Source organism: Amaricoccus macauensis, from assembly GCF_049800915.1.
In the GTDB taxonomy this organism is placed as follows: Bacteria; Pseudomonadota; Alphaproteobacteria; order Rhodobacterales; family Rhodobacteraceae; genus Amaricoccus; species Amaricoccus macauensis_A.
Map to the genome: position 1 here is coordinate 115,343 of NZ_JBNAFY010000009.1, position 56,743 is coordinate 172,085.

The 56,743-nt window shown below is 61.5% G+C and carries 53 protein-coding genes and 1 pseudogene (1 of these 54 only partly in view); 27 read left to right on the top strand and 27 right to left on the bottom strand.

The features are described 5' to 3' along the window. The 4 genes from ACP15W_RS19295 to ACP15W_RS19310 form a co-directional block, all read right to left on the bottom strand. On the bottom strand, positions 1-97 hold the 5' portion of the coding sequence (locus ACP15W_RS19295; protein ID WP_424934576.1) for a YgaP family membrane protein. 5 nt of this gene lie to the left of the window's left edge; the window shows 97 of its 102 coding nt (coding positions 1-97); it begins with the start codon at positions 95-97; its stop codon lies beyond the left edge, outside the window. After that, positions 67-219, bottom strand: coding sequence for a YgaP family membrane protein (locus tag ACP15W_RS19300; RefSeq protein WP_424934577.1), 153 nt, complete (start codon positions 217-219; stop codon positions 67-69). The genes ACP15W_RS19295 and ACP15W_RS19300 overlap by 31 nt, the downstream gene beginning before the upstream one ends. 78 nt (positions 220-297) lie before the next feature. Next, the gene (locus ACP15W_RS19305; RefSeq protein WP_424934632.1) at positions 298-963 is read right to left on the bottom strand and encodes a Crp/Fnr family transcriptional regulator; all 666 of its coding nucleotides are present in this window, start codon (positions 961-963) and stop codon (positions 298-300) included. A 280-nt stretch (positions 964-1,243) separates the two neighbouring features. Further along, the gene (locus ACP15W_RS19310; protein ID WP_424934578.1) at positions 1,244-2,338 is read right to left on the bottom strand and encodes a LacI family DNA-binding transcriptional regulator; all 1,095 of its coding nucleotides are present in this window, start codon (positions 2,336-2,338) and stop codon (positions 1,244-1,246) included. Between the two features lie 87 nt (positions 2,339-2,425). Between ACP15W_RS19310 and ACP15W_RS19315 the strand changes: the two genes are divergently transcribed. From ACP15W_RS19315 to ACP15W_RS19360, 10 genes are all read left to right on the top strand, one after another. Beyond that, entirely contained in the window at positions 2,426-2,629 is a 204-nt protein-coding gene (locus tag ACP15W_RS19315) for a hypothetical protein (RefSeq protein ID WP_424934579.1), read from the top strand. Positions 2,630-2,654: 25 nt separating this feature from the next. Beyond that, positions 2,655-3,806, top strand: coding sequence for a TRAP transporter substrate-binding protein (locus tag ACP15W_RS19320; protein ID WP_424934580.1), 1,152 nt, complete (start codon positions 2,655-2,657; stop codon positions 3,804-3,806). A 109-nt stretch (positions 3,807-3,915) separates the two neighbouring features. Next, complete coding sequence (locus ACP15W_RS19325) at positions 3,916-4,422, top strand: TRAP transporter small permease (RefSeq protein WP_424934581.1); 507 nt, start codon at positions 3,916-3,918, stop codon at positions 4,420-4,422. Positions 4,423-4,433: 11 nt separating this feature from the next. Beyond that, entirely contained in the window at positions 4,434-5,765 is a 1,332-nt protein-coding gene (locus tag ACP15W_RS19330) for a TRAP transporter large permease (RefSeq protein ID WP_424934582.1), read from the top strand. An 11-nt stretch (positions 5,766-5,776) separates the two neighbouring features. Further along, positions 5,777-7,084, top strand: coding sequence for a histidinol dehydrogenase (gene hisD / locus ACP15W_RS19335; protein ID WP_424934583.1), 1,308 nt, complete (start codon positions 5,777-5,779; stop codon positions 7,082-7,084). 4 nt (positions 7,085-7,088) lie between these two features. Continuing rightward, positions 7,089-7,856, top strand: a complete 768-nt coding sequence (locus ACP15W_RS19340) for an SDR family NAD(P)-dependent oxidoreductase (RefSeq protein ID WP_424934584.1) — start codon at positions 7,089-7,091, stop codon at positions 7,854-7,856. After that, a complete protein-coding gene (locus tag ACP15W_RS19345; protein ID WP_424934585.1) occupies positions 7,853-8,839 on the top strand; it encodes a zinc-dependent alcohol dehydrogenase in 987 nt (328 codons plus the stop codon). Before ACP15W_RS19340 ends, ACP15W_RS19345 begins: the two co-directional genes overlap by 4 nt. Positions 8,840-8,851: 12 nt before the next feature. Then, positions 8,852-9,142: a UxaA family hydrolase gene (locus tag ACP15W_RS19350; RefSeq protein WP_424934586.1), complete on the top strand. Its 291-nt coding sequence runs from the start codon at positions 8,852-8,854 to the stop codon at positions 9,140-9,142. A gap of 5 nt (positions 9,143-9,147) precedes the next feature. Then, positions 9,148-10,329: a UxaA family hydrolase gene (locus ACP15W_RS19355; RefSeq protein WP_424934587.1), complete on the top strand. Its 1,182-nt coding sequence runs from the start codon at positions 9,148-9,150 to the stop codon at positions 10,327-10,329. A gap of 68 nt (positions 10,330-10,397) precedes the next feature. After that, positions 10,398-11,420: a YeiH family protein gene (locus ACP15W_RS19360; RefSeq protein ID WP_424934588.1), complete on the top strand. Its 1,023-nt coding sequence runs from the start codon at positions 10,398-10,400 to the stop codon at positions 11,418-11,420. Between the two features lie 209 nt (positions 11,421-11,629). On the opposite strand, the gene ACP15W_RS19365 is transcribed toward ACP15W_RS19360, so the two are convergent. Both ACP15W_RS19365 and ACP15W_RS19370 read right to left on the bottom strand, forming a co-directional pair. After that, positions 11,630-12,070, bottom strand: coding sequence for a DUF892 family protein (locus ACP15W_RS19365; RefSeq protein WP_424934589.1), 441 nt, complete (start codon positions 12,068-12,070; stop codon positions 11,630-11,632). A gap of 43 nt (positions 12,071-12,113) precedes the next feature. After that, a complete protein-coding gene (locus ACP15W_RS19370) occupies positions 12,114-12,938 on the bottom strand; it encodes a manganese catalase family protein (protein WP_424934590.1) in 825 nt (274 codons plus the stop codon). Positions 12,939-13,248: 310 nt separating this feature from the next. Here ACP15W_RS19370 and ACP15W_RS19375 point away from each other — a divergent pair, with 310 nt between their 5' ends. Both ACP15W_RS19375 and ACP15W_RS19380 read left to right on the top strand, forming a co-directional pair. After that, entirely contained in the window at positions 13,249-13,755 is a 507-nt protein-coding gene (locus ACP15W_RS19375) for a CinA family protein (protein WP_424934591.1), read from the top strand. Further along, positions 13,752-15,806: an NAD(+) synthase gene (locus ACP15W_RS19380; RefSeq protein ID WP_424934592.1), complete on the top strand. Its 2,055-nt coding sequence runs from the start codon at positions 13,752-13,754 to the stop codon at positions 15,804-15,806. Before ACP15W_RS19375 ends, ACP15W_RS19380 begins: the two co-directional genes overlap by 4 nt. A gap of 10 nt (positions 15,807-15,816) precedes the next feature. Here ACP15W_RS19380 and ACP15W_RS19385 read toward each other — a convergent pair whose 3' ends face one another. After that, on the bottom strand, positions 15,817-16,338 hold the full coding sequence (locus ACP15W_RS19385; protein ID WP_424934593.1) for a winged helix DNA-binding protein: 522 nt from the start codon (positions 16,336-16,338) through the stop codon (positions 15,817-15,819). A gap of 234 nt (positions 16,339-16,572) precedes the next feature. On the opposite strand from ACP15W_RS19385, the gene ACP15W_RS19390 reads away from it, so the two are divergent. From ACP15W_RS19390 to ACP15W_RS19425, 8 genes are all read left to right on the top strand, one after another. Then, positions 16,573-17,544 carry a TRAP transporter substrate-binding protein gene (locus ACP15W_RS19390; protein WP_424934594.1) on the top strand — a complete coding sequence of 324 codons (972 nt, stop codon included), beginning with the start codon at positions 16,573-16,575 and terminating at the stop codon, positions 17,542-17,544. Positions 17,545-17,603: 59 nt separating this feature from the next. Then, on the top strand, positions 17,604-18,152 hold the full coding sequence (locus ACP15W_RS19395; protein WP_424934595.1) for a TRAP transporter small permease: 549 nt from the start codon (positions 17,604-17,606) through the stop codon (positions 18,150-18,152). Between the two features lie 10 nt (positions 18,153-18,162). Further along, positions 18,163-19,458 carry a TRAP transporter large permease gene (locus ACP15W_RS19400; RefSeq protein ID WP_424934596.1) on the top strand — a complete coding sequence of 432 codons (1,296 nt, stop codon included), beginning with the start codon at positions 18,163-18,165 and terminating at the stop codon, positions 19,456-19,458. Next, entirely contained in the window at positions 19,455-20,201 is a 747-nt protein-coding gene (locus ACP15W_RS19405; protein ID WP_424934597.1) for a 5-oxoprolinase subunit B family protein, read from the top strand. Before ACP15W_RS19400 ends, ACP15W_RS19405 begins: the two co-directional genes overlap by 4 nt. Continuing rightward, the gene (locus ACP15W_RS19410) at positions 20,201-21,214 is read left to right on the top strand and encodes a biotin-dependent carboxyltransferase family protein (RefSeq protein ID WP_424934598.1); all 1,014 of its coding nucleotides are present in this window, start codon (positions 20,201-20,203) and stop codon (positions 21,212-21,214) included. The genes ACP15W_RS19405 and ACP15W_RS19410 overlap by 1 nt, the downstream gene beginning before the upstream one ends. Before the next feature lie 9 nt (positions 21,215-21,223). After that, positions 21,224-21,997, top strand: coding sequence for a LamB/YcsF family protein (locus ACP15W_RS19415; protein WP_424934599.1), 774 nt, complete (start codon positions 21,224-21,226; stop codon positions 21,995-21,997). Positions 21,998-22,115: 118 nt separating this feature from the next. After that, positions 22,116-23,282: an ABC transporter substrate-binding protein gene (locus ACP15W_RS19420; RefSeq protein WP_424934600.1), complete on the top strand. Its 1,167-nt coding sequence runs from the start codon at positions 22,116-22,118 to the stop codon at positions 23,280-23,282. A gap of 75 nt (positions 23,283-23,357) precedes the next feature. Beyond that, positions 23,358-26,147, top strand: coding sequence for a methyl-accepting chemotaxis protein (locus ACP15W_RS19425; protein ID WP_424934601.1), 2,790 nt, complete (start codon positions 23,358-23,360; stop codon positions 26,145-26,147). Between the two features lie 42 nt (positions 26,148-26,189). Here the strand turns inward: ACP15W_RS19425 and ACP15W_RS19430 are convergent, their stop codons facing one another. From ACP15W_RS19430 to ACP15W_RS19445, 4 genes are all read right to left on the bottom strand, one after another. After that, positions 26,190-26,678, bottom strand: a complete 489-nt coding sequence (locus ACP15W_RS19430; RefSeq protein WP_424934602.1) for a universal stress protein — start codon at positions 26,676-26,678, stop codon at positions 26,190-26,192. A gap of 24 nt (positions 26,679-26,702) precedes the next feature. Further along, the gene (locus tag ACP15W_RS19435) at positions 26,703-28,043 is read right to left on the bottom strand and encodes a TRAP transporter large permease (protein ID WP_424934603.1); all 1,341 of its coding nucleotides are present in this window, start codon (positions 28,041-28,043) and stop codon (positions 26,703-26,705) included. After that, positions 28,043-28,606 (bottom strand): TRAP transporter small permease, encoded by a 564-nt coding sequence (locus tag ACP15W_RS19440; protein ID WP_424934604.1) that lies wholly within the window; start codon positions 28,604-28,606, stop codon positions 28,043-28,045. Before ACP15W_RS19440 ends, ACP15W_RS19435 begins: the two co-directional genes overlap by 1 nt. A 66-nt stretch (positions 28,607-28,672) precedes the next feature. Continuing rightward, positions 28,673-29,692: a TRAP transporter substrate-binding protein gene (locus ACP15W_RS19445; protein WP_424934605.1), complete on the bottom strand. Its 1,020-nt coding sequence runs from the start codon at positions 29,690-29,692 to the stop codon at positions 28,673-28,675. Positions 29,693-30,207: 515 nt separating this feature from the next. Here ACP15W_RS19445 and serC point away from each other — a divergent pair. Beyond that, positions 30,208-31,407 (top strand): 3-phosphoserine/phosphohydroxythreonine transaminase, encoded by a 1,200-nt coding sequence (gene serC / locus ACP15W_RS19450; protein WP_424934606.1) that lies wholly within the window; start codon positions 30,208-30,210, stop codon positions 31,405-31,407. 11 nt (positions 31,408-31,418) lie between these two features. On the opposite strand, the gene ACP15W_RS19455 is transcribed toward serC, so the two are convergent. From ACP15W_RS19455 to ACP15W_RS19490, 8 genes are all read right to left on the bottom strand, one after another. After that, positions 31,419-32,237 carry a Pnap_2097 family protein gene (locus tag ACP15W_RS19455; protein WP_424934607.1) on the bottom strand — a complete coding sequence of 273 codons (819 nt, stop codon included), beginning with the start codon at positions 32,235-32,237 and terminating at the stop codon, positions 31,419-31,421. Then, positions 32,237-33,496, bottom strand: coding sequence for an MSMEG_0569 family flavin-dependent oxidoreductase (locus ACP15W_RS19460; protein ID WP_424934608.1), 1,260 nt, complete (start codon positions 33,494-33,496; stop codon positions 32,237-32,239). The genes ACP15W_RS19455 and ACP15W_RS19460 overlap by 1 nt, the downstream gene beginning before the upstream one ends. An 11-nt stretch (positions 33,497-33,507) precedes the next feature. Continuing rightward, positions 33,508-33,795: an MSMEG_0570 family nitrogen starvation response protein gene (locus tag ACP15W_RS19465; protein ID WP_424934609.1), complete on the bottom strand. Its 288-nt coding sequence runs from the start codon at positions 33,793-33,795 to the stop codon at positions 33,508-33,510. Then, a complete protein-coding gene (locus tag ACP15W_RS19470) occupies positions 33,788-34,768 on the bottom strand; it encodes a sll0787 family AIR synthase-like protein (protein WP_424934610.1) in 981 nt (326 codons plus the stop codon). Before ACP15W_RS19470 ends, ACP15W_RS19465 begins: the two co-directional genes overlap by 8 nt. Then, entirely contained in the window at positions 34,765-35,310 is a 546-nt protein-coding gene (locus ACP15W_RS19475) for an MSMEG_0567/Sll0786 family nitrogen starvation N-acetyltransferase (RefSeq protein WP_424934611.1), read from the bottom strand. Before ACP15W_RS19475 ends, ACP15W_RS19470 begins: the two co-directional genes overlap by 4 nt. Then, a complete protein-coding gene (locus ACP15W_RS19480) occupies positions 35,310-36,410 on the bottom strand; it encodes an MSMEG_0568 family radical SAM protein (RefSeq protein ID WP_424934612.1) in 1,101 nt (366 codons plus the stop codon). Before ACP15W_RS19480 ends, ACP15W_RS19475 begins: the two co-directional genes overlap by 1 nt. Then, positions 36,403-37,389 (bottom strand): Nit6803 family nitrilase, encoded by a 987-nt coding sequence (locus tag ACP15W_RS19485; protein ID WP_424934613.1) that lies wholly within the window; start codon positions 37,387-37,389, stop codon positions 36,403-36,405. The genes ACP15W_RS19480 and ACP15W_RS19485 overlap by 8 nt, the downstream gene beginning before the upstream one ends. Positions 37,390-37,455: 66 nt before the next feature. Beyond that, on the bottom strand, positions 37,456-37,938 hold the full coding sequence (locus ACP15W_RS19490; RefSeq protein ID WP_424934614.1) for an MSMEG_0572/Sll0783 family nitrogen starvation response protein: 483 nt from the start codon (positions 37,936-37,938) through the stop codon (positions 37,456-37,458). Positions 37,939-38,210: 272 nt separating this feature from the next. Between ACP15W_RS19490 and ACP15W_RS19495 the strand changes: the two genes are divergently transcribed. Next, complete coding sequence (locus tag ACP15W_RS19495) at positions 38,211-39,581, top strand: PLP-dependent aminotransferase family protein (protein ID WP_424934615.1); 1,371 nt, start codon at positions 38,211-38,213, stop codon at positions 39,579-39,581. A 21-nt stretch (positions 39,582-39,602) separates the two neighbouring features. Here ACP15W_RS19495 and ACP15W_RS19500 read toward each other — a convergent pair whose 3' ends face one another. From ACP15W_RS19500 to ACP15W_RS19525, 6 genes are all read right to left on the bottom strand, one after another. Next, positions 39,603-40,328 carry an amino acid ABC transporter ATP-binding protein gene (locus tag ACP15W_RS19500; protein WP_424934616.1) on the bottom strand — a complete coding sequence of 242 codons (726 nt, stop codon included), beginning with the start codon at positions 40,326-40,328 and terminating at the stop codon, positions 39,603-39,605. Continuing rightward, complete coding sequence (locus ACP15W_RS19505) at positions 40,315-40,968, bottom strand: amino acid ABC transporter permease (protein WP_424934617.1); 654 nt, start codon at positions 40,966-40,968, stop codon at positions 40,315-40,317. The genes ACP15W_RS19500 and ACP15W_RS19505 overlap by 14 nt, the downstream gene beginning before the upstream one ends. Further along, positions 40,965-41,642, bottom strand: a complete 678-nt coding sequence (locus ACP15W_RS19510) for an amino acid ABC transporter permease (protein WP_424934618.1) — start codon at positions 41,640-41,642, stop codon at positions 40,965-40,967. Before ACP15W_RS19510 ends, ACP15W_RS19505 begins: the two co-directional genes overlap by 4 nt. A 58-nt stretch (positions 41,643-41,700) precedes the next feature. Continuing rightward, positions 41,701-42,489: a transporter substrate-binding domain-containing protein gene (locus ACP15W_RS19515; protein WP_424934619.1), complete on the bottom strand. Its 789-nt coding sequence runs from the start codon at positions 42,487-42,489 to the stop codon at positions 41,701-41,703. Beyond that, positions 42,479-43,216, bottom strand: a complete 738-nt coding sequence (locus ACP15W_RS19520; RefSeq protein WP_424934620.1) for a GntR family transcriptional regulator — start codon at positions 43,214-43,216, stop codon at positions 42,479-42,481. The genes ACP15W_RS19515 and ACP15W_RS19520 overlap by 11 nt, the downstream gene beginning before the upstream one ends. A 234-nt stretch (positions 43,217-43,450) precedes the next feature. Further along, positions 43,451-43,729, bottom strand: coding sequence for a hypothetical protein (locus ACP15W_RS19525; protein WP_424934621.1), 279 nt, complete (start codon positions 43,727-43,729; stop codon positions 43,451-43,453). 314 nt (positions 43,730-44,043) lie between these two features. Here ACP15W_RS19525 and ACP15W_RS19530 point away from each other — a divergent pair, with 314 nt between their 5' ends. Further along, positions 44,044-45,129, top strand: a complete 1,086-nt coding sequence (locus ACP15W_RS19530) for a hypothetical protein (RefSeq protein WP_424934622.1) — start codon at positions 44,044-44,046, stop codon at positions 45,127-45,129. A gap of 52 nt (positions 45,130-45,181) precedes the next feature. On the opposite strand, the gene ACP15W_RS19535 is transcribed toward ACP15W_RS19530, so the two are convergent. Both ACP15W_RS19535 and ACP15W_RS19540 read right to left on the bottom strand, forming a co-directional pair. Further along, positions 45,182-48,046, bottom strand: a complete 2,865-nt coding sequence (locus tag ACP15W_RS19535; RefSeq protein WP_424934623.1) for a PQQ-dependent sugar dehydrogenase — start codon at positions 48,044-48,046, stop codon at positions 45,182-45,184. Between the two features lie 327 nt (positions 48,047-48,373). Beyond that, a complete protein-coding gene (locus ACP15W_RS19540; protein WP_424934624.1) occupies positions 48,374-49,129 on the bottom strand; it encodes a response regulator transcription factor in 756 nt (251 codons plus the stop codon). A gap of 796 nt (positions 49,130-49,925) precedes the next feature. Here ACP15W_RS19540 and ACP15W_RS19545 point away from each other — a divergent pair. The 4 genes and pseudogenes from ACP15W_RS19545 to ACP15W_RS19560 form a co-directional block, all read left to right on the top strand. Beyond that, on the top strand, positions 49,926-50,333 hold the full coding sequence (locus ACP15W_RS19545) for a phasin family protein (RefSeq protein WP_424934625.1): 408 nt from the start codon (positions 49,926-49,928) through the stop codon (positions 50,331-50,333). A 388-nt stretch (positions 50,334-50,721) separates the two neighbouring features. Continuing rightward, positions 50,722-52,803, top strand: coding sequence for an alpha-1,4-glucan--maltose-1-phosphate maltosyltransferase (locus tag ACP15W_RS19550; RefSeq protein ID WP_424934626.1), 2,082 nt, complete (start codon positions 50,722-50,724; stop codon positions 52,801-52,803). Positions 52,804-52,811: 8 nt separating this feature from the next. Further along, positions 52,812-56,129 (top strand): maltose alpha-D-glucosyltransferase, encoded by a 3,318-nt coding sequence (treS, locus tag ACP15W_RS19555; protein WP_424934627.1) that lies wholly within the window; start codon positions 52,812-52,814, stop codon positions 56,127-56,129. Between the two features lie 243 nt (positions 56,130-56,372). Then, a pseudogene (locus tag ACP15W_RS19560) lies at positions 56,373-56,729 on the top strand (transposase); the annotation flags it as partial. Positions 56,730-56,743 lie beyond the last annotated feature (14 nt).

A 56,743-nucleotide genomic window follows, 5' to 3' on the forward strand; every position in this document is an offset into this window, starting at 1 on the left:
AACGGCAGGTCCGTACGCCGAGCAGCGCGTAAATGGGGCAGAAGCGGACAGCCGCCACGACAAGCATCACGACACCGACGGCGGCCGTGACGACCATGACCAACGGTGAACTGAAGACAGAAAACCCACTGAAAAGGCGAGATAGAGCAGCACCAGTCCAAGCATGGCCCGGACAAGGCGATCAATCGTTCCGACATTCGTTTTCATGGAAGCCCCCATACTGAAAAGCTGGGAGATACGTACAAGTTTGGCTGTTCGGTTTCAGTGATATAGTCACCAAGGCCGCGCGAGCGAACCTCAGGAACTTGCGGCGAGAGCCTCCAGCGCAGACCTGTTCAGGAGCGCGATCCGGCCCCGTGACTGAGCGATCAGACCGCGTTTCTGAAAATCCTGCAACACGCGAGAAATCACTTCGCGCGCCGTGCCGAGTTCGCTCGCGAGGTGCTGGTGCGTTGCGGAAATCTCCGCCTGATCGCCTGCAAGAGCTAGGAGACGATGCGCCAGCCGCACGTCGATACGGCCGAATGCGACGTCATCGACCACCCGCAAGAGATCGATCAATCGGCGTGAATAGGCCGCGAAGACAAAGTTGCGGAACGCGGCCTTCTCTGTGACCAGCCGTTCGAAGGCAAGCTTAGGCAGGGTGATCGCAATGAGTTCCGTCTCAGCGACACCTTCCGCATTGTAGGCTTCTTCGGCCAGCATGCAGGCGGTGGTCAGGACACAGCTGTCACCCGCATCCACACGATAAAGCACGATTTCACGGCCATTTTCCGAAGTTTGCAATACCCTGAGCGTGCCATCGAAGAGAAAGAAAAGGCTGTCGGGAATGTTGGCAGGCCCGAAAACCTCGGATCCCTTCGGATAGCGCATGACCCGCGCGGATGCAATCAGCCGATCCCGGACCGATCGCGGCAAGCTGCGCGTTCCCTGGAATCTCTCCGTCCAGTCCCCAATGTCCACGAGAGCACCCACAGCTTAGCAAGGTTCCATTCTTGAAGCGCACGGTTCTGACCTGGAGCGCCCGTTCGGTCGACAGATTATGCGCAATGATGGTTCCGTGGTCGAATCTCTTGATAGGAACCCCTGGATGAAAACCTTGGTTGGATCCGCGCTCATCACAGTAAGTGCACGCTAGCCGCTGGCCGCACAGAGCAGGAGCAACCCTCGAACTTCACCCAATCAAGCGAGCGGAGACTGGGCCTTGCGTTGGCGCACGGATCTTGTCGCCTGGGTCTGACCGTCATTCATCTGAAACGCGCGCCAGCGATTCCCTTTCAACGATTTTTGTCTCGAAGACAATGCCTTCCCCTGGGAGGGCACCACCGATCATTCGATGAAGAAGATCCGCCGCCGCCACACCCATGCGCCGGTGCGGGACATGTACCGTCGTCAGTGCAGGGGTTACCGCATGGGCGAGTTCGATATCATCAAATCCCGTAACCGACACATCTTCAGGCACTCGGAGCCCACTTCTGCGGAGCCCTTTCAGTGCGCCTGCAGCCTGAACGTCATTGCCGCAGATAATCGCCGTGGGACGCGTCGGAAGATCAACAAGGTCTTCGGCAGCTTCGGCTGCGGATTCGAGCGTGTAGCCGGCCTGCACAAGGCGCTCGGGCGGAAGTGCGAGACCATGTTCTTCCAGGGCCTTGCGAACACCCTGGACACGCTGGCTCGCCCGATCATTCCAGACGGTAAGGCCGGAAATCATAGCAACCTCGCGATGTTCTAGAGAAAGTACATGTCGGGCCATGGCATATGCCGCGCGGCGATTGTCGAAACCCACGCAGGGATACGGACACCGCCCGCTGTAGGTCCACACAAGCACGAAGGGCACGCCATTTGCATTCAGCAGATCATAGACCTCAGGGGGGCGAGATTCTCCCACGAGGATCAATCCGTCGACGCCACGCCCGAGTAGGGCTCGAATTTTGGATTTTTCCCGGTCGACGTCATAGTCCGAGGTCGCGATAAGGAGCGTGATGTCGCGAACCGAGAGTTCTTCTTCCAACACTTGAACCCCCCGCGCGAAAATGGCGTTGTCCATTGTCGGGATCACGGCCCCAATCGTGTTGGTGCGGTTCGACGCAAGGGCTCGGCCGCCGAAGTGCGGCGTGTATCCAAGTTCGGCAACCGCTGCCTCCACTCGCGCCCGGGTCTCCTCGCGAACCTGATCCGGCATGTTAAGACAGCGTGATACGGTTGCCGTGGAGACGCGAGCATGCTTCGCGACATCGCTTAGCGTCGGTTTCAATCCACCGTGCATCCCGAACCTCCTGATGCTGTTGATAAAACATATCATTGAATATGGCCTCGCAGAACGGAAAAGCACATCCATAAATGTAAGCGCTTGCAAGCTCTAATGTACGCGCTTACACTCATTGAAAATAAGGCGATTCGAATCGCTGCGACTTGGGAGGAAAAAATGAAAAATGGCGCTGGACGCCTGCCGCTTTCGGGCGCGCTGATCTTGTTTGGTATCTTCCTGATAAACGTTCTTGCCGGGGCCTTCGGGACCTATCGCTTCTTCGGAGACGTCTCCGAGATGCTGACGCTCTTCGCTTCGGTCATCCTGTTCGTGGTCGGTGTTCTGGACCGCGAAGCCGCTTGCGGCAAACAAAGCCAATAACCAGAAAACATCACAGGGAAGTCCAATGACTGACAGGAAAGATACCGAGATCGCCTCGGAAGAGAGACGCAACTTCCTCAAACTCGCCGGAACAGGCAGCTTCACGGCTGCTGTCATTGCAGGAGCCGCCGGAACCCTCTGGTCGTCGGAAGCAGCGGCTCAGACCGCCCGCGAGGAAAGCGAGCGGGAGAGGGCCGCAGACTACGTGATGAATGTCGCAACGGCCTATCCGCCAATAGCCGATCGCAGCTATCCGATCATGCAACTCGACATGAAGGAAAATATTCAGAACGCGACGCGGGGCAAGGTCTATGTCAAGCTGGCCATGGGCGGTCAGTTGGGTACGGGCAGCGCGTTGGCGCAGAAAGTTCAGTCCGGCACCATTCAAGCCGCACAGCATTCGCTGTCGAACTTCGCACCCTTTGCGCCAGTCGTGGATCTTACAAACCTGCCCTACCTCTGCGGATCCAACCAGCGTTACATCAACCTGGTCTACTCGGATCACTGGAGAAATACCGTTCATTCCAAGATCGAGGAACGCGGTTTCAAGGTTCTCTACTACGCTCTCATCGATCCGCGGACTGTGGCCGTCCGGAAAGGAACACCCGGCCCAATCAAGACGCCCGAGGACATCAAAGGGCTCAAGTTCCGCGTTCCGGGTTCGGAAATGCTGCAGCAATACTACCGCATGATCGGCGCCAATCCGACACCGATTGCCTGGGGCGAAACGCCTTCGGCCATCAAGCAGGGCGTTGCGGACGCGCTCGACCCTTCGCTGGGGGGATTGCACATCTTCGGTTTCCAGGACGTTCTGGGCTCCGTTAGCTTTACGCAGGCGGTACCCGACGGGCAGGTCTACTCCTGCAACCTCGAGTGGTTCAACGCTTTACCTCCGGACCTTCAGGAAGCCATCGAATTCGCATCGGAGATTACCGCGGGGCAAAATCGCGCGAAGATCCCGGCTGCGCGCAACTATGCCATTGCGGAAATGATGAAGGCGGGCGTGGAATTCTACTTCCCGACCGAGGACGAGCTTGCCCAGTGGAAGGAAGCCGGCGGTTATCAGCGGAGCGAATGGGACGGCTTCAAGGTCGAACTTGCTGGTTCCATGGACGCATTCCAGAAGCTGGTCGAAGCCGCAGGTACCCAGGGTCGGGCATACGTGCACGACGCTTGATGCGCATCGCGACAGCTTAACTATCTGACACCACATCGAAAACCCCCTCCGGATTCCTGTCCGGAGTGGCCGCGACGGGACAACTTGTCCTGTCGGGAAGGAGAAACGTGTGCTCAAGACCCTTGACGAAAATGCTGAACGCTGGGCGCTCTTGGTGTTCTACACCATGCTGGTTGCCACGATGGCGATTGAAGTGCTCCGGCGGGAGCTCTTCGCCTATTCCTCGATCTGGGGTGAGGAAGTCGTCCGCTATGCCTTCATATATCTGGTCTGGATCGGGGCTGCTGCGGCCGTTCATGAACGTGCCCATATTCGGATCGATATCCTGCTGCACCACGTCCCAGCCCGGGTGAAGGCCATGCTCTTCATCTTCGGTGATCTGCTCATGATGGCCATCGCCATCCTGGCAGTATTCTGGTCAGCGGAAACCGTGGCCGTTTCAGCCAAATTCGGCTCCGTGAGCCACGGATTGCGCGTCTCGATGGTGTGGTTCCTGCTCGCCGTGCCGATCGGCTTCGGCCTCATGATCATTCGACTTGTCCAGTCTCTCGTAAGGGATGTCGCCGATTTCCGCGCCGGCCGTGACCCTTACGAAGGCGAACGCCTGTTCGATTAAGGAGACCCGACATGCTCTGGAACCAAATGTCGCAGGAAGCCGTGTCGATCGGCTGGGATTTCTACGGACCCGTCCTGCTTTTCCTTGCACTTCTCGTCCTTGCCGTGCCGATCTGGGCCGCGATTGCCGCCAGCGCGGTGACCATGCTGCTCGTCTCCCAGGTCCTGCCACTATCCCTTTTCGGGGAATCGCTCTTCGACGGTATCGACGCATTCGCGCTGACAGCCGTGCCGCTCTTCATCCTTACCGGCGATGTCCTGGTGCGCAGCGGCCTCAGTCGGAAGTTCCTCGACGTGGCGGAGGCGTTGACCTGCTGGACGCGCGGCGGATTCGGATCGGCCACGGTGCTTGTCTGCGGGATGTTCTCGGCAATCTCGGGGTCGGACGCTGCAGGGGCGGCGGCAGTCGGGCGCATGACGATCGATCGCTTGGTGGAATCCGGCTATCCTCGACCCTACGCCTGTGCCCTCGTTGCCTCCGGCGCCTGCACCGGCATCCTGATCCCGCCATCGATTGCCTATATCGTGATCGGGCTCGTACTTGGCATATCCGCATCGACGCTCTTCCAGGCTGCACTGATCCCCGGTGTTCTGATCCTGTTGTCGATCCTGATCACGAATATCATCGTCAACCGTCGTTACGCATACGAGAGCGGCAACGCATTGAGCCTGAGCGAATGGCTGAGCAATATCGGCCGGGCTCTGGCGCGTGGCTGGTATGCCTTCATCGTGCCCGGCGTAATCTTCTGGGGCATCTTCTCGGGACGGCTCACACCCACCGAGGCCGGAGCCACAGCCGTGATCGTCACCGTCATCCTCGGCTTCATCCTGGGGACGCTGAAACTCTCCGATTTCCCGGCCATGATGGTCTCCTCCGCGAAAGTGAATGGCGTGATCCTTCCCATCGTCGCCATGTCGCTCCCCCTTTCTCAGGCCATGGCCGCGCTCGGGGTGCCGCAGGGGTTCGTGCAGGCGATCACCTCGATTACTGACAGTCCCGAGCTTCTGATCCTGCTGATGATCGGCATTCTGATTGCCGCGGGCTGTGTGATGGAAACGACGCCGAACATCGTCATCCTCGCCCCGCTTCTGAAGCCGCTTGCCGACAATATCGGCATGAACGAGATCCAGTTCTGCATCATGATGATCACCGCACTTGGCGTCGGCTTCATCACTCCGCCGCTGGGGCTCAACCTCTTCGTCGTGTCCGGCCTGACAGGTGAGTCGATCCTGAGAATCGCCAGCCGCGCCGTACCCTTCGTGATCCTGATGCTACTGGTGGTTCTCATGATTGCCTACATGCCAGCGATCTCCACCACCTTCCTCCCCGATGTCTACAAGTGAGGGCTTTTCCCATGACCATTGAGTATCTCAAGAGAGCCGACCGCAAATCCACCGACGACGCGAGCGATGTGCGCGCAACCGTGCAAGCCATTCTCGACGAGATTGAGGCAGGCGGCGACGAAGCAGCTCGGAAATACGCCGCCAAGTTCGACAAGTATGACGGCAACGTCGTTCTGACCCGCGACGAGATCGACGCTGCGGCCGCCAAGGTCCCGATGAAGCTCAAGGATGACATCCGCTTTGCCTGGGATAACGTCCGTCGCTTCGCCGAAGCCCAGAAGGAAACGATCCGCGACACCGAAATCGAAGTCGTGCCGGGTCTGATCGCGGGCCAAAAAGCCATCCCCTGCCAGGCGGCCGGATGCTATGCCCCCGGTGGCCGCTACAGCCACATCGCCTCGGCATTGATGACCGTGACGACGGCAAAGGTCGCGGGCTGTGGCCACATCACGGCCTGCTCGCCGCCCCGCCCAGGCGTCGGTATCTCACCGGCCATCATCTATACTGCCGATATCTGCGGCGCGGATTCCATCTTGGCACTCGGCGGTGTGCAGGGTGTTGCAGCCATGGCTTTCGGGCTTTTCGGATTGCCGAAGGCCGATATCCTGGTCGGTCCCGGCAACCAGTTCGTGGCCGAGGCAAAGCGCATTCTGTTCGGCCGTGTCGGTATCGACATGTTTGCAGGTCCCACCGATAGCCTCATTCTTGCCGATGAGACCGCCGATCCGGAAATCGTCGCCTGGGATCTCGTGGGTCAGGCCGAGCATGGCTACAACTCGCCGGTATGGCTCGCCACCACGCACCGGCCGCTTGCCGAGAAGGTCATGGAACTCGTTCCGGGGTTCATAAACCAGCTGCCCGAACTCAACGCCCAGAATGCGGCTGCCGCCTGGAAGGACATGGCGGAAGTCATGGTTGTTAGCAATCGCGAGGAGCTCGCGCAGGTAGCCGACAGCTATGCGCCGGAGCATCTTCACGTTCAGGCCGCGGACCTCGACTGGTTTCTCGGGCGACTTCAGTGCTATGGCTCGCTCTTCCTCGGCGAAGAGACGACTGTTGCCTTTGGCGACAAGTCTTCGGGCCCGAACCATGTGCTTCCCACCTCGGGCGCTGCGCGCTACACTGGCGGGCTGTCTGTCCATAAATACATGAAGCTCGTAACCTGGCAGCGCGCCACACGGGACGGAGCAAAGCCGGTAGCAGAAGCCACGGCTCGCATTTCGAGGCTCGAGGGCATGGAAGGCCACGCGCGAACGGCCGACGTCCGGTTGAAGAAGTATTTTCCCGATCAGTCGTTCGAACTCACGGCGACGGAATAGTCCGATGCAGGACCGTTTCAGCGTAGCGGGCAGGACCGCCTGCGTCACGGGCGCAAGCTCGGGGCTTGGCCGGGCCATCGCCACCGCCCTTGCGCAAGCAGGTGTGAATGTCGTCGGGCTGGCCCGACGGGAGGATGCACTCAACGCATGGCGGAACGAGGTCGCGGAGGGTGAAGCAACCGGGAATACGGCAGCACTCGCTGCCGATCTTTCCGATCCGGACACCATGGCGGATGTGGCAAAGCGCGTCTCGGCCGTGTTCGGCGCACCCGACATTCTCTTCAATGGGGCCGGCGTCAATTTGCGCCAGCCCGCCGATGAGGTGACCGCCGACGGGTGGAAGCGGACCATCGATCTCAACCTTTCGACGCCGTTCTTCCTGGCGCAGGCCCTGGTTCCGGGAATGCGGGAAAAAGGCTGGGGGCGGATAGTCAATTTTGCCTCCCTTCAGACCGAGCGCGCCTTCCCGGCGGGTATTGCCTACGGTGCTTCCAAGGGCGGCATTGGCCAACTCACCCGCGCCATGGCTGAGGCTTGGTCGCGTCACGGTATCCTGTCGAACGCCCTCGCGCCCGGCTTCTTCCCGACTGAACTGACCGGGCCGGTCTTCGGCAATCCGGAGACGGCGGCGGCGAATGCCGCACAAACCTGCATCGGGCGCAACGGAGCGCTCGATGACCTCATCGGCCCTGCCCTCTTCCTCTGCTCGCGGGCCTCCGACTACGTGACGGGCCAGATCCTCTATGTCGATGGGGGGTTCACCGCGAAATGAAAGCACTTGTCTATACGGCGCCGGAGACTGTCGATTTCCGTGACGCTCCCGATCCCTCTCCCGGTGCGGAAGAGATCCTGATCGAAGTCGAGCACGTGGGCATTTGCGGCTCCGACATGCATGCTTGGGCCGGTCATGACGAACGGCGCCCGGCACCCCTGATCCTTGGTCACGAAGCGTCTGGACGTATCATCGCCGGTCCGGACTCGGGGAGCCGGGTGACTGTAAATCCACTCGTTACCTGCGGCACCTGCGAGGACTGCCTTGCCGGGCGCGAGAATCTCTGCGCGCACCGCCAGATCATATCGATGCCGCCCCGCGAAGGTGCATTCGCTCAGCGCCTAGCAATGCCGACTGGCAATCTCGTTCGCCTGCCCGAAGGCTTCTCGACCGCAAAGGCCGCGCTTGCTGAGCCCATTGCATGTGGCTGGCACGCGGTAAGGAAGGGAAGTGCGATCCTCGATCGTCCGCTCGAAGATGCGCGCTGTCTCGTGCTCGGCGGAGGTGCCATCGGACTTGGAGCAGCTCTTGTGCTGGCGGCAAAAGGAGCGCGCGAGATCTGGCTTGCCGAGCCCAACCCGGTGCGGCGTGCCATCGTTGCCCGCACCGGAAATTTCCGTGTCTTCGATCCGGCAGAGACCGGGCCGGAAAGCGCCGATCTCATTGTCGATGGTGTCGGCTTCGAGGTCACCCGCGCGGCTGCAAGCCGAACGGTGCGCCCCGGGGGCGTGATCGTGCATATCGGTCTGGGCTCCTCCGAGGGCGGGCTCGATGTCCGCCGGTTTACCCTGCAGGAAATCACCTTCGTCGGCACCTACACTTATACGCGTTCGGATTTCATCGAGACGGCCCAGGCCATCTTCGAAGGAAAGCTCGGTGCACTCGACTGGGCAGAAATCCGGCCCCTGTCAGAAGGCGCGCGCGCCTTTGCAGACATTCGGGCCGGGCGCGCGGCCGCACCGAAAATCATGCTTCAACCCTGAAAGGACCAGTTCATGGCTCAACACCCGCAACTACTTGTCCATGACCATGAGGACAATGTCGGCGTCGTCGTCGTCGAAGACCTGAAGGCTGGGACGGACATGCTTTGTGTCGTGACCCACGACAACAGCGATTTCCGCCTAACTGCAAAGGCCGACATTCCGATCGGCCACAAGGTCGCCCTTAAGCCGCTCAGGTCCGGCGACACGGTCATGAAATACGGCGAAGACATCGGAAAGATGGTCGGCGACGCGGAAGTCGGCGGACACGTACACACCCACAATTGCAAAACGAAGCGGTGGTAAGCAGCATGGCACTCGATTTCACCAACAGAACCGTCAACGCCTGGCGCCGGGAGAACGGCCGCGTGGGTGTCCGCAACCACGTGCTCATCCTGCCGGTCGACGACATTTCCAATGCCGCCTGCGAAGCGGTGGCCAACAACGTCAAGGGTACGCTCGCAATCCCGCATGCTTATGGCCGGCTGCAGTTCGGTGAGGATCTCGACCTGCATTTCCGCACGATCATTGGCACAGGCGCCAACCCCAATGTGGCTGCCGTGGTCGTGATCGGCATCGAGCCAGAATGGACCAAGGTGATCGTCGACGGTATCGCGGAAACCGGCAAGCCGGTGACCGGTTTCTCGATTGAACAGAAGGGCGATTTCGAGACTATCCGGCAGGCCAGCTGGAAGGCCAAGGAATACGTGCATTGGGCAACGGAACTGCAGAAGGAACCCTGCCTGCTCACAGACCTCTGGGTTTCGACCAAATGCGGGGAGAGCGACACGACCACCGGGCTCTCCTCCTGCCCGACCGTCGGCAACATGTATGACAAGCTGATCCCACACGGGCTCTACGGCTGCTTTGGCGAAACGTCGGAAATCACCGGTGCGGAGCACATCTGCGAGAAACGTGCAGCGACCCCGGAAGCGGCCGAGAAATTTAAGAAGATCTGGCAGGCCTACTCGGATGACGTGATCTTCGCGCATCAGACCGACGATCTTTCCGACAGCCAGCCCACCAAGGGCAACATCCTCGGCGGCCTCACGACTATTGAGGAAAAGGCACTCGGCAATCTCGAGAAAATCGGCCGCGAATGCACCTACATCGATGCGATGGGTCCTGCCGAAGCACCGACCAAGGGGCCTGGCCTCTACTTCATGGACACTTCCTCTGCGGCAGCGGAATGCGTGACTCTCATGGCGGCAGCCGGATACGTGATCCACACATTCCCGACGGGTCAGGGCAACGTGGTCGGCAACCCGATCGTACCGGTCATCAAGATCTCGGGCAATCCCCGTACCCTCCGCACGATGTCGGAGCATATCGACGTGGACGTCACGGGCGTGCTTACACGCGAGATGACCATCGACCAGGCCGGCGACGCCCTGATCGATACCATCGAACGCACGGCGAACGGCCGGGTCACCGCAGCGGAAGCCCTTGGGCATCGTGAATTCTCGATGACCAAGCTCTACCGGAGCGCGTGATCCAGATTCCGGGGCGGTTTCCTCCCCCCCTCCGCCCCGGAACCAACCCGATCCAGATGGAATGCCGCATGAAGACACTTCCAATCGAGCGTAGCGCCATAATGCAGACCGGACGCGAATTGGCGCCCGGCGTGTTCCTAGCCTTGACCATCGCCGCTGCGGCCACATTCCTCTCCGAGCACTACGGCGCACCGACAATGCTTTTTGCGCTCCTGATCGGCATGGCATTTCAATTCATGTCAGTAGAAGGGCCATGCGTTCAGGGAATAGCCTTCTCCAGCCGCACGATGCTGCGTATCGGAGTCGCGCTTTTGGGCGTCCGGGTCACCTTTACCGACATAACCGCATTGGGCCTCGGCACGGTGCTTATAGTGATCAGCCTTATCGCCCTGACCATCGGGACCGGCTTTCTTGCGGCACGGCTGTTCGGGCGCGGCTGGCGCTTCGCACTGCTCACAGGCGGTTCGGTCGCAATCTGCGGCGCATCTGCGGCGCTCGCGCTCGCCGCCGTCATACCAACGAACGACAAGCTCGAACGCAATACCCTCTTCACTGTCGTGGGGGTCACCACCCTCTCGACCATCGCGATGATCAGTTATCCAATCCTATTTTTGGGACTCGGCCTCAACGATTTCCAGTCAGGTTTCCTGATCGGAGCAACCATTCACGATGTAGCGCAGGTCGTGGGTGCCGGATATTCGATCTCCGACGAGGCCGGCGAGGTCGCCACCATCGTCAAGCTGCTGCGGGTCAGCCTTCTTCCAGTGGTGCTACTGATCGCAATCCTCTGCCTGCGTTCCACGCCGGGAACCGGGGCGCGACCGACAATTCCAGCGTTTGTCGTCGCATTCGCAATTCTGGTTGTCATCAACTCCCTTGGCCTGATCCCGGATACTGTCGAGAGCGCAATCACGGATCTCTCACGCTGGATACTGGTCACCGCAATCGCAGCACTTGGAATGAAAACCACATTGAAGGCCATGGCCGAAGTCGGGGGTGGTCATGTGGGAATCATCGTAATCGAGACACTTGTCCTGCTCTTTGCCGCGACGGCCATCGTGATTTGGGGTGGATGGGTTGGCGGTTCCTGACTGCCTCGCTCATACAATGATTGGAAGCAGTGCTCCGACTTCCTCGGTCGGGTGATTGGCCGCCGTCTCAGTTGCCTTTGCCAAGATGGTTTTCGTGCCGGATCGGTTCTGTTCGAGTGATCGATACACCATTCGGTATGCCGACAGCGTCCAAAAAAAAGCCGGCGCGAAGACCGCGCCGACTCCCAGAAGACTCGAAAGTTGCCGGATCAGCTCACGGTCTCCATCCAGGTCCGGTGGTGCCGCTCATCCGAAAGACCCTTTTCAAGGACGGGTCGCAAAGCGGCATCCGTCACCGAATTGGACAACGCCTGTTCATAGGCCTTCACGGTATCATCCTCGTTGGTTTTCATTGCCTTGAGCATGGCTTCATCCCCAGCAAGGTCTGCCAGAGCCACCTTGCCCGTAGTCAGCAACTGCTTCATGTCACCCTCCCGCGGGGCCGGAGCCCCGAGCGTGTTGGGGATCCGGCCAAGTTCCTGCACATGAGCCTCGTGATCTCGCCGAAACTCGGCGACTTTTTCACGATATGCCGCATTGTCGAGCCGTTCGATCGTGCTGTCATAGGCTGCAATCGCATCGTGCTCGAGTTGAAGAAGGTTCCGAACCAGATCTTGAGGATTGCTCTCGGTACCGACTGTCGTAGGCATGTTTTCTCTCCCAAGTTTATTCGTGATGCGCAGGGGCGCGCAGCTATTGCTGCGCCGCCTGTGTTGCGGAATGCGGGCGCGCCTTGCCCAGGCTCGGCTTCTGCCCGAGCGGGGCCGGGTTCTCGCGCTTGCTGAATTCGCCCCGACCGTCCAGCGACGGACCGGACGTCCAGCGGCCCTCCGGGGTCGGCTCGTCAAGCGAGGTGTTCAGGAAGTAGTAGGAATGCTCTGTCGCCTCATGCGCTTCGGGCGTTGCATTCGGAACCGGCAGGGCCGACTCCCAGCCGCCCAATTCTTCGATCACCGCCAGCCACTGCTGTTGGTGCATGGTGTCGCGCGCAATCAGGAAGGACAACATGTCCTTCATGCCCGCATCATCGGTCATGTTGTAGAGCCGTGAGGCCAGAACGCGTCCGCCACTCTCCGCGGTGACATTGGCCATCATGTCCGCGGCGATATTGCCCGTGGCATAGACGTGGCTCATGTCGAACGGAACGCCGTTGGAATTGACCGGCATGGCCGACAGGCCCGAAGAAAGGATATGGCGCGGATTTGCCCCGCCCATAATCGCGTTCACAACCGGATCCTTGGCGGCCTCCTCCTGAACAATCAGCGGAGCGCCTTCGAGGTTAAGCGCCACGGCATGCCCGAGAAACTCGATATGCGAGAGCTCCTCAGTAGCCGTCATCATGAGCATGTCGCGATATTTGTCATCGCCGCGTGCGCCCATTGCCTGGAAGAAATACTGCATTGCAACGCGGATCTCGCCCTCGACACCGCCGATTGCCTGCTGAAGAAATTTGGCAAACTGCGGATCCGGACGATCGACACGGACTTCGTATTGTAGCTTGCTTGAATGATGAAACATTGTACCTCCAATCGCTTGGCAATTGGGTAAACACCTCTTCACCTCACTTGTTCCGACCGCATGGAAAGGAAGATTGCTCACAATGCCGTGCGCTCTGTTCCCGCCGATCGATAATTTTCCAAAGCCTGGCCGGCCGCTTGCCTTGGGCCGGCTCGGCATTCGGATGTGAGGCTGAAACCGCCGGGCAAGTAGAGGGCGATCAACCGAAAAGAGAACCGGATTTCCCCACCGGCATTGGAACGAATGCGTGCGATGCAAGTTTCTCGAAGTATGAAATGCGAAAGCCCCACGATGATGAAAAGACCCGACGATGACAGAGACCTTGTCTACACAGCTCCCCGATGATCTGGACAGAGCCGTGCACCGCGTGCTCGAAGGTGCCTGCAGACACGAGCTTAAACTTGCCACCGCGGAAAGCTGTACGGGCGGCCTGATCGCCTCGCTCCTAACCGACGTCGAGGGATCCTCGCACGCCTTCGAACGCGGTTTCGTGGTTTACACCAACGCGGCGAAGACGGATATTCTCGGGGTCCCGCCGGGCCTGATCGAAGCAGAAGGCGCGGTCTCTTCAGCCGTAGCGAGGGCCATGGCGGAGGGAGCCCTGACAGCCTCCCGGGCCGACATTGCCGTGGGGATCACCGGATTTGCCGGACCGGCTGGCGACTGCGGCGAAGAGGGGCTAGTCCACATTGCCTGCGTGCGACACGGACGAAAGACGCAGCACCGAGAAGAGCACTACGGTGCAAGGGGCCGCGGTCCGATACGTATTGCCTGCGTTCGGACGGCCATCGAAATGATCGAGGAGATGTTCGAATGACCACGAGCGCCAGCGACGCCTTCTACGCCATGCATCAGCACGGCTTCGTGCGCGTCGCCACGAGTACGCCCCATGTGCGACCCGCGGACGTCCCGTTCAATCTCGCTGCCGTCCTGACCGAGGCGCGCAAGGCGGACGCGCAGAAGGTCGACCTCCTGGTCTTCCCCGAGCTGTGCCTGTCTTCTTACGCGATCGACGATCTGCACATGCAAGGTGCACTCCTTGATGCGGTCGAACGCGCCATCTTGGAGCTTGTCGATTCCAGCCGGGATCTTTCGCCGGTTCTGCTGGCAGGCGCGCCATTGCGGTCACGAGGACGGCTCTACAATTGCGCCGTAGTCATTACGCGAGGCAAGATTCTGGGCATTGTGCCGAAGTCCTATCTCCCAAATTACCGCGAATACTACGAGAAGCGCTGGTTCGCCCATGGTCGCAACGTCACGGGGCAAACCCTTTCAGTGGGAGGGCACGCAGCCCCCTTCGGATCGGACCTCATTTTTTCCGCCCGCGATCTGCCAGGCTTCACCTTCCATGTCGAGATCTGCGAGGATTTCTGGGCCCCAGTACCACCCTCGTCGGCCGCGGCAATGTCGGGGGCGGTGATCCTCGCCAACCTTTCGGCCTCGAATATCACCATAGGCAAGGCGGACGAACGCCACATGCTCTGCCGGGCACAGTCCTCCCGAGCCTTGGCCGCCTACCTCTACTCCGCAGCGGGCCCCGGCGAGAGCACCACCGATCTTGCTTGGGACGGACAGGGCGCGATTTACGAGATCGGGGACCTGCTGGCCGAAGCGGATCGCTTCTCGCTCGATCCGCGCCTGAACATCGCAGATGTGGACACCGCCCGCATCCTCAATGAACGCATGGCGACCGGAACCTTTAACGATGCCGCGGAAAGCGTCGACAAGGTGTTCCGGCAGATCGCCTTCGATTACCAGCCAAGCTTTGCCGACATCGGCCTCATCAGGTCGATCCGGCGCTTCCCCTATGTCCCGAACCGCCGATCCCATCTTGACCAGGATTGCTACGAGGCCTTCAACATCCAGGTCGAGGGTCTTCGGCGGCGCTTCGAGGCCACGGGAGGCGGCCACATGGTGATCGGCGTGTCAGGCGGGCTCGACTCCACCCACGCTCTCATCGTCGCCGCAAAGGTCTGCGACCGGCTGGGCCTGCCACGTGACACCATCCTCGGCTTCACAATGCCCGGCTTCGCCACCGGCGAAACCACCAAGAGCAATGCCTGGAATCTGATGAAAGCGCTCGGCATCCGGGCTGAGGAAATCGACATCCGCCCGGCCGCCCGCCAGATGCTGTCTGACATGAACCACCCCTTCGCGGAGGGCGAGCCGGTCTACGACATCGCCTTCGAGAATGTGCAGGCCGGACTTCGGACAGACTATCTCTTTCGATTGGCCAACCAGCGGCGGGGTTTCGTCGTCGGCACAGGCGACCTCTCGGAACTTGCGCTCGGATGGTGCACCTACGGGGTCGGCGACCAGATGAGCCACTACGCCGTCAACGCCGGCGTGCCGAAAACCCTCATACAGTATCTGATTCGCTGGACGACGCGAACGGACCAGTTCGATCCCGAAACCGATGCCGTGCTGGAAGCAATCCTCTCGACTGAGATATCGCCCGAACTTGTGCCCGCTGGCGAAGGCGAGGAAATGCAGAGCACCGAGGCCAAGATCGGCCCTTACGAGCTGCACGACTTCTTCCTCTACCATATTCTGCGCACCGGGGCGGCCCCTGGAAAGGTCGCCTTCCTGGCCTGGCATGCCTGGCACGACATTGAGCGAGGGTCATGGCCTATCGATTTCCCCGCCACCGCGCGGCATGACTACGATCTCGCGACCATTCGCAAGTGGCTCGAAGTCTTTCTGCGGCGGTTTTTTGCCTTCAGCCAGTTCAAACGCTCAGCCATGCCGAACGGGCCGAAGGTTTCCGCGGGCGGTGCGCTTTCCCCACGCGGAGACTGGCGTGCTCCTTCGGATTCAAGCGCCGCCGTATGGCTCGAGGATCTCGAGCGATCGGTGCCGAAAGAATAACGGTGCGAGTTCAGAGGGAAGCGGCCGCCCGGCTGGCCTGATCGTAGTGGCCCGAGAGCGCGCGCAACGTCCGCGCAATCTCACGCAGTTCGGGACCGGCAAGATCGGTCCCTGACAACCCCTCCAGCAGGCACTGGCGCCGCACATCGCGGTAGGCCTGACAAAGAGCCAGCCCGTCCGGGGAGGTGCGATAGAACACTTCCTTCCCCCGTTTCTCGGCTTCCAGTAGCCCCGCCTTCAGCAGCTTGCGCAACGCGTAGTTGACCGTATGAGTGTCTTCGATGTTGAGCAGGAAGCAGATATCGGAAAGGCGCTTGTCACGGGCACGATGATTGACGTTGTGCACGATGAGGATTTCCAGCGGGCTGAGATCCGGCTGCCCAGCAGCGGTCATGCAGCGGGTCATCCAGCGCGAGAAGGCATTGTACGCGATGATCATGCCGAACTCGAGCTCGGACAACTCCCATCCTTCACCATCCGCGAGATGTCGGGACGAAACGATACGGCGACTGGTCGCGTCAGCTTTCGTCATTGGCGCTCCTCCTGAGGGCCGAATTTACCGATGTTTTGTCTGCGTTATGCCGATGATTTATCTACGTCGCAAGTGCCTCTGTTCGGGCAGAAATATCTGTTGAGCGAACTGCAGTTACTCTTTCAACCTCGGCACGGATCGAGCAAACGTTGATTCCAAAGTGGTAAAACGTTGACATTTTATCGACGTAGTGTCAATGTTGCGACATTAACCTTTGCTGGGGAGTGCGCAGGAATGACAATACCACAGGTTCTGGTCGGCGCTGTCGTCGCTTTCGCCGGGTTGGCCATGCAGGTCCATGCCGAGACATGGGACATGCCGACACCCTACCCAGATGCGACCTTTCACACCGTCAACATCAATGAGTTCGCTGCGGATGTCGCGGAGGCCACCGACGGCGAACTGGAGATCAAGGTGCATTCTGCCGGGTCGCTCTTCAAACACCCCGAGATCAGCAAGGCGGTGCGCAGCGGGCAGGTCCCGGCAGGGGAGTTCTTCCTGTCTCTCCTGGCCAATGACAATCCAGCCTTCGGCGCGGACAGCCTGCCGTTTCTCGCCACGAACTACGACGAGGCCGACCGCCTCTGGGCCGCGCAGAAGGATGTCATCTCCGGCCTACTGGACGAACAGGGCATGATGGTGCTTTACGCCGTGCCTTGGCCGCCACAAGGGCTCTACACCACGAAGGAGATCAACTCGGTCGACGATCTCGCGGGTCTAAAATTCCGGACCTACAACGCCACGCTCGAGGAATTTGCCAACCTTGCAGGCGCCGCACCAACGCAGGTCGAGGTGCCGGACATTCCCCAGGCCTTCAGCACTGGACGGGTCGAGGCGATGATCACCTCCCCCTCGACCGGAGTGAACTCCAAGGCGTGGGATTTCCTGAGCCATTACACCGACATCCAGGCCTGGATTCCGAAGAACATCGTTGTCGTGAACAAACGGTCCTTCCGCCGGCTTGACGAGGAAACGCAGACCGCCGTGCTGGAAGCCGCTGCCGCAGCCGAGACCCGGGGCTGGGAGATGAGCCGGGCCGAAACCGAAGCGCAGACGGCCGTGCTGGCGGAGAACGGCATTACCGTTGTTGAACCATCCGAAGAACTGATGATCGGTCTGCAGGAGATCGGCGCCGAGATGCTCGAGAACTGGAGCGGCGAGGCCGGCGATGCGGGCGAAGCCTTGCTGAGCGCCTACCAGCAATAGATCTGAGCCGCCGGGCGTGCATCTCGCGCCCGGCTGATCATTCCTGACGGGAAACAGACATGCGGCGCATACTTGATTTCATCTACCAGGCGGCAGGCGCACTCGCGGCGTTTTTCATCCTCGCCATCGTCGCGCTGGTCTTTGCGCAGGTTTGCCTGAACCTTGCCGATAAGATCGCAGTCGCCCTAACAGGAGGCGGCATCGGCCTGACCATCCCGTCCTATGCCGATTTCACAGGCTTCTTCCTCGCGGCATCGACTTTTCTTGCACTTGCCTACACCCTGCGGGCAGGTGGGCATATCCGCGTCACGCTCGTGATTGGGCGCCTGCCCTCCCGTGCACAGCGCATGGTGGAACTCATCGTCGTGGGCATTGCGCTCGCGATGAGCGCCTTCGCAACGTGGTACGTGATCCTGCTGGTCTACGAGTCCGTCGAGTTCGGCGATCGCAGTTCCGGGATGGTTTCGGTTCCGCTGTGGCTACCCCAACTTCCCGTGGCCCTGGGCCTCGTCATTCTGTCCCTTGCCCTTGCCGACGAACTGATCGGCCTCCTGCGTGGCCGACCGGCCTCCTGGGAAGGCAAGGGCGAGAGCCTGTTGAGCGAGTAGGAACCCGTCAATGTCTGTAGCCGCGCTTTCGATCATCCTGCTGGTCCTGCTCTTTGCCTTCCTCGGGGCCGGGCTCTGGGTTGCCTTTTCCCTGCTGGGCGTCGGCATTGCCGCCATGGCGCTCTTCTCCGACGCCCCGCTCGGCCTCGTCATGGCAACGACCATGTGGGGACACTCCAATTCCTGGGCGCTCGCCGCCCTGCCCCTCTTCATCTGGATGGGCGAAATCCTGTTCCGATCGCGGCTGTCCGAGGACATGTTCACCGGCCTGTCGCCGTGGATGAACCGACTGCCGGGACAACTGCTGCACGTCAACGTCTTCGCCTGCGGGATCTTCGCCGCCGTGTCCGGCTCCTCTGCGGCCACCGCGGCAACCATCGGCAAGCTGTCGATCCCCGAGCTGTCACGGCGCGGCTACCCGGAGCGGCTGGTAATCGGCACACTTGCCGGGTCGGCAACGCTCGGGCTTCTGATCCCGCCGTCGATCATCCTCATCGTCTATGGTGTCGCGACCGAGCAATCCATCGCGCGGCTGTTCATCGCGGGCGTATTGCCCGGCGTGCTGCTGGTCACACTCTTCGTGGGTTATGTCGTCATCTGGGCCCTCATGCACCGTGACACACTCCCGATGGAGGATATCTCAGCCAGCTTCCGCGATAAGCTCCGCCGCTCGCGCAGGCTCCTGCCTGTCGTCCTGCTGATCGGAGGCGTCATCGGCTCGATCTATGCCGGGATTGCCTCGCCCACGGACGCCGCCGCGGTCGGTGCCGTTCTGGCCCTGATACTTTCCTGGAGTTCCGGCACGCTCACCCGCGAAACCTTTGTCGCGGGCCTGATGGGGGCCACGGTCACCTCCTGCATGATCGCCTTCATCCTCGCGGGTGCATCCTTCCTCACCGTCGCCATGGGCTTCACCGGTATTCCGCGCATCCTGGCGGAATGGATCGGATTACTGGAGCTCTCGACCTTCACCCTGCTCGCCGCACTGACCGTGTTCTTCGTCATCATGGGCTGCTTTCTCGACGGCATTTCAGTGGTCGTGCTCACGGCTTCCGTCATCATGCCGATGGTCCTGCAGGCGGGCATCGACCCCCTCTGGTTTGGCATCTTCCTCGTGATCGTCGTCGAGATGAGCCAGATCACACCTCCGGTGGGCTTCAACCTCTTCGTCCTGCAGTCGCTTACGGGCCGTGACATCCTGACCGTCGCCCGTGCCGCCCTGCCCTTTTTCTTCCTTATGATCGTGGCACTTGTCACCATCGTGATCTTCCCCGCCATCGTGACTTATCTGCCGGAGCGGATGTGACCGTGCCTTCCCCCAATCCCGATCAATTCCCGACGATCCGCACCGCCGGTATCGACGGCCTGCTGATCACCTTCGCCGACCGCCTGAGCGAACCGGCCAACCGTGCGGCACTGGCCTTTCGCGCCGCTCTCGAAGGCGCAGGCTGGGACGGGGTCGAAGAGACCTCTTCCTCCCTTATCTCGGCCTACCTCCGCTTCGATCCTCTGTATCTTACGCATGACGCGATCGAGGCACAGGTGCGGGATCTGCTCGGGAGCCGCGACTGGTATGCAGCCGATCTGCCTCAGGGGCGCCGCTACTGGCGCATCCCCACGGTCTTCGGCACCGAACTCGCACCTCAACTGGGTGAGGCCGCCAAGGCCGCCGGCATTACCGAGGAGGAAGCCATTCAGTTGCTTGCCGATGCCCGCGTGCGGGTCCAGACCATCGGCTTCGCACCCGGCCAGCCCTATCTGGGTGAATTGCCCGAAGTGTGGGACATTCCCCGCCAGAGCGCGCTGACCGCTTCGATCCCCGTGGGCGCGCTTTGCGTCGCGATCCGGCAGTTCGTACTCTTTTCCGTCTCCACCCCAACCGGTTGGCAACACGTTGGTCAGACCGCTATTCGGCTCTTCCGACCTGAAACGGAGGAACCCTTCCTCCTGCGTCCTGGTGATGAGGTGCAATTCGTGCCGACCAAGCCCGAAACCCTTACCGCGATGCAGGCCGATCCGCACGGCGGTGCAGAATGCGAGCCGATTTGATGAGTGCGACCCTTAGGATCCACCGCGCAGGTCCAAGCGTCACACTTCAGGACGAGGGCCGTCGTGGCTATCTTGATGTCGGACTGTCGCGTGGCGGGGCGGCAGACACTCTCGCTCTCGCAGAAGGCGCGGCACTTCTCGGGCAATCTCCCGCACTGCCAGTCATTGAAATGGCGGGCATGGGCGGCGAGTTCGAGGCAAGCGAGGATATCCGCATTGCCCTGACCGGCGCCCCCATGCGTACCACGCTCGACGGCAGCAGCCTGGCCTGGCACGCGGCGCACCTGCTTCCCGCCGGCTCGCGGCTCTCCATTGGTCCTGTCGAAAAGGGCTGCTATGGCTATCTCCATGTTGGCGGCGGCCTTGCGACCCAGCCCTGCCTTGGTGCGCAATCAGCCCATCTTGCCGCCGGGATCGGCCGGGCTCTCCAGGCCGGGGACACGCTGAAAGTCGGCAAGGATGGAGGCCGGGAAACCAACCTCTTGCTGGAGCCCGAGAATCGGTTCGAAGGCGGTACGATCCGCATTGTCGCCAGTTTCCAGACCCACCTCTTTTCCCCCGCCGAACTTGACCGCCTGCAATCCGTACCCCTGCGCCGCGGGCGCCGGGCCAACCGCATGGGAGTGGCTTTGGAACCGGAAGGTGGCGGGTTTCACATCGAAGGCGGGCGCAACGTTGTTTCCGAAATTATTGTGCCAGGCGATATCCAGATCACGGGCGACGGCACACCCTTTGTCTTGATGGCGGAATGCCAGACGACAGGCGGCTATCCCCGTATCGGTACGATCCTGCCCTGCGACCTGACGCGCATGGCCCAGGCGCCCGCCGAAGCGGAGTTGCGCCTTTGCTGGGTAGACCTTGCGAATGCAATAGCACTTGAACGGGAAGAGGCCCACCGGCGTGCCGATCTTCACCGCCAGTGCGGCCCGCTGATCCGCGATCCGCGCCGGATGCACGATCTTCTGTCCTACCAGTTGATCAGCGGCGTCGTTGCCGGAGACGAAGAAGACTGAGGAGGAAACATGACACGATCCGTAGATCTGAATGCCGACATGGGCGAAAGCTACGGCGCCTGGACAATGGGCGATGATGCAGCCCTCCTGGACATCGTTACCTCCGCCAACGTGGCCTGCGGGTTCCACGCCGGCGACTGGGACGTCATGGCTAAAACGATGGAGGCAGCGGTGGAGAGAGGTGTGGGAATTGGCGCACATCCCGGCTTCCCCGACCTGCACGGCTTCGGTCGTCAGCGCATGAAGCTACCCCTGCCCTCGCTACAGAACCTCATCCGCTATCAGGTCGGAGCCGCGCAAGGCATGGCTCGCGCCGCGGGCGGCGAGGTTCGGCACCTGAAGCTCCATGGGGCGCTTGCCAACATGGCATCCGAGGACGAAGCGATGGCGAGAGCCTGCTACGAAGCCGCACTTTCGGTAGCACCCGACATCATCATCATGGTGCTAGGAGGCACGGCGCAGCAACGCGCTGCCGAAGCCATCGGTTGCCAGATTGCCTGCGAGATCTTTGCGGACCGGGCCTATAATGACGATGCGACATTGGTCGACCGCACCCTGCCTGGAGCCGTGATCCATGACCCGGACCGTGCAGGCAGGCGCATGGCAGAGATGGTTCGCGAAGGGGTGATCCTAACCGAGAGCGGCAAACGCATCGAGACCCGGATCGACACCATTTGTCTGCACGGGGACACGCCCACCGCCGTCCGTATCGCCGCAGGCGTTCGCGATGCCCTTCGCGAGAGCGGTGTCATTCTGGCACGGTTTGCCGGCGCACACGGTTGACATTCACACCCCATTCTTCTCGCGGTGGGGTATTCATACTCAATCCCAATAAGCTGCGTACACCTTTCATTCAGTGTTCGTGAGCAACTATCCGGCAGTCTGTAGCCGGAGTAACCCTATGCATAAGTTTGTTCGCTCGGTCTTCGCGGCCAGCATGGTCACTGCAGCCTCTCCCCTTTTCGCTGAGCAAGGCATTACAGCAGATGAAGTCAGCTTCGCCCAAGTCGCCGCTCTCGACGGCCCCGCCGCGGCACTGGGGACCGGCATGGAACTTGGCGTACTTGCCGCGTTCAACGAGGCCAACAAGGCCGGCGGCGTGTCCGGACGCCGGCTGTCGCTCCAGTCATTCGATGACGGCTACGAACCCGAAAAATCCGTGAACCTTGTGCGTGAGGTTATCGAAGGAGATGATCATATTGGCTTCATCGGTTCAGTCGGAACCCCCACCGCCCTAGCCACCCAGCCGATTGCCACCGAAGCCGGATTTGCCTATATTGGCCCCTTCACGGGCGCGGGTTTTCTGCGCGACGCCGCTCTCACGAATGTCGTGAACATCCGCGCTACCTATGCCGACGAAACTGAAGCCTGGATCGCGCATCTCGTCGACGACCTCGGCATGAAGAAGGTCGCGCTACTCTATCAGGATGACGGGTTCGGCCGCGTTGGCCTCGATGGCGTGACAGCCGCGCTGGATCGCCGGGGCATGAGCCTCGTTGCCCAAGGTAGCTACACGCGCAACACCACGGCCGTGAAATCCGCCCTGATCGACATTCGCAAAGCAGAGCCAGAGGCGGTCGTCATGGTCGGCGCCTACAAGCCCGTCGCCGAATTCATCCGCCTTTCGAGAAAACTCAAGTTCGAGCCCACCTTCGTGAACATTTCCTTCGTAGGCTCCGATGCGCTCGCCTCCGAACTCGGACCTGATGGCGAAGGCGTCATCATCAGCCAGGTCGTACCCTTCCCATGGGACACCAGCTTGCCGATCATTGCGGAGTACCAGGCCGCACTCGTCGAGCAGGCGTCGGACGCCAGACCGGGCTTCGTTTCGCTCGAAGGCTATATCGTGGGCCGCGTCGCGATCGAGGCTCTGAAATCCGCTGGAAACGACCTGACCCGCGAAAGCTATCTCGAGGCTCTCGGCAGCCTCGGTACGCTGGATCTTGGAGGTCTGACGCTCACCTATGGCCCGGGCGACAATCAGGGATCCGACAGTGTCTTCCTCACCCGGATCAACGCCGACGGAACCTTCGAGGTCGTCGAGCCTGGCTCCAGCCTTGGCGGCTAATCCGATACCGAATGCCCCGCGCGGAGCCGTAATGCAATCGTGCGGGTGATGCCCATCCCCGCGAGGCAGCCCGACATGCAAGTCGCAAAGCGTACTCTCTTCGGCGGTCTGACGGCCCGTCTTTCCCTGGCCATCGGCACCTTGGCAGCGACGACCGCAGCAGCCGTCGCCGTCGCCTACATCGTCTTCCAGTCGATCGGCGGAAACCTCCAAAATTTCGTCGAGAATCGCGTGCCCGAAAGCCGCCAGAGCACGGCGCTTCTCGTGTCCGCCGACGAGTTGCGCGACGCGCTCGCGGAAATCCTGATTGCAAACGATCCTGGTGCCCTTGATACAACCGAGGAAAAGATCGCCACTTCCGTTCAGAAGACGGCTGACATCATAGAGAATCGGCCGTCGGTCTCTCGCGAAACGCTCGCACCGCTCCTCGGGGATGCGAGTGAGCGGCTTGGGGGTCTGATCGCTGCAAGACGCAGCGAGTTCGAGAGTCTCGAGCGTATCGAAGCTTACATAGCAAATCTTGAAGCGTTAAGTGCCGAAGCTGCGTCTACCTTCATCGAAGGCACGGACTCAGCCTATTTCGAGATGGTTCTTGGCGGCGAAGATACCGTAAATTCCGTCAACTCCGCCTTCGCCCAACTTGTCGAAGGTGACTTTTCCGCATTGCAGGCAGTGCTGCAGACCCGGGCGGAGATCAACTTGCTGACAAGCATCAGCCTCGCGATGGCGGAAAGCCGCGATCCGGACATGCGGCCCATCCTGCGGGACCTCATCACCTCGGCTACTACAAAACTGGAGGCTCTAGTCCCCGACCTCGCGGGACGGGATGGCACTGCCGAGTTGGCGACCACCGTCGAGGAGATCCTCTCCGCCACCAGAGACGGGGCAATCGTTCGACGCAACCCGGGCGAGTTGCTCTCCCTTCGGCAGGAAGCTGACAATGCGGCCGTGAGCGCGATCGACGACCAAGTCTTCGACCTCATCATGCGTAGCGAGGAGGTTTCGGACGGAACCGAGGCCGCGATAACCGATTTGATAGAGGGCGAGGTCACCCGGATGCGCGAACTGGATTCGCTGGGCACCGCGGCGAACGCCGTTGTCATTGCCGCGCTCCAAGCAGCCCTAGCGCCAACAATCGACAACGTCACTTTCCTGCAGGGCGCACTGATAACGGCGGCATCAGACCTGTCTCGACGCGCCGAGGGCGAAGCGCCGGAGATCATGGAGCTTCTGAGCCAGATCATCGCCGTGGCCGATCCCCAGACCGGAATGGCCGCCACGCGACTCTCGATGCTCACCGCTCGCAACGACGCGGCTGATGCCGCGAGACAGGCCGCCGACAGTGTCCGGACCATTGCCAAAGAGGCAGAGCGCTCGGGTAAGTCTGCGGTCGAGCAGATCAGCGCGACCGCAACCGACCTCAGCGGACGAGTTGAAGGTGCCGGCCTGATCATCGCCGGTATTGGCGTTGTCGCGCTGGCTCCGCTGATCATCGTGCCTGTCTTCGTCTGGAAATCGGTTGTCTCGCCGCTCCGGCGGATCACCGAAACCACTGAACGCCTCGCGGGCGGAAACCTCGATCCTGTCGTGGGCTTCGAGAAGACCTCGGGCGAAATCGCGCGGATGGCAAACGCACTCCGGGTTTTCCGGGATGGGATGATCGAGCGCATCAAACTGCAGGAGGAAGAAAAGGCACGCGAGATCGCCATGCAGGAAAAAACGCGCCGCGACGAGAAACTTGCGCGGGAGCGGGAGGAAGAAGAGCGCCGCCGCATGGTGGAACTGGAACAGCGACAGGCCCGTGAGAAGCGCGAGCTGGAGAAGGCTGAAGCGGCACGCCGCGAAGAACTGCGCGCAGCGGCCGATGCCGAGCGTCAGGCAGCATCAGCCGAACAGGCGAAGGTCGTCGAGACACTTGCCCAAGGGCTGAGGCAGCTTGCCTCAGGGAATCTGAGCGCCAGGATAGAGACGTCTTTTGAAGAGAGCTATGACCAGCTCCGCCTCGACTTCAACGAGGCGATCGGCACACTTGCTGAACTGATCCGCACCATCCGGAAGAGCTCCATGACGATTGACGACAACGCGCGAGAAATTGCCGCCGCGGCAAACGATCTCGCCCACCGAACCGAGACTTCGGCTGCAACGCTGGAGGAAACCGCAGCGGCGCTCGACGGGCTCACCTCCACGGTCCGCTCCGCGGCCGACAATGTGGGGCAGGCCAATACCTCCGTGAAGACGACTCGCACGCGCGCAAGCGAAGGCCGAGAGATCATGAGTGATGCCGTGGGCGCCATGGGGGAAATCGACAGTTCCTCGAAACGGATCGCCTCCATCATCGACGTGATCGAGGACATTGCCTTCCAGACGAACCTTCTCGCCCTGAACGCTGGGGTTGAGGCCGCGAACGCCGGTGAGGCCGGGCGGGGTTTCGCGGTAGTGGCCTCGGAGGTCCGAGCATTGGCGCAGCGTTCCTCAGACGCGGCGCGGGAAATCAACGAGCTCATCACGGAGACGAACGGCCAGATCGAACGGGGGGTCGGCCTTGTTGACCGCGCCGGCGCTGCCCTTGATCAGATAGCCGGTTCAGTTGAAGACATGTCGACTTTCATGAGTGATATTGCACAGGGATCGCAGGAACAGTCTGCAGGCATCATGGAAATCAACACAGCCGTCATGCAGCTTGACCAGACAACACAACAGAATGCCGCGATGTTCGAAGAATCAAGCGCCGCTAGCAGTGTCCTGACTCAGGAAGCATCCACGCTTTCTGAAGTTGTCGGACGCTTCAAGATCGATGTGAGCGAAACAAAAGTCACGTCCCTAAACGATTACGGCGTCCCAGTCGCGAGGTTCGGTAGCAGTTAATATTGACCATACGCCCTTTCCGTCAGGTTTCCGCACTCGGTTTCAGGCCTTGTGAGGCACGATCAGAGTGGGGATCGGCGAACGTCGCTGAACCTGCCTGACAACCGTGCCGATATAGGTGTTGGACGTGTCCTGCTCGTGCGTTCCCATCACGATCAGGTTGCATTTAAGTTCTCGAGCGCGCCGCAGGATCGTCTCGGCGGCGTGGCCCTCGTCAAGCTCAACCGAGGCGACAGTCGCGTAGGCCTCCTTCTCCTCGGGTGGCAGAGATTTCAGGAAGGCCTGCTGATTTTTCTTCAGGTTCTGCCGCAGGGTTGCGTGACGATCCTTCAGCGCACGGTTCCGGGATGTCTCGTCCTGGACGAAAAGCTCCAGCGTGACGATCGCTTCACGACTCATCGGTTCGGCGACGTGCAGGACATGAACCCGCGCCCCATGCGCCATCGCCATGGAAAGGGCATGACACAAGGCATTATCGGCATTAGGAGACAGGTCCGTGGCGAAGAGGATGTCGTGTATCTCGGGCAGCATGGCGGTTTTCCTTTCCACCCAGGCTCAGTAGCCCAACAGGCGTGGCAACCAGAGCGATATGCCTGGCACGAAGGCGATTATGAAGATCGCGATAGTGTTGATGAAGGCAAACGGCAGCGCCGCAATCGAGATCCGCTCGATGGATATGTTCGAGATACCCGAGGCGATGAACAGGTTCTCGCCCAGAGGCGGGGTCTGGAACCCGATGCCCAGCGTGCAGACCATGACGACGCCGAAATGGATCGGGTCAATTCCCATGCTGTAGGCCACTGGTAGCATCACGGGAACAAGGATCAGGATGGTGGCCAGCGTTTCCATGAACATGCCGACGAACAGCAGAAATAAGATCACCAGCGTCCAGATAACGTAGATGTTGTCGGTGATGGACAGCATACCTTCCGCGATCACCGCGGGGATCTGGTTTTCGACCAAGAGGCGGCCGAACACCGTCGCGGTGAACATGATGAGCAGCACGCGCCCGGTGAGCCAGGTCGTTGTCTCGAGTGCGGTGAAGAGCTTTGCCCAGGTCAGTTCGCGGTAGATCAGCGCGCCGACTGCAAGCGTATAGAAAATCGCAACAATCGCGGCCTCTGTCGGTGTGAAGAACCCCGAATAGATGCCGCCGAGGATCACCACGGGGGCCATCAGGGCCCAGAAGCCGCGATACATCTCGCACCAGATCTGTCGCGCCGACCACCCTTCGGCCGAGCCCTTGTAGTCATGCTTCTTGGACAGAAGGTAGTTCATGATCAAGAGGCTTCCGGCGATCAAGAAGGCCGGCATGAATCCCGCAATGAAGAGCTTTGGGATCGAAACGGTCTGGAAGTTTCCGTGTTCGGCCACGGCTTCCGGTGGGGGCGGCATGCCGATCGCGGCAATGCCGTAGATGATGAGCGGAATCGAGGGCGGGATCACGATGCCCAGCCCGCCCGAGGAGGCGGTGATAGCCGAAGCGTAGTTGCGGCTGTAGCCACGGTCGATCATCGCCGGAATCATCAGCATCCCCACCGCCGCGGTGGTCGCGGGACCCGAGCCCGAGATTGCGCCGAAGAAAAGACAGGCCATCACTGTGGCGGCCGACATGCCGCCCGTAAAGGGTCCGGCAAAACTCTCCGCAACCTGGATCAGCCGCCGCGAAAGCCCGGAGGCCTCCATGAGCGCGCCGGCTAGGATGAAGGCGGGCAGCGCCATCAGCGGAAAAGACCCGACCGATGTGTAGGCGATTTGCACGAACTTGATCGGGTTTTCGCCGAGATAGAAGAAGGTCAGCAGCGTCGAGACCCCGAGGGCCACAGTGATCGGCGCGCCGATGAACAGCAGAACCAGAAAGCCGCCGAACAAGAGCAGGATGATTTCACTACCCATCAGGAGTCGCTCCTCTTTTCGGCAATACTTTCGGTCTGGCCGCTTTCAGCGCGGACCTCGTCAAGGTCGATGGCGTCGGGATCGACCAGTTCCTCGCCGAGGACGAGCTTGCGGTAATTGACCTGGACGATCCTGACGGTCATCAGCGTGAATGCGATCGGCAGCACGATGTAGACCCAACTGAGGTGGAACCCCATGGTCTGGGAGGACTGGAAACGGTTCATGCGGTTGAAGATGAAATCGAGCGACAGGTAAACGAAATAGAGGTTGAAGAAGATCCAGAAGAGATCTGCGAAGGCTTCGACATACTTGATTGCGCGGGACGGCAGGAATTTCAGCTGGAAGGTGACCCGGTTATGCGCGCCCATCTTCGCGGCGTAGCTCGCGCCGAAGAAGACGAACCACACGAACATGTAGACGGAGAGCTCTTCCACCCAGGAAAAGGAGAAGTTGAAGAACGTTCGAACCACGACCTGAAGGAAGAGAAGGCAGACAAAAACGGCAAGCAATGTGCGGCAAATGTAGCTTTCAATCTTGTTCAGGACACTCAGAAACCCATGCATACTCGCCCCCTTTGAGGTGGGGAAGCGCCCGGAGGCCCTTCCCCTGATCTCCCGAATCCGGAAGGCTTACTCGGAAACGGGATCCCGGCCGATAGCTTCGAGCGCGGCATTCACCTTTTCGATGCCGCCGACGCTGTCGTAGAAGCTAGGCCAGACGGCGGAAGTCGCTAGGTCGATGAACTCCTGCTCGTCGTTGGCTGGATCCACGATTTCCATTCCGTAGTCCTCGACGAGGGTCGCCTGGATCTCGGCCTCTTTGTCGCGGAGGAATTGTGCCGATTCCTCTGTAGCAGCCTTGGCGGCCTCAAGGATGATGCCCTGATCCTCCTCAGAAAGGCCCTGGAAGACCTGTTCCGAGATGATCAGCGGCTCGATTAGAAAGAGGTAACGCAAATTGGTGGCGTATTTCTGGATCTCGTAGAACTTCATCGCGTTGATCGTGATGTAGGGCGTATCCTGCCCGTCCACGACCTTGGTCTGAAGGGCCGCGAAAGTTTCGGACCAGGCCATCGGGGTCGGGCTGACGCCCCAGGCCTTGTAGGTGTCGATCATGATTTCGTTCTTGGGCACTCGGATCACGAGGCCCTGGAGGTCTTCGACCGTCTCGACCGGTTTCTGCGAATTGGTCAGGCGGCGGAACCCGGCATAGGTCCACCCGATGATCCGCACCCCGGCATCTTCAATCGTGTTCTGGACTAGTTCCTCGCCAATGGGACCCTGGGTCAAGGTCTCTGCGTCCTCGAGGCTTAGCATCATGTAAGGCAGCGAAAGGATGCCGGTCGTGGGAGAGAAGGGCGTGATGTTGTTGATCGCGAGGATCGACATGTCAAGCGTGCCGATAGCCGCATCGTTCACGGTATCCTGCTCAGAGCCGAGCTGGCCGTTCAGAAAGAGGGTTGCCGTGTGCTTGCCACCAGAAAGTTCTTCGAGTTTCGCCTTGAAGGCCAAACCGCCGACCTCCTGAGTGCTGCCGCCGCTGTCCCCGACTGCGACCTTAAAATTAGTTGCTTCGCCGGGTGTGCCCACTGCGAGCGCAGCAACGGTGGCCACGACCGCAAGGGCCGAGTTTTTTCCTGGGAATTTCATGATCGTTCTCCGTCTTTGGCGCCCGTGTTGGGTCTGCCGACCCACCCTGCAACCGAGGCTCCACCGCCCGGCTACATTCACGTGGGGTTGTGAACACGCAAACTGTCAACGTGCAGGGTTGAAGGAGACATCAAATTTGAGCTTTCTGCCCAATATTTTAGCGAACGCGCTCAGGAATGGTTAATTTCAATTCCATCAAGCTGAAAACCAACAGAGCCAGCATGCGTTGGGTGGAACTTACGCCCGCCATAGCCTGTAAGGTGATTGAACGCAGAGTTCTGCCTACCTGCGTCGGTGCCTAAGCCGAATTGGGTTGGCTAGTCTGAACCGAAGGCTGCTTCATCGATCGACTGCAAGAATGCGGACTGGAAAGGGACTCGTGTCGAGCGGTGGGGCATGAGAAGTAGGGGCAACCTCTGGTCCACGCGGCTACATGACGATTGACGCCCGGCTTTTGACGAGCGCCCCCAATGCACACCGCCGGAAAGCACCCCGGAATGTTTGCGGAGCAAGGAATGAATACCGTGACTGAACAATCGCACCCGGCCCTCTTGGGTTCCCTCAGCCCCACGGTTCCGTTCGAAGAGGTGATCAACTTCAGCCCCGGGCCAACCTCCTTGCCCAAGGCCGTCGAGGATGTGATCGCGGCGAGCTTCCAGCAGCCCAAACTCACCTCTCTGGCGCTCTCGCACAGATCGCCCGAATTTCTCGATATACTCAACCATGCGGTGCAATCCATCCGCGAGGTGATGGAGATTCCCGACGACTACGAAGTGCTCTTCACTCTCGGCGGCGGGCACGGGCAGTTCGCCGCCGTGCCGCTGAACCTCTGCCACGATGCCACCGATGTCGGGACATATGTCGTCAACGGAACATGGTCGAGGAGAGGCCGAGACGAGGCGCAGAAATACTGCAACGCTCAGACCATCGACGGCAGCGACCCGGAAACCGGCGCCTTCATCGGCTTTCCCGAGCTGACCGCGGAGAATATCGATCCCGAGAGCAAGTTCGTCTACATCTGCTCGAACGAGACGGTGAACGGTATCGAGCTTCACCGGCTGCCGAAACTGCCAGAGGCGCGCAAGCACATCCCTCTGGTGATCGATGCCAGTTCCGATTTCTCGACCAAACCCATCGACTGGCACGGCAGCAACGTCGGGGTACTTTTTGTCTGCGCCTCCAAGAATATCGGCCACCCGGGCGTGACCGCAACGATCGTGCGCAAGGATCTCTTAGGCGAAGCCAAGGCCTCCCCGCTCTGTCCGGGCGTCCTCAACTACACGATCACCCGTGATGCCGGAAACCTCTGGAACACGCCGGCAACCTTCAACATTGAGGTCGTCGGGTTCGTCATGGACTGGATCGCGGAGCAGGGCGGCGTCGAGGAAATCGAGCGTCGCTCCATCGCCAAGGCTAGCGTTCTCTATAATGTAATTGACGGCTCGGGCGGCTTCTACGGCACCCCCGTCAGCGACACCTCCCTGAGAAGCCGCATGAATGTCCCCTTCAATGTGGCAGGCGGAGATGAAGACCTGACCAACCGGTTCCTGATCGAAAGCTGGGACAAGGGGATGATCGGCCTGCGCACGCTCACCCCCTTCGGCGTCGGAGACTATCTCCGGGCCAGTCTCTACAATGGCATCACCGTGGAACAGGCAGGCAAGCTCGCCGCGTTCATGCAAGATTTCGCCGGCAGGAACGCTCAGGCCGCATAGTCGCGCCCGCGTCAGCCTTGTGTCGTGCGCGGGTCCCTGTTGGTCCGACAGTAGCCGAGAACCCGTCCATCCCCACGCACCAAGTATTGCTCCGCCCCGTCGACGAAGACGGCGATCTCCTCGCCTTGGTCGATATTGCCGAGGTAGACCACCTCGCGCGCGGCAAGCGGTCCGATCTGCGGATCGGCCTGCCAGCTCGCGGTCTCCGCCAGCCGCGAAAAAGTCGGAAAGTAGAGCAGGCCCACCGCGTTGAAATCCAGTCCTGGAACCGGCGTCACCCGCAAGGCCACCGGCCCCGCGATCTGTCGTCCCCGCTGGGTGCGCAAGACCGAACGCGCACGCTGATGCAGGGCCATCACGTCCGGGCCGGAAACCGGCAGGGCGGGCAGCCTTTCGTCCATCAAACCGTTTCGACACACGCGGCGGTTCGATCCGCTGTCGTCGTGGCTGACAAAGGTCGAGATCATCGTCAGGCGCGCGCGCACCTCCCCTCTGACCGAGACAACGTGCACAGAGGCGAGGCAACTCCCGCCAGGCGACGAAAGGGTGGACAGGATCTCGGCATCCTCCCCCAGAAGGGTAAGGCCTGGTCGGCTCAGTTCCAGCCATGTCGCGCAGAACGCCGCGTAGACCGGGCGGCCCGTCCCATCGCGAAAAACCGAGCGCTCCTGCCCGAGCGCGCCCGCGATCAGCGCCCAATGCCTGTCGCCAGCATCCTTCAGCAACCATTGTTCGGAGAAGCCTATGGGCGCGAGCTGGCCCATGGAAAGCCGGACCCGATCCCGAAGGACATGCGCGCGCTGCTCCGTGGGATACGCATGCAGCACCATCAGGCCGAAACCCGCCGGAGCGAAACGGCAAGCTGGTCCTCAATCCGGTCCGCTAGGTAGCGGCTATCCGCGTCGATGCCGAGAAATCGCCCCGACCCCCAGGTGTTGAGCCACCCGAGCCCGATGAAATGCAGGCCATGAACATCGGTCACGCCGCGATGGAACCGCGGCTTTCCCCTTTCGTCGAAAGCATCGACCTCGATCCAAGAGTAGTCCGGGCGGAATCCGATCGACCATATGACGGTTGTGATGCCCAGCTCCGCCGCGTCGATCTCTGTGGTTTCCCGCTCCGGCTCCCAGACCTTCTCGAAGGGCGGCTCGACCGGCGCATCGATGCCTTCCCGCGCGATATGGGCGTCGATCTGGTCGCGAATGCCGCAATAGCTTCGATCCGCATCGTCGAGGTTCTTCACCAGATCCGGCAGGAATTCGATCTGTGTGCCTGCCATGCCGGTGACCGATCCGTAAAGCTGAACGCCATCTTCCGCATGGAACTGGCGCAGGTCGATCTCCTTGCCGCCGTCGCGCCCCGACATGTAATGGTTGGTCTGGGTGAGCGCCTTCACTGGATCCGGGTGATTGTCGATGGTGATATCGTAATGCCCGATGTCGTAAAGCCAGTCGGTCGCGTCCCGCCCGCGATACTTCCGCGGTGAGCGCGGTGCAGGCCCGACGGCGAGATGCACCTGCCGACCGTCCCGCACAAGGTCCTCCATGATCTGCACGCCAGACTGCCCGGTGCCCACAATGAGCGTTGCACCCTCGGGGATCTGCGACGGACGGCGATAGTCGCGTGAATGAAGTTGGGCTATCGCGGGGTCCAGGTTCTCCGCATAGGGCGGAACGATGGGAGCGTCATAGCCCCCCGTTGCGATCACCACCTGCTCGCAGGTCCAGTCGCCCGCGCTCGTCTCCACCACATAGCCCGCGCCCAAATGCGCCACCCGCGTCACGGTCACATGCTCTCGCAGCGGCGGATCGAAACTCTTCGCGAAGGCATCGAGATAGTCGGTGATCTCGTCCTTCAGCATGAAGCCGTTGGGGTCGTCACCGGCATAGTTGAAATCTGGCAGGCGGCACTGCCAGTTCGGCGTCACAAGGCAAAAGCTGTCCCAGCGGTTCTCCCGCCAGGAATGGAACTTCTCTTCCCGTTCAAGCACGACATGATCGATGTCCTTCCGACTCAGGTAGTAGCTGACGGAGAGCCCCGCCTGCCCGCCGCCGACAATCACGACAGTGGTATGGTAGACGCCATTCATGTCCCTCGTCCTCATTGTTCGAATGCGATGCAGGTCACGCTTGCTTGAGGCACCTGGCTGTAGCGCTGCGCCTGGTTCTCAATTTTTTCGAGCTGATCGAGCGCCGAATTGCAGGCGAAGCCGTATTTCTCCGCCACCCGGTCCGAGGCCTTCCTCAATGCGGTCCGGGTCCGCGCGAGAAATTCCTCGAGCGGATAGCTCGTGCCGGCCTCGAGGAAGGTCGTTACGACCGTGGAGGGCGAGTAGCAGCGCTCCTCGCTTTTGTCCGGCCAACGAATGATGAAATGAACTTCAGGCATGAATGGGTTCCTTCAGCGCTAGCGAAAGGTATGGGGTCTCGGCGTGGTTCCAGAAGGTCGCGACAGCCCCACCCGCAGCGAGACTGACAGACGCGCCGTCAATGATGCGGCCGATCGGGGCGACCACGAGATTTCGCGCACGAAACCGCGCGCAGATGCCATCGACATGCTCTGGACGCACTGCGAGCAGGAAGCCAAAACTTGGAAAACTCGCGAGCCAACGCGCCAGCGCCACGCCGTCGGGCGGCGTGATCGCCTCAAGGTCCAGTTCGATCCCGACGCCGGAACATTCCGCGAGCATCAGGGCTGTGCCCACGATGCCGCCCTGGCTAATATCTTTGCCCGCGCGCAGGAGGCCGGCCTCCGCAAGCTCGGCCAGCAACGCCAGATCCCCGCGCAGCCGGGCATGGGGTGCATCCAGTGCGGCGCAGAAATTGTCGAAATTGCGATACGCCCCGCGATGATCGATGGCCGCGACAAGAACGTCGCCAGGCCGCGCATCGAAACTCGTGACAAGGCGCTTCGCCTTGCCCAGCACCGACACCGCGAGCCCCAGATCCGGCGCTGCGAAATTCGTGTGACCGCCCACCAGCGGTACGCCATAGGCCTCCGCGGCATTGCGCAGCCCCCTTAAGAGCGGCGCGGCCGCCGCCGCATCCGGCGCCCAGACCTGGTCAATGAGCGCGGTGGCGCGTCCGCCCATCGCGGCAATGTCCGAGAGGTTGACCATGACCCCGCACCAGCCGGCAAACCACGGATCATCCGCCACGAAGCCCGGAATGAACCCCTCTCCCGCCAGCAGATCAAATCCCTCCGCAGTGAGCAGCGCCGCGGCATCGTCGCCCGGCCGCCCAGCGGCAGTCGCATCGAGCCCGAGCCCGAGCGTGGCTGTCGCAATCGCGCGCTTGGAGAGAATTGCGGGATGCGCGCGCAGGCTCTCGGCGAGCAAGCCGGGATCAATCGACCTGCTCATACCGCCGCTCGCTGGGCCGTGGCGTGATACCAGCCCTCCTGGGGCCGGGCGAAGGGTGGATAGGCCGCGAGATCCGCCTCCATTTTCACGTGCGGCACACCGTGCAGATCTTCATCCGCAAGCGGTTTCCAGCGCAACCGGCGAAAGAGCGGCGCGTTCTGCTTCTGAACATGCGCCAAGAAAGTTCGACAGCCGCGGGCATGCGCCGTGCGCACCGCGAGCCGGATGAGCTCGCTCCCGAGCCGGCCCACCCGCCGAAAGCCCTGATCGACCGCGAGGCGTGACCCCCACCAGAGACCCGGCTCCGCCTCGTGGATGCGCACCGTGCCCACCACCGCATCGGCCTCATGGGCATTGGTGGAAAGCGCAACCAGATGCGTCGCGATCAGGTCGATCTCGTCGCGGTCGTGCTCTGGAAAAATGCCCTGCTCCTCGACGAAGACCCGGTGGCGCAACCCGGCCGCTCCCCGCGCCTCCCAGGGCGTCGACACTGCACGGATGAAATAGCCCGGGCAATGGAACTGGCGCGTCTCGATATACATCACGCCACCTTCAGCTTTTCGTAGGTGGACAGTGCCGAACAGGCACCGCATTTGCCGCAGCCCGCCTTGATGTCCTTCGAACGCATTCCCGCGTCCACGATCATTCGCCCCAGCGGCCGCAAGATCGAGGCCATGAAATCGGCGGACGGCGCCGGATGGCTTTCGAGCGGCGTGCCGGAGATCGGCACGAAGGGCACGACGAAGGGATAGACGCCGAGCACGCAGAGCCGCTCCGAGACCCGCAGGATCTCTTCGGCCGTATCTCCGAGGCCCGTGAGGATATAGGTCGAGACCTGGCCGCGCCCGAAGACACGCACCGCTGCCTTGAAACTCGCGTAGTATTTCTCGAGTGGCACGCTCGCCTTGCCGGGCATGATCCGCGCGCGCACCTCGGGCGTCACCGCCTCCAGATGCATGCCGAGCGCATCGACGCCCGCCTCCGCCATCCGCTCGTGCCAGGCATCGTCCTCGGGCGGCTCGCATTGCGCCTGGATCGGCAGGTTCACGGCCCGCTTGATCGCCCGCGCGCTCTCGGCCATCACCGCGGCCCCGCGATCCTTGCCCCGCGGCGTGCCAGTGGTCATCACCATGTGCTCGACGCCATCAAGCTCGACCGCGGCCTTAGCCACCTCGGCCAGTTGCTCCGGCGTCTTGTGCGCGATGGTCCGGCCTGCCGCGAGGCTCTGGCCGATCGAGCAGAACTTGCAGGTCTTCTTGCGGCTCTCGTAGCGGATGCAGGTCTGCAAGACGGTGGTCGCCAGCACGTTGCGCGAATGCAGCACCGCAATCTGGTTGTAGGGTATGCCGTCCGCGGTCTTGAGATCATAGAAGCGCGGCCGGGTCGGAAACCGCACCCGCGCCACCTCCGCGCCGTTCCGCGTCACCCGCGCCAGCCCGTCCGAGCCGGGCTGCTCCACGAGGTAGGGGCTCTCGAAGGCGGGCGCAGTATGCACCGGCACCATCACCGTCGTCTCGCCCAGCGTCACCGCCTTGTGGTCGGAAGGACCGGCACCGCCGCGCCGGCTCTCGTGGCCCGCGCGCGGATCGATGAGCCGCATGCCGAGCGTCTGCAGGTCGTTGATTAGATCGGAGTCAGACATGCTCTTCCTCCTCGAGCGCGGCAAAGAGCGGCAGGTCCGGCTCCGGCGCCACATGGGTCTCGCGCGGCAGGGTCGGGCGGGCGTCATGCACCAGATGCAGCAACTCGGGCCGGGCGTAATGGCCCACGCTGTCCATCATCCGCTTGCGCTTGGTGATCAGCTTCATGTCGAGATCAGCCACCACCATCCCCTCGCCCTCGGTCAGCGGATCGGCGAGATGCCGCCCCTCGGGCGAGATGATGCAGGTCATGCAGCCATCCCTCAGGCCCTTCTGCAGCTTCGGGTCCGGGTGGATCTCGGCGATCTGTTCCTCGGTCAGCCAGCCGGTGGAATTGACCACGAAACAGCCTGATTCCAGCGCGTGGTGCCGCATGGTCACCTCGATCTGCTCGCCGAAGATGGGCCCGACCAGCGAGCCGGGGAAATGGCTCGCGTGGATCTCCTCGTGCTGCGCCATCAGCGCGTAGCGCGCGAGCGGGTTGTAATGCTCCCAGCAGGCGAGCGCACCGACGCGGCCAACGGCGGTCTCGGCCACCGTGAGCCCCGCGCCATCGCCCTGCCCCCAGATCATCCGCTCGTGATAGGTCGGCGTGATCTTGCGCCGCTTGAGCGCGAGCGACCCGTCCGCATCAAAGATCAGCTGCGTGTTGTAGAGCGAGCCGTGGTCGCGCTCGTTGACGCCGAGCACGATGACCGCCCCGCGCTTGCGCGTGGCTTCCGCCACCGCGCGGGTCTCGGCCGAGGGCACGACCACCGCTTCGCGGTAAAGCTCCAGATGCGGCGCGCCCTGCAGGACGGGCGGCAGGACGAAGGAGAAATACGGGTAATAGGGCACGAAGGTCTCGGGAAAGACGATGAAGCGCGCACCCTTGTCGGCGGCCTCGGCAATGGCATTGAGCACCCGCTCGATCGTCCCGGCCCGCCCCGAAAGGTCAGGCGCGATCTGGACGGCGGCGGCGCGGATTGTGTCGGTTCGCATGTATGACCTCCGGACGTGCCTTCGAAAGATGGGAGCCGGGCGGCAAGGGCCACCCGGCCGGCGGGATCAGACCGTCCAGGTGTCGAGGATGACCGCGTTCGCCTTCTTGTGCAGAAGGATGCAGTCGAGCACGTCCTGGGGCGCGATCGGCGTGATGCCGGGCAGGAGCGACGGCTCGCCATGGCCGTAGAGCGCCTGGAGCGCGAAGCGGCAGGCATAGACCTTGCCGCCCTCGCCCATGAACTTCTTCAGGTTGACCGCGAAGTTCTGGTGGCCCGGAAAGGCCTCGTCGCCGAGCGTCGGGAAACCGCGCTGGATCCCGAGCGTCACGCCGGGCCCGTAGAGCAGGATCGAGGTCTCGTATCCCTTGCGGTTGAGCCGAATGGCGTTGAGAATGTTGACGAGGCCGATCGACCCCTCGAAGGCGACGGTATGAAAGGTGACGAGCGCCTTCTCGCCTTCCTCTGCCTTCACGTCCTCGAAGACCTTTTCCTCGTAGTCGACGAAGTAGTCTCCGTCCTTGTGCGCCTCGGTGGCTACTGCTGGCATCTCTATCTCCCATAATGTCTTCGCAATCTGGGTGGCATGCCAAAATTGTATGAATCAATTACCAGTTCAATCTACATACAATAAATTGTGTTCATATGATATACCATTGCTGCTATTCGCATCTATAGCTCAAAAATTGGCCACATTCCGAGGCTTTTGAAACTTCTGAGCGTAAGCAAAGCACGTACATTCTGCCATTGCGGATCGCAGATACATACAATATGCATCAATTAGTCGAATCGATTAGACTGGCAGCGAGTATCGGAGGCGAGATGAGAAACTGGACCCCGGCGAACTGGGACAACGGTAAACCCCGCTATCTCGCCATTGCCGACGCCATCGAGGTCGACATCCGCGACGGCGCGCTCGATCCGGGCGTCCGCCTTCCGCCCCAGCGGAAGCTTGCGGAGAGGCTGGGCATCGATTTCACCACCGTCTCGCGTGCTTATGCAGAGGCCCAGGCACGCGGGCTTCTGGAAAGCCATGTGGGGCGCGGCACATTCGTTCGTGAGCGCATGTCGGCGTCACCGGAGGCGGAGCGAATGCGCGCCGCCGAGATCGACCTTTCGATGAACATGCCACCCGAACCCTCAGATCCCGCGCTGCTCGCCCGGATGCGGGACGGCCTCGCAACGGTCTCCGCCAACCTGATCCCGCTCCTGCGCTACCAGTCCGCGACCGGCAGCGAGCAGGACAAGATCGCGGCCTCCACCTGGCTCTCGCTGCGCGGCCTCATCCCCCGGCTCGACCGCATCGCGGTCACACCCGGCGCCCATGCAACGATCAGCGCCGTGCTCACCATGATCGCCGCCCCCGGCGACACCATTCTCTGCGAGCGGGTCACATACCCCGGCATCCGCACGATTGCGTCGCGCCTGAAGCTCCACCTCGCGGGCTTGGAGATGGACGCAGACGGTATCCTGCCCGATGCGCTCGAAGCCGCGATCCGGGCCCACGGCCCCCGCGCGCTTTACCTCAATCCCACCTTGCAGAACCCCACGACCCTCACCATGCCGGTTGAGCGGCGGCTGGAAATCTCAGAGGTGCTGAACCGCCACGGCCTGCCGCTGATCGAAGACGACGCCTACGGCTTCATCCCCTCGCGCGCGCCCGCGCCGCTTGCGGCCTCCATCCCGCATCTCTCTTGGCATATCGGCGGACTCGCCAAATGCATCGGCGCGGGCCTGCGCCTCGCCTATGTGGTCACGCCCTCGGGCAAAGACACCCATGCCATGGGACAGGCCCTGCGCGCGCTCACCGTCATGCCTTCTCCCCTGCCAATGGCGCTCGCCACCCAGTGGATCGAGGACGGCACGGCCGACCATATCCGCCGCTTCATCCGTACCGAAACCGCCGCGCGCCAGAAGATTGCCCGGGAGGCGCTCGAGGATTTCGAGTATTCCGCGGCCGAAAACGCCTTCAACATCTGGTTGCGCCTACCCCGCGGCTCGGGCCGCGCAGACATCATCGCCCGCATGGCCGGGCGCAATGTCGGCATCATGCCCTCGGACACCTTCACCGTCGAAGGCGACCCCGACGAGCATGTACGGATCTGCATCGGGGGCCCGCAGGGCCGGGACGCCCTGCGCGAAAGCCTTCAGTTCATGTCGAACGTGCTCTCCCCCGACGCCTACATGGGCTGAATGGCCCCGGCCCGAGTCTCGTCAATGCGCGCCGATGAAGCTGCGCAGCTCCGGCGTCTTCGGGTTGGAGAAAACCTCCTCCGGCGCCCCCATCTCGTGGATGCGCCCCTGGTGCATGAACACGAGCCGCGAGCAGACATCGCGCGCAAAGGCCATCTCGTGCGTGACCATCACCAGCGTCATGCCTTCGGCCGCCAGCCCTTTCACCACCTGCAGAACCTCGCCCACCAGCTCCGGATCGAGCGCGGAGGTGACCTCGTCGCAGAGCAGCGCAATCGGCTCCATCGCCAGCGCCCGCGCAATCGCGACCCGCTGCTGCTGACCGCCCGAGAGCTGATCGGGATAGTTGTCGAACTTTTCGGCCAGCCCGACGCGGTCGAGCATCTTGCGCGCCATGGCCTCGGCCTCCGCCTTCGGCGTCTTCTTCACCACCTGCTGAGCCAGCATGACATTCTCCCCGGCGGTCTTGTGCGGGAAAAGATTGAACTGCTGGAAGATCATCCCGACCTTCATGCGCAGGTTGCGCAGGTGCTGCTCATCATTCGCAAGCTGCTGCCCGGCCACGGTGATAGAGCCGTCGTTGATCTGCTCGAGGCCGTTTATGCAACGCAGCAGCGTCGATTTGCCCGAGCCAGATTTCCCGATCAGCGCGATCACCTCGCCCTTCTCGATCCGAAGGTCGATGCCCTTCAGCACCTCGGTCTGACCATAGCTCTTCTTCAGGGCATCGATATCAATGAGCGGCACTCTTGAATTTCCTTTCGAGTTTGCGCGCACTGAGCGAAAGCGGATAGCAGAGCACGAAATAGATCAGGGCCACCAGCCCGTAGACCGTGAAGGGCTGGAAGGTAGCGTTGGCGAGCACCGTTCCGGCCTTGGTCACCTCGACAAAACCAATGATCGAGGTCAGCGCTGTCCCCTTCACGACTTGAACCGAGAAACCGACCGTGGGCGGGATCGAGATCCTGAAGGCCTGCGGCAGGATGATGTAACGCATCTGTTCGATATAGGTCATGCCGAGCGAGGCGGAGGCCTCCCACTGCCCCTTGGGAATGGCGGTGACGCAGCCGCGCCAGATCTCCACCAGAAAGGCCGCCGTCCAAAGGATAAGCGCAAGCCCCGCCGCAAGCCATGGCGCGACGTCGATGCCGAGCAGCCCCAGCCCGAAGAACGCGAGAAACAACTGCATCAGCAGCGGCGTACCCTGGAAGACCTCGGTGTAACCCTTCACCAAAAGCTGGAGCCATTTCGCACGCCCGATCCGCGCGAAAAGCAGGATAAGCCCGAGAATGCCGCCTCCGATGAAGGAAACAATCGAGAGAACGATCGTCCAGCCGGTCGCGTAGATCAGGTTCGTCAGGATGTCAAAAAAACCGATCTGGCTCATCGCGCCGCCCTCCGCCGGGTGGCAAAGATCCGGTTGCCGATCTCGAGCAGAACAAACCGCAGCAGGATCGCAAGGCCGAGATAGATCGCGGTCGAAACGAAATATGCCTCGAACGCACGGAAGGTGCGGGACTGGGTGAAGTTCGCTGCAAAGGTGAGATCTTCCACGGCGATCTGGCTGACCACGGCGGAGCCGAGCATCACGATCACCACCTGCGAGGCGAGCGCGGGCCAGATCTTCTGCAGCGCGGGCACCAGCACGATATGCCGGAAGGTCTGGATCGGCGACATGGCGAGCGAGGCCCCGGCCTCGAACTGCCCCTTGGGTGTCGCCTCGATACCTGCCCGGATGATCTCGGCGCTGTAGGCCCCGAGGTTGATGATCATGGCGAGCATCGCGGCCTCCACCTCCGTCAGCCTCAACCCCAATGCGGGCAGACCGAAGAAGATGAAGAAAAGCTGGATCAGGAAAGGCGTGTTGCGAATGAGTTCCACATAGACCGCGACAATGCCCCCGAGGGTCTTCGGCCCGAGTGACCGGGCCCAGGCGCAGAAGATGCCGAACGCAATTCCCACGATCCCGCCGACGACGATGAGCTTGATGGTCATCCAGGTCCCGGCAAGGAACACCGGCCAATAGGTCGCGATCCAGTCAAAATTGAACTGGTAGTCCATTTCGGTCCTTTCGGTGAAAATGGGGGACGCTCCGGCCCGGCCGGAACGTCCCGGAGCCTCAGAGCTCTTCGGGAAGATCCACGCCGAGCCATTCCTCGCTGATGGCATCCAGCGTGCCATCGGCTTTCGCCTCGGCGATGATGGCGTTGACCTTTTCCATGAGCGCAGGCTCACCCTTGTTCATGCCGATATAGCAGGGCGAGTTCTTGATCAGGAATTTCAGCTCGGGCCGCTTCGGCGGGTTGCGCTCGAGAATGGCCGCGGCAACCACGTTGCCGGTGGCAATCGCCTCGACCTGACCGGAGAGGAAGGCCGAGATCGTGCCGTTATTATCCTCGTAGCGCTTGATCGTCGCCTCCTCTGGGGCGACCTCGCTCAGTTCGAGATCCTCGATCGAACCGCGCGTGACCCCGACCTGCTTGCCCGCGAGATCGGCAACCTCCGTCACGGCGACATCATCTGGCGCGAAGATGCCGTTGTAGAACGGGGCATAGGCTTCGGAGAAATCGATGACCGCCTCGCGCTCGGCATTCTTGCCCATGGACGAGATCACCAGGTCGACCTTGTTGGTCTGGAGATAAGGAATGCGGTTCGCCGAAGTCACAGGCACCAGCTCCAGCTCGACGCCGAGCTTCTCGGCGATCAGTTCCGCCATGTCGATGTCATAGCCCTGCGGCGCCATGTCGGCGCCGACCGAACCGAAGGGCGGGAAATCCTGCGGCACGGCAATGCGGATTTCCCCGGCCGAGGTTATGTCCTCGAGGGCGTCTGCAAAGGCGGCCGGAGCCGACAGGGAAGCGGTCGCGGCCATGAGGCTGGCGGCAAGGAAAGCACGTTTAGTGATCATCAGATGTCCCTTGTTCGAAGAAAGAGGTGGCGCATTCTGGCTCCGCTTCGCTCGGCGCCATGTCGAGGCGAAGGGAATTTCTCAGCATGTCGATCGAGCTGGGCGCGGTATCGATCGTAATGCCGGTCTCGACGTCTTCGAGGTGATCGTGACAAAGCTGAGCGGCGAGCCGCATATCACCCTCCACCAACGCCTCGAAGATCCGCACATGGTCCTCGTGCGAGGCCAGCGCGTTCCTCTGGGACTGGTAGCACAAGGAAATGAGGATCGTGCGCGCGGTCAGGTTCCGGATAATCTCGACCAGCGCGCTGTTCCCGGACTGCTCTATGATGCGGACATGAAAATCGCCCATTAGATAGGTGAGCAGCGCCTTGTCGCCCTTCCCGATGGCCTCGCGTTCGTCCGCAATATGTTTGCGGAGGCACGCGATTTGGGCATCCGTGAACGGATCCGCATACATGAGGTAGCCGCATTCCACCGCCCGGCGCGCGGAATAGACTTCGGCCGCTTCCTTTGCGTCCGGCACGTTGACGAACCAGCCCTTGCGCGCCTGCACCGAAAGCACCTTGCGGGCTTCCAGCCGGGCGAGCGCCTCACGGATCATAGTGCGTGAAACATCGAAGGCGGACGCGAGTGCGTTCTCGGAAAGCTTGGCACCCGGCGCGATGCGGCCCTCGACGATGGCCGCCAGTATCGTCCGTTCGATCGCCTCGATTTCCTTCGCCACCCAGCCCCACTCCAGCCTGATCCGCCTGCCTTGTATACAAGTCAGATCGACCAGACTTCGCAGGGGGTGCAACGGGAGTTCCGTCTGAACGCCGGTTTCCTGCCCGGCATCGGTAGGGCTGATGTATTTATGGTCTAAACTTTTTCGACGCGCCTATGGTTTGCGCATCCGTTGACGCAGCGCTCTGATCGCGAGATCGGCAGGCACGTGTTCGGCGGTGTCTGCCCTCCAGTCTCACTCCACTCTAAGAGCCAGCCAGCCCCAGGCGATCAGCACCCTCAATGTCGCCAGAAGCGCACAGACTGTCATTCCCGCAGAATAGGCAGAGGCAAACGCCATGGCGACCACCTCGCGTTCCCCGCCCGGCGCGCTCTCGGACAAAGCTCCGACCGGCGCTCCGGCTTGGCTCACCCCAAGCCCGGAGGCAAAGACCATCGCCGTGACCGCACCGACGAGAGCCACGACGAAATGCCCGGCAAGCCAGCTCGCGGCATTGTTAATGCCGGACGCCACACCCGCATAGGCTTCGGGACCGCATTCATCATCGCAGAGGCAAGGATGGTCGCAGCAAGCACGAAGGGCCTGGCCGCAACGGCGCAGGGTGCCGAGGCCGGAGGCACGGATAGTCCGCCCGCATCCGGAGCCGCGTCTTCTTCGGTGCGTTTCACGCGCGCCCCCTTGTGACATCTGCCCCGTTCAGCGCAAGGCCAGCAAGCCGCGATGCCGGAAACGACCACGCCGGTTCGATCGGACCGCACTTGCGCCGATCAGATCGCTTCTGTCATGGCTATCTGAGCGAGCATGATGCGGCCAATTGGGAAAATGACATGGCACGATCCGACACCGCAAACCGCGCCGAGACGCCGACCGGATCGATCGAAGCCGACCCGTCCGTCGGCAATATCCGCCACCTCGCGTTCCACCATGGCCGGCGCACGCTTGCCCCTCTGCACACCGCACCCTGGGTCAACGAGGGCGAAGCCACCTTCGAACCCACCACCCCGCCGGTAGAGCGCAAGTTGTCGGGCGACTTCTTCTGCGCGCCCTTCGGCGCCAGCGACCTGATCGACGGCCCACCCCATGGCTGGAGCGCGTCGAGCGCGTGGAACCCGCTCGACGCCGGACCGGGTTCCCTCTGCTACCGGCTTGCACGCGACATCATGGGTGCGCGCCTCACCAAGACCCTCATCCTGGCCATGGATGCGCCCATCCTCTACCAGAGCCACGTGATCGAGGGTGGTACGGGCGCGCTGTCCGTCGCCCACCACCCGATGATCCACCTCTCCGGGCGCGGCTTCCTCTCAGTCTCTCAGAAAAGACTGGCCCTCACACCCGAAACCCCGCTCGAACCCGGCCGCCACCGGCTGGCCTCGGGGGAGCGCTTCACCGACCTCCGCGCCTGCCCAGCCACGGATGGCGGCACCCTTGACCTCACCTCTCTACCGATCGGCGACCGGCACGAGGATTTCATAACGCTGATCGAAGCCTCGAGCTCCACCCTCGGCTGGAGTGTCGTCATCCGCGAGGAGGAGAAGGATCTTATCTTCGTCCTGAAGAACCCTAGAACCCTGCCCGTTACCATGCTCTGGCATTCCAACGCGGGCCGCGACTACGCCCCGTGGAATGGCCGCCACACCGGCGTACTCGGGATCGAGGATGGCCGGGCCGCCGGCGCGGATGGCCACCGCGCGTCAACCGGGCCAAACCCGGTCTCGGCCGAAGGCGTGCCCACCGCCTTCACACTGGGCCCGAGGCACCGCATCGCCCATGTGCTCGGCGCGATCCCCAGACCTTCCGGCTGGACCCGCGTCCGGGATATATCCGTGGCGGAGGGCCGCCTGACCCTCACCGAAGAGCGAGGCGAACGCGTCTCCCTGCCCTTCGACAGCGAATTCCTGCGCGAGGATTGCTGAAGCTGGGTCAATCGCGCCCTTCAGAACTCCCAAGGGCGCGCCACGATACGGATCAGATCAGCGCATCGACCCCAGGCATCAACCCATCGGGCAGAAGATCAAGCGTCATCTCGCCAAAGGCGATTTCCTGCCCCGCCCGGTTGCCGTAGCCCGCGACTGCTCCGTCAGTGCCGCTCCGCCCCCAGACGCTGCCATTCGCATTGCGAATCGCGACATCCGCCACACCATCGCTATCGAGATCGCCGACGAACTCCACCGCGCCCGGATTGGTCGGGCCGAATCCGCGCTTGAAGGCTGCGTCCGATCCCCCGATGACGAACGTGGCTCCGCCGTTGTTGTTCCGGAGCAGGAGATCGTCAGCGCCGTTCCCATCGAAATCCGCTACGGCAAGCAGAGCCTGGTTCGTCCGATTGCCATAGCCCGCGACATACCCACCGGGCCCACTCAGACCGATGAGAACCGAGCTGGAATTCTCCAGTACCACATCCGTCGCGCCGTCACCATCGAGATCGCCCACCGCCTTCACCGCACCCGACGCCGTCACGCCGAAGCCGCGGATGAACGCATTGTCACTTCCGTCGATGACGAAGGTCGCGCCCGTGGCATTGCGACGGATCAGCAGATCATCCCCGCCCTGGCCATCGAAATCGGCAATCGCCAACAGGGTTTCGCCCGCACGGTTTCCGTAGCTCGCAACCACGCCCCCGGTTCCGCTTGCGCTGGTGAGCGTACCGTCCGGATTGCGCAGCAGCAGATCGGAAACTCCATCGCCGTCGAAATCTCCCACCGCCTCGATCGCACCCGCTGCCTGTGTCCCGAACGATTGGATGACCTGGTTTGCCGCCCCGTCAACGGCTTCGACCGAGTCGCTGGCACCGTCGCGGAACAGAAGGTCGTCGCTGCCGTCGCCATCGAAGTCGGCCGCCGCGAGAAGCGTCTCGCCTGCACGGTTGCCATAGCCGGTGATCGACCCGCCGGCACCGGCCCGGCTCACCATGGTTTCATTGGTGTTGCGAACAACGATATCGGTCGCCCCATCGCCGTCGAAATCCCCGATGGCAACGATCCCGGAAGAGGTCGTACCAAAGTTCCGAACCAGTGTTCCGTCCGGCCCGCTCGATGCGAGCGTCGTCCCCGAGGAGTCGTTCCGGAACAGCAGATCACCGAAACCATCGCCGTTGTAATCGAAGGAAACGCCCTCCACCGGCGCGCTCGGCTCGGTGATGTCATAGCGACCAACATAGTTGCCGAACACGTCGACGAAGTAGATCGACCCGTCCGGCCCCTGCTTGAAATGGATCGGAGCAAGACCGCTTTGCGAGGTGTAGAGATACTCGATCTCCCGTCGGTCGTCCGAGCTGACGGCGAAAACCTCGCCCTCCACGAAGTCGGCGAAGATGTAGTATCCCTGCAGACTCTCCGGCAGCGCGTCGGAGTCGATGAGATCATCCGAACCCGCGATGCCCTGTACCTGGTATCCGGGATCTTCGTAGACATGAGAAAAGGCACGATAGGGTGGCGTGATATCAATCTCACCCGCATTGACCGCGGCATAGAAGGCATCGGCGGTCTCGAAATCCTCATAGCCTCGAGCGGGCACCAGCACGCCGCCATCGCCGCCCTCGTAGTAGGGCCAACCGAAATTCGCTCCCGCGCTGCCCGAGAAGATCGACTCGTATCCGCCCCAGCCTGTGTTGGAGATGATGAACTTTCCCTCCGCGTCGAAGGACATGGCAAACGGATTGCGGAACCCGAGTTGATAGACCTTGGCCTCGTTGCGCGTCAGATCACCCCCAGCCTCATCCACGAAGGGATTGTCCGGCAGGCCATTGCCCGTCATCGGGTCGATGCGGAGGATCTTGCCCGACAGCGAACCTACATCCTGAACCGAAAGCGCGCGGGGGTCGGCGGCATTGAACGATGTCCCGTCACCGACACTCACATACAGCATTCCGTCGGGGCCGAATTCCAGCGAGCCCCCGGCATGGGACTGGGAATCCACCTTCAGGTAATCCTGCTTGTAGTCTCCCGTCACGGGATCGATTTCGGACGCTGGAAGATCAAATGTATCGGTCGAAGTGAAATTGAGCGCGCCACCGCCGGATATATCATCAAGATTCTGCCCGGCCGCGCCAAGCAGGACCACCTCGGAACCCGGCATCATTGTCCTGTAGTTGGTCGCAGGATCGAGCTCGATCCGCGTCAGATGCGCGAAGCGGTTGCCGCTTCCATCCTGTCCGGCCAGCCCGCTGTTGCCGGCCGTCTCGGGCGGATCGACCACCCGGAAATGATAGAAATAGGGCTCCTCCGGAAAATTCGGGTGCAGCGCGATATCGAGCAGCCCGCGATCAGCGGCACTGTTCGTCTCCGCATCGAGGTTGAAGACCGTCGAAACCTTCTCCCCGGTCTCGGCATTGTAAAGCTCGACCCACCCCCGCTTGCGCCCGACATAGACGAGGTCCGGATCAACAGGAGAGAACTCCAGCGCAATCGGGGCCTGCACGTAGTCGATCACCACGGACTCGGTCACCGAATAGTTCGACTCCAGCGGCGGATCCGCCGGCGGCTCCATCGAATTCTCGTCGTCCAGAATGTCGATTCGGGTCGTCCGCGGGAATGTCAGCGTCCCGCTATTGATGCTGACAATCGACGCAATGACGGTCTCGGCGCTTTCCGACAGCGCATCATCGACGATCCCCACATCGACGGTAACGCGGTCCACACCCGCTGGAATGACGACCTGCCCGACCCCGAGCGTGCTCACGTCTGCCGATTGTGCCGTATCGAGCGTGATCTGATACTCGACCGTCACCGGCTGCGAAAGATCTACCTCCCGTATGATCCCGACAGCGATCGATCCGTCTGCCTCGCCTATGCTGATCTGCGTCGATTCAAGAAAAATATTACCTGACATCATTTACCATAATTAATACTGCTTGATATGACGTCGCATACATAAATTATTTCAAATAAGTCAAGCGTTCTATTCGGGCAATTTCTCGCTGCAAGGAATAATAAATTCGAAATGGCTACTTCGAATATCCACAAAAAATTGGGTCATCTATTACGTAAATTTCAGTTCAATCGAATGGGCAAGACGCACCATGCGGCGAGAAGACCTTCTAGATCTCCGCTGCCGCCCACAGATCTTGCCAAGAAGATTGGGCTATAAGGTCCGTGTCAACCGGCGAACGTCCCATTCCCTGTCTGATATCTGTGATCGCCCTGCTACACATACCCGCCACTAAAGCGAGATCAGCCCCCGCGACACCGCCACTGCAACCGCCTGCTCCCGGGTTGCGCAACCAAGCTTCATCCTTGCCGATGTCACATGCTTGCGCACCGTCGGCTCGGTGATCTTCAGCCGCTCGGCGATGCGCGCATTGAGTTGGCCGCTCGCCAGCAGGGACAGCACATCACGCTCGCGCGTCGAGAGCTTCGGGCCTGCCTTTATGAAAATGTCGGGATGACGTCCCTCCAGCCGCGTTCCTCGGAGGGCCGCCACCGGTGCAAGAAGGCTGAGGGTATGAAAAACCGGGCTCCGCATGAAACCTTCGTCCCCCGCCCCCGCGCCGAACGCCACTAGCCGCACCCGCGACGTGTCGCCTAACGGGCAGGGTATGCTGGAAGCCCCATGATACCCAGCGTCGGCCAGTTCGTCGAAGAAGATCCGTTGCTCGGGGTCGCTACCAATGGGCCATAGGTTCCGCTCGGAATGAAGCGTCGTGACGGTTTCGAGTTTCTTCGGCGGAATGCCCTTCTTGGGGCAGTGCGGATCGACGCTCGCATAGTTGCGGTCAACCCAGTGATCGAGCCAGGGGCGGTTCATCGTGCTCTGGAGAAAAATGATTTCGCCCGTGGCCTGGTCCATTTCGCCCAGCACGAAGAAGGAGGCCCCGGCCCCCTCGTAAAGCCCAACCAACCGCTGCCACGTATCGGCAGAACTTGTGCTTGCGTCCAGGGTATCAAGCATATCGATCAACAGGTTGAGCCCAGGCATCGTCGCAAACCCCCTCACGACAGTCGAACCACTTGAGGCGGAATTTTACAGTTTCGTGAACCTTCGGACAACGGCCGCGCCCGCCGGTAGGCGGCTAATCATGCCCGAAATACAGAAAATTGCCCGGTTTTCCCGTATTCGGGCAGTATCCCCGAACGGAATTACTCGCTCAAGTCGCACCGAAAAATGCAATCCCGTCAACGGCTGGAGCGGGGTAAAAATGATTCGCGAGAATCATCCACCATGGCTAGTGGTCGATTTCGATACCTTTTTCGCCCCGGCTCACCGGCGTATGGTGAGGCCATAGAGGATCAGATTTTATATCGTTAAACGGCGCCGCGCATTATTCAGTCGCGGCGTCGTTTTTTTCTGTGCCCCCAGAAATCGAAGTTAATGTCCGCACAACACGCCGCCATCCGAGAAATCGCGGCGCAAGACTTAGGGTGCAGGGCCGCAGGACGCGTTAATTGAAGTTGAGGGTACCCACTCGTCAGATCAACAACTAAAAGTTGTATTGCCCCGTATGCTTTACCGGCCGGTCGGCATATTGGCCGATTTACAACGCCCCCCGCCGCACGCCAGTAAAGATTGGGCGGAACTGCGCCGAAGCCCCATAAACGAGGCCCGGAAATTCGTGTTAACACAGCTCTTGGGTTGCGTTGCACCAAAAGTCTTGGATAATCGTTATAGGCGCGGTCGATCCCAGTCCGGATTCTTGATCCAGCACATGGCAGCAAGCTCGCATCGTGTCAGAATCGCCTCAAAGCATCAAAGTCACAGTGGAGGGAATGAACCGATGAATACAGAATATTCCAGCGAAGCCGCGGAAACAGTCCTTGCGTCCGGAAAGGCAAATGCCGAGCGCATGGCTGATTTCTCGAAGAGCATGATGGCTAAGGCGGTCGAACTGCCGCAACGGATCTTCGAAAGCAATCTCGAAACGAGCGCGGAGCTCTTCTCCTTCATGAGCCGGAGAATGCAAGCCCAGGCGGAATTCCTCGCCAGGCTTGCCCATTGCCAGGCCGCCGAGGAAGCCATGGGCGTGCAACGCGAATTTGCCGCCCATATGACGGAGGACTATTCGGCCGAAGTGTCCCACCTCGCGGAAATGACCGCCGAGAAAGCACAGGAGAATTTCCGGACCCTTACCGAGCAGGAGCCGAACCTCGAGGAGCCGCCCAAGGCGGAAACCGTTGCTGCCTGACCGATTGCCCAAGCCGGGCGCATTGCGGCTGCGCCCGGCCCAGCCGTCGCCGGCCGGCACATCCCCGCTCGACATGCCGGAACATGGTCTTTTTCTCGCGTGAATGCGTGGTTTTTACCCACCAACCGTTTCGTGAAATGCGATGATTCGGACGTTACACGGAACTTTTTTCGATGACGTCCGATGCCCTCGCCCCCATCTCGACGCGACCGTCGCACTGGGATTTTCCGATCAATCACAGGGCATTGCCAAATCTTCTCTCATGAACTCCGAATAGACCCTTGAGCCGCCTGCAAGGCTCGACTCAATATGGCTTAGATGAATGTCGCAACCGCCCCGGCCTCCGGGGCGTTTTCATCCGGAGCAGGAACTGCAAACTGGGGTCCACATGACGAACACCGTTCAATCTGCCACAAACCCTGAACCGGTTGCGATTGCCGGGCAAGTCACAAGACCAGGTTCCGCCAGCGCGGCACCGGCCGATCCGGGGTTTGGAAAGTTGCAGGAGCTTGCCCGGAGTCGTGTGGCGATCGAGGGTGTGAATATCGAGATCGACGGTGGCCGCTTCCCGTCCCGCGCGGTCGCAGGCCACCCGCTTGTGGTAGAGGCCGACATCTTCTGCGATGGACACGAAGGCATTCTTGCCGCCATACGCTACGCCAAGTCGGGCAGTGCGAAGGCCGAAGAGGCCCCGATGCTTCCCGGCGTCAACGATCGTTGGATGGGCACGATCACCCTGCCCGAGAATGCCTTCTACGATGTCACGATCCTGTCGTGGCGCGACCTCTTCGGCACCTGGGCGAAGGACATCGTAAAGAAATTCGACGCGGGCCAGAACATCACTCTCGAACTCACCGAGGGTCGCCAGCTCGTCGAGACCGCCCTCGCACCCGAAAATGTTGCAAGCTCCGAGGACAAGGCGTTTCTCGCCGCCCTCCTGGCCCAGGCCGACCTCGCCATCTCCACCCACGATCAGCTCGCCGCCTTCACCGCGCCGGCTGTTGTCGCTGCCATGCTGCGGGCGCAACCACGCACCAACCTCACCGAATACAAGACCCTAAAGGTCTTTGCCGACCGCGAAGCCGCGGCCTTCTCTGCCTGGTACGAACTGATGCCCCGCTCGCAATCGGGTAGTACCAAACGCCATGGCACCTTCGACGACGTGATCGCGCGCTTGCCCTACGTCCGCGATCTCGGCTTCAATGTGCTCTACTTTCCGCCCATCCACCCGATCGGAAAGACTAACCGTAAGGGCCGCAACAATACTCTTACTCCGGCCCCCGACGATCCCGGCAGCCCTTATGCCATCGGCGCGCCCGAGGGCGGCCATGACGCGATACATCCCGAGCTCGGCGATTTCGAAAGCTTCAAGCGACTGGTGGATACGGCCAAGGACTACGGGCTCGAGATCGCGCTCGATTTCGCGATTCAGTGCTCCCCCGATCATCCATGGATCAAGCAGCATCCCGAATGGTTCGACTGGCGCCCGGATGGCACGATCAAGTTCGCCGAGAACCCGCCCAAGAAATATGAGGACATCGTCAACGTTCACTTCTACCGCGGCGCGCTTCCGGACCTCTGGTATGCACTGCGTGACATAGTGCTTTTCTGGATCGACCAAGGCATCAAGATCTTCCGCGTGGACAACCCCCACACCAAGCCGTTCCCGTTCTGGGAATGGATGATTGGCGAGGTCCGCGCACTGCACCCCGACACGATTTTTCTCGCCGAGGCCTTCACTCGGCCCAAGGTGATGAAGCGGCTGGCAAAGGTGGGCTTCAACCAGAGCTACTCCTATTTCACCTGGCGCAATGACCGGCAGGGCCTGACCGAGTATCTAACAGAGCTGACGCAGGAGGAATGCCGCGAATACATGCGGCCGAACTTTTTCGTGAACACTCCAGATATCAACCCAACCTATCTGCAGAACTCCGGTCGGCCCGGTTTCCGCACCCGTCTCTGCCTCGCAGCAAGCCTCGGCGGGAACTATGGAGTCTACAACGGCTACGAGATCTGCGAGGCCGCGCCCATGCCCGGCAAGGAGGAATATCTCGATTCCGAGAAATACGAGATCCGCGCCTGGGACATGGACAAGCCCGGCCACATTAAGGACGACATCCGCCTGATGAACGCGCTGCGCCAGCGTCACCCAGCGCTACGGGATTTTCTCAACGTCACCTTCTACAATACGACCAGCGAGCAGGTCCTCTCCTACTCGAAGAAGACACCCGATCTGTCGAACTTTCTGCTGTTCCACGTGAACCTCGATCCGCACAACACGCAAGTCTTCCAGTTCGAGGTGCCGCTCTGGGAGTTTGGCCTGCCCGATGATGCCTCGATCCTCGTGCGCGACGCGATCCACGGCAACACGTTTACCTGGCATGGAAAACCGCAATGGCTCGACCTCGAGCCGCACACGCGCCCCTATACCATTTGGCAGCTCTTCGCTCCCGGCACCTCGCCCGAATGAGATCCCCCATGAATTCCCAAGCAGATACGACCCGCCCCGCCACCGTTTTAGAAGCCGCCGCCGAGTTCGCCGTCGACCGGAGCCAGACTGACTGGTACCGCGATGCGATCATATACCAGATGCACATTAAGGCCTTCATGGATTCCAACAACGACGGGATCGGTGATTTCGCCGGGCTGATGCAGCGGCTCGACTACGTGCAGGAGCTGGGCGTCACCGCGATCTGGATCCTGCCCTTCTACCCCTCCCCGCTCCGCGACGATGGCTACGACATCTCGGACTACCGCTCGATCAACCCGAGCTACGGCACCATGGAGGATTTCCGCGCCTTCATCGACGAGGCACACCGCCGCGGACTGCGCGTCATCACCGAGCTCGTCATCAACCACACCTCCGACCAGCACCCCTGGTTCCAGGAGGCCCGCCGCGCGCCCCCGGGCAGCCCCGAGCGCGACATGTATGTCTGGTCCGACACGGATGAGAAATACCCCGAAACCCGGATCATCTTCCTCGACACCGAGAAATCGAACTGGACCTGGGACGCCGAGGCCGGCGCCTATTTCTGGCACCGCTTCTACTCCCACCAGCCAGACCTCAATTTCGACAATCCCCGCGTGCTTCAGGAAGTCCTCGAGGTCATGCGCATGTGGCTCGACATGGGCGTGGACGGGCTGAGGCTCGACGCCATTCCCTATCTCGTGGAGCGCGAGGGAACGAACAACGAGAACCTGCCCGAAACCCATGACGTGCTGAAGGCCATCCGCGCCGATCTCGACAAGCACTACCCCGACCGGATGCTGCTCGCCGAGGCCAACCAGTGGCCCGAAGACACCCGGCCCTATTTCGGCGACGGCGACGAATGCCACATGGGCTTCCACTTCCCGCTCATGCCGCGGATGTACATGGCGCTGGCCCAGGCCGACCGCCACCCGATCACCGACATCATTCGCCAGACGCCCGAGATCCCCGATGGCTGCCAGTGGGGCATCTTCCTGCGCAACCACGACGAACTCACCCTTGAGATGGTCACCGAGGACGAGCGCGACTACCTCTGGAAAACCTACGCCGAGGACGCCCGCGCACGCATCAATCTCGGCATCCGACGCCGACTCGCGCCACTAATGCGCAACGACCGGCGCAAGATCGAGCTGATGAACTCGATGCTGATGACCATGCCCGGAACCCCGATCGTCTACTACGGCGACGAGATCGGCATGGGTGACAACTACTACCTCGGCGACCGGGACGGCGTGCGCACCCCCATGCAATGGTCCGCCGACCGTAACGCGGGCTTCTCCCGCGCCAACCCCCAGCAACTCTACTTGCCCACCATCCTCGACCCGATCTACGGCTACGAGGCCGTAAACGTCGAGGCCCAGGCGGGCGACCCCTCTTCGCTCCTGAACTGGGTCCGCCGGATGATCATGGTCCGGAAGCAGCACCCGGCCTTCGGGCGTGGCGAAATGATCCTGCTCTACCCGCGCAACCGCAAGATCCTTGCCTACCTGCGCGAATACGAGGACGACATCATCCTCTGCGTCGCCAACTTGGCCGAAAGCGCGCAGGCGGTGGAACTCGACCTCGCTCGCTTCCGGGGCCTCGTGCCAGTGGAGCTCACGGGCCGCTCCGCCTTCCCGCCCGTAGGAGACCTGCCCTACATGCTCACCCTGCCCGGCTATGGCTTCTACTGGTTCCTGCTCGCCGCTGAGGAACAGGCCCCCGCCTGGCACGAACCCGTGCCCGACATCCTGCCCGAGTTCATCACGCTCACTACCCGCGACGGGCGCATCGAGACCGCGATCACGGGCCGCGAGGCCATCCAGCTCGAAAAGGACGCGCTCCCACAGTTCCTGCCGCTCCAGCGCTGGTTCGGCGCCAAGGGCGAGACGATCGAGAGCGTCAAGGTCGTCCCGATCGGCGAACTGGTCTCCACCGCCTTCTCGCTCGTGGCCATTGACGTCACCGCGCAAGGCGAGACCAGCCGCTACTTCTTGCCCATGTCCGCCCGCTGGGGCGACGAGAATCTCCGGCCCGGTGCGCCGAAACTCTCTTACACACTGGCGAAGATCCGCAAGGGCCCCCATGTGGGCGCGCTGATCGACGGCGCCTATGACGAGAACCTCGCCACGCAGCTGCTGGCCGAAATGCGCCAGAACCACGACCACGAGGGAACGGGCGGCACGATCCGCTGCCGCGCCACGGAGGAATTCTGCGCCATCGAAGAACTGGGCGAACCGCGCCCGCTTGGCGTCGAGCAGAGCAATGTCTCGATCTCCTTCTCGGACACGACAATCCTGAAGATCTACCGCCGCCTGCGCACGGGCGAACAGCCCGACGTGGAGGTTGCTCGCTTCCTGACTGAAACCGCAGGCTTTGAGAACACGCCCGCCTACTGCGGTTCCATCGATCTGATTGACAAGGCTGGCGAAACCACGACGCTCGCTGCCGCCTTCGCCTTCTATCCCAACCAAGGCGATGCTTGGGCAGCAGTCACCGAGGCACTGACCCGCGAGCTGGCCGCGACCGAAATGCGCTCGAACACCGTCGAGCCGCCCTTCGAACCAGAAATGTTCACTTTGCCGCTCGAGATCGGCGCGCTTCTGGGCCAGCGTACGGCGGAACTGCACAAGGCCTTCGCCACGCCGACCGACGATCCCGCCTTCGCCGTCGAACCGATCGAGGCGAGCCATCTCGCGCAATGGTCCGACGAAGTTGCGGTGGACGCGGAAACCATCCTGACTAAGGTCGCTGAGCTTCGGCCCACCCTGCCTGAGGATGCCCAGGAGGATGTGGACCGGCTTCTCGTCGCGCGCGAGGCTCTCAAGCTCCGCATCGCCCGCGTGGCCGGGATGAACCCCTCCGGTGGCCGCTCCCGCATCCATGGCGACTACCACCTAGGCCAAGTGCTGATCGCCCAGGCAGATCTCGCGATCATCGATTTCGAGGGCGAGCCGGGCCGCAGCTTGGAGGAGCGCCGCGCAAAGACATCGCCCCTTCGCGATGTCGCGGGCATGTTGCGCAGCTTCGACTACGCCGCTTCCATGGCGCTCGACAGGCACAATGCGAGTTACGACAATCCGGGAGAAGATGCCGCGCTCCGCGTGCGCGAATGGCGCGACCAAACGGTTTCGGATTTCCTCACCGCTTATCGCGAGCACATCGCCGGAGCGGCCTCGATGCCCGAGGACGAGGCCCTAACCGCGGCGCTTTTGGACCTCTTCCTGCTTCAGAAAGGGCTCTACGAGATCGGCTACGAGATAGGCAACCGCCCCGCCTGGCTCCGCATTCCGCTTTCCGGCGTACTCGACCTACTGTCGAAGACCTAGCGACAAGAGACGCGCCTGCAAACGTGCTCCACCCATACACTTGCAGGCGCAAAAACGGCTCGGGTTGAATTACGTTCGAACCTGGGGGTCTCTATTTGCCTCGCCAGATGATAGACCGTGGAATTGCCCACGTTGGCCAACCCGATCTTACGCAAGGTCAAGCTTAGAGCCCGCCCGAAAATGTGTTGAGCGTCTTCAGTCTGTTGTGATTCCGTGCGGTTTGCAGACTGAACGGAGCCTCGAATGCCTTGGACTGAAGCCGCTCGCCATGTGTATCGGCGGGAATGCCCGCGTTATGCAAGTGACCTGATGGATCGCGAGTGGGCTTTGATCAAACCTTTTATGCCGCCACCGAACCGGCTGGGGCGCCCGCGCACCACGGATCTGCGCGAAGTGATGAACGCACTCCTCTATATCGCATCGACCGGCTGCCAGTGGCGGATGCTGCCGAAAGACTTTCCGCCGGTCTCGACGGTGCAGGGATATTTCTACGACTGGCGCGACAGCGGACTGTTGCAGACGATCCGTTTCGCGCTGGCAATGGAGACGCGTGAGCTTGAGGGTCGGGAAGCCAGTCCGAGCGCGGGCGTGATCGACTCCTAGACCGTGAAAAC

What these genes read in the sequence shown, in the direction of transcription:
- ACP15W_RS19320 (WP_424934580.1), top strand. Translation starts at nt 2,655, where the DNA reads ATGACTGACAGGAAAGATACCGAGATCGCCTCGGAAGAGAGACGCAAC.
- ACP15W_RS19515 (WP_424934619.1), bottom strand. Translation starts at nt 42,489, where the DNA reads ATGATCACTAAACGTGCTTTCCTTGCCGCCAGCCTCATGGCCGCGACC.
- ACP15W_RS19355 (WP_424934587.1), top strand. Translation starts at nt 9,148, where the DNA reads ATGGCACTCGATTTCACCAACAGAACCGTCAACGCCTGGCGCCGGGAG.
- ACP15W_RS19460 (WP_424934608.1), bottom strand. Translation starts at nt 33,496, where the DNA reads ATGAATGGCGTCTACCATACCACTGTCGTGATTGTCGGCGGCGGGCAG.
- ACP15W_RS19350 (WP_424934586.1), top strand. Translation starts at nt 8,852, where the DNA reads ATGGCTCAACACCCGCAACTACTTGTCCATGACCATGAGGACAATGTC.
- ACP15W_RS19310 (WP_424934578.1), bottom strand. Translation starts at nt 2,338, where the DNA reads ATGGATGTGCTTTTCCGTTCTGCGAGGCCATATTCAATGATATGTTTT.
- ACP15W_RS19315 (WP_424934579.1), top strand. Translation starts at nt 2,426, where the DNA reads ATGAAAAATGGCGCTGGACGCCTGCCGCTTTCGGGCGCGCTGATCTTG.
- ACP15W_RS19430 (WP_424934602.1), bottom strand. Translation starts at nt 26,678, where the DNA reads ATGCTGCCCGAGATACACGACATCCTCTTCGCCACGGACCTGTCTCCT.
- ACP15W_RS19410 (WP_424934598.1), top strand. Translation starts at nt 20,201, where the DNA reads ATGAGTGCGACCCTTAGGATCCACCGCGCAGGTCCAAGCGTCACACTT.
- ACP15W_RS19505 (WP_424934617.1), bottom strand. Translation starts at nt 40,968, where the DNA reads ATGAGCCAGATCGGTTTTTTTGACATCCTGACGAACCTGATCTACGCG.
- ACP15W_RS19545 (WP_424934625.1), top strand. Translation starts at nt 49,926, where the DNA reads ATGAATACAGAATATTCCAGCGAAGCCGCGGAAACAGTCCTTGCGTCC.
- ACP15W_RS19340 (WP_424934584.1), top strand. Translation starts at nt 7,089, where the DNA reads ATGCAGGACCGTTTCAGCGTAGCGGGCAGGACCGCCTGCGTCACGGGC.
- ACP15W_RS19445 (WP_424934605.1), bottom strand. Translation starts at nt 29,692, where the DNA reads ATGAAATTCCCAGGAAAAAACTCGGCCCTTGCGGTCGTGGCCACCGTT.
- ACP15W_RS19425 (WP_424934601.1), top strand. Translation starts at nt 23,358, where the DNA reads ATGCAAGTCGCAAAGCGTACTCTCTTCGGCGGTCTGACGGCCCGTCTT.
- ACP15W_RS19375 (WP_424934591.1), top strand. Translation starts at nt 13,249, where the DNA reads ATGACAGAGACCTTGTCTACACAGCTCCCCGATGATCTGGACAGAGCC.
- ACP15W_RS19415 (WP_424934599.1), top strand. Translation starts at nt 21,224, where the DNA reads ATGACACGATCCGTAGATCTGAATGCCGACATGGGCGAAAGCTACGGC.
- ACP15W_RS19550 (WP_424934626.1), top strand. Translation starts at nt 50,722, where the DNA reads ATGACGAACACCGTTCAATCTGCCACAAACCCTGAACCGGTTGCGATT.
- ACP15W_RS19475 (WP_424934611.1), bottom strand. Translation starts at nt 35,310, where the DNA reads ATGTATATCGAGACGCGCCAGTTCCATTGCCCGGGCTATTTCATCCGT.
- ACP15W_RS19360 (WP_424934588.1), top strand. Translation starts at nt 10,398, where the DNA reads ATGAAGACACTTCCAATCGAGCGTAGCGCCATAATGCAGACCGGACGC.
- hisD (WP_424934583.1), top strand. Translation starts at nt 5,777, where the DNA reads ATGACCATTGAGTATCTCAAGAGAGCCGACCGCAAATCCACCGACGAC.
- ACP15W_RS19440 (WP_424934604.1), bottom strand. Translation starts at nt 28,606, where the DNA reads ATGCATGGGTTTCTGAGTGTCCTGAACAAGATTGAAAGCTACATTTGC.
- ACP15W_RS19485 (WP_424934613.1), bottom strand. Translation starts at nt 37,389, where the DNA reads ATGCGAACCGACACAATCCGCGCCGCCGCCGTCCAGATCGCGCCTGAC.
- ACP15W_RS19345 (WP_424934585.1), top strand. Translation starts at nt 7,853, where the DNA reads ATGAAAGCACTTGTCTATACGGCGCCGGAGACTGTCGATTTCCGTGAC.
- ACP15W_RS19465 (WP_424934609.1), bottom strand. Translation starts at nt 33,795, where the DNA reads ATGCCTGAAGTTCATTTCATCATTCGTTGGCCGGACAAAAGCGAGGAG.
- ACP15W_RS19510 (WP_424934618.1), bottom strand. Translation starts at nt 41,642, where the DNA reads ATGGACTACCAGTTCAATTTTGACTGGATCGCGACCTATTGGCCGGTG.
- ACP15W_RS19470 (WP_424934610.1), bottom strand. Translation starts at nt 34,768, where the DNA reads ATGAGCAGGTCGATTGATCCCGGCTTGCTCGCCGAGAGCCTGCGCGCG.
- serC (WP_424934606.1), top strand. Translation starts at nt 30,208, where the DNA reads ATGAATACCGTGACTGAACAATCGCACCCGGCCCTCTTGGGTTCCCTC.
- ACP15W_RS19530 (WP_424934622.1), top strand. Translation starts at nt 44,044, where the DNA reads ATGGCACGATCCGACACCGCAAACCGCGCCGAGACGCCGACCGGATCG.
- ACP15W_RS19540 (WP_424934624.1), bottom strand. Translation starts at nt 49,129, where the DNA reads ATGCCTGGGCTCAACCTGTTGATCGATATGCTTGATACCCTGGACGCA.
- ACP15W_RS19390 (WP_424934594.1), top strand. Translation starts at nt 16,573, where the DNA reads ATGACAATACCACAGGTTCTGGTCGGCGCTGTCGTCGCTTTCGCCGGG.
- ACP15W_RS19385 (WP_424934593.1), bottom strand. Translation starts at nt 16,338, where the DNA reads ATGACGAAAGCTGACGCGACCAGTCGCCGTATCGTTTCGTCCCGACAT.
- treS (WP_424934627.1), top strand. Translation starts at nt 52,812, where the DNA reads ATGAATTCCCAAGCAGATACGACCCGCCCCGCCACCGTTTTAGAAGCC.
- ACP15W_RS19535 (WP_424934623.1), bottom strand. Translation starts at nt 48,046, where the DNA reads ATGATGTCAGGTAATATTTTTCTTGAATCGACGCAGATCAGCATAGGC.
- ACP15W_RS19490 (WP_424934614.1), bottom strand. Translation starts at nt 37,938, where the DNA reads ATGCCAGCAGTAGCCACCGAGGCGCACAAGGACGGAGACTACTTCGTC.
- ACP15W_RS19380 (WP_424934592.1), top strand. Translation starts at nt 13,752, where the DNA reads ATGACCACGAGCGCCAGCGACGCCTTCTACGCCATGCATCAGCACGGC.
- ACP15W_RS19455 (WP_424934607.1), bottom strand. Translation starts at nt 32,237, where the DNA reads ATGGTGCTGCATGCGTATCCCACGGAGCAGCGCGCGCATGTCCTTCGG.
- ACP15W_RS19400 (WP_424934596.1), top strand. Translation starts at nt 18,163, where the DNA reads ATGTCTGTAGCCGCGCTTTCGATCATCCTGCTGGTCCTGCTCTTTGCC.
- ACP15W_RS19330 (WP_424934582.1), top strand. Translation starts at nt 4,434, where the DNA reads ATGCTCTGGAACCAAATGTCGCAGGAAGCCGTGTCGATCGGCTGGGAT.
- ACP15W_RS19365 (WP_424934589.1), bottom strand. Translation starts at nt 12,070, where the DNA reads ATGCCTACGACAGTCGGTACCGAGAGCAATCCTCAAGATCTGGTTCGG.
- ACP15W_RS19480 (WP_424934612.1), bottom strand. Translation starts at nt 36,410, where the DNA reads ATGTCTGACTCCGATCTAATCAACGACCTGCAGACGCTCGGCATGCGG.
- ACP15W_RS19395 (WP_424934595.1), top strand. Translation starts at nt 17,604, where the DNA reads ATGCGGCGCATACTTGATTTCATCTACCAGGCGGCAGGCGCACTCGCG.
- ACP15W_RS19495 (WP_424934615.1), top strand. Translation starts at nt 38,211, where the DNA reads ATGAGAAACTGGACCCCGGCGAACTGGGACAACGGTAAACCCCGCTAT.
- ACP15W_RS19420 (WP_424934600.1), top strand. Translation starts at nt 22,116, where the DNA reads ATGCATAAGTTTGTTCGCTCGGTCTTCGCGGCCAGCATGGTCACTGCA.
- ACP15W_RS19370 (WP_424934590.1), bottom strand. Translation starts at nt 12,938, where the DNA reads ATGTTTCATCATTCAAGCAAGCTACAATACGAAGTCCGTGTCGATCGT.
- ACP15W_RS19435 (WP_424934603.1), bottom strand. Translation starts at nt 28,043, where the DNA reads ATGGGTAGTGAAATCATCCTGCTCTTGTTCGGCGGCTTTCTGGTTCTG.
- ACP15W_RS19300 (WP_424934577.1), bottom strand. Translation starts at nt 219, where the DNA reads ATGGGGGCTTCCATGAAAACGAATGTCGGAACGATTGATCGCCTTGTC.